Annotated in this window: 44 protein-coding genes and 1 other RNA gene; 16 read left to right on the top strand and 29 right to left on the bottom strand. The window is 68.9% G+C overall.

The window, feature by feature from the left end; genetic code table 11:
- Nucleotides 1-791 (top strand): hypothetical protein (locus V6D00_10895; GenBank protein HEY9899677.1); only part of this gene is annotated, 791 nt, incomplete at its 5' end.
- Nucleotides 791-1813 (top strand): hypothetical protein, encoded by a 1023-nt coding sequence (locus V6D00_10890; protein HEY9899676.1) that lies wholly within the window; start codon nt 791-793, stop codon nt 1811-1813. The genes V6D00_10895 and V6D00_10890, both read left to right, overlap by 1 nt.
- A 52-nt stretch (nt 1814-1865) precedes the next feature.
- Here the strand turns inward: V6D00_10890 and V6D00_10885 are convergent, their stop codons facing one another.
- The 3 genes from V6D00_10885 to V6D00_10875 are packed head-to-tail and all read right to left on the bottom strand — an operon-like array spanning nt 1866 to nt 3511.
- Nucleotides 1866-2246: a hypothetical protein gene (locus tag V6D00_10885; GenBank protein HEY9899675.1), complete on the bottom strand. Its 381-nt coding sequence runs from the start codon at nt 2244-2246 to the stop codon at nt 1866-1868.
- A gap of 5 nt (nt 2247-2251) precedes the next feature.
- The gene (locus tag V6D00_10880; protein HEY9899674.1) at nt 2252-2743 is read right to left on the bottom strand and encodes a hypothetical protein; all 492 of its coding nucleotides are present in this window, start codon (nt 2741-2743) and stop codon (nt 2252-2254) included.
- A 45-nt stretch (nt 2744-2788) separates the two neighbouring features.
- Nucleotides 2789-3511, bottom strand: a complete 723-nt coding sequence (locus V6D00_10875) for a hypothetical protein (protein ID HEY9899673.1) — start codon at nt 3509-3511, stop codon at nt 2789-2791.
- Between the two features lie 172 nt (nt 3512-3683).
- Here V6D00_10875 and V6D00_10870 point away from each other — a divergent pair, with 172 nt between their 5' ends.
- Nucleotides 3684-5345, top strand: a complete 1662-nt coding sequence (locus V6D00_10870; protein ID HEY9899672.1) for a diguanylate cyclase — start codon at nt 3684-3686, stop codon at nt 5343-5345.
- A gap of 72 nt (nt 5346-5417) precedes the next feature.
- Here the strand turns inward: V6D00_10870 and V6D00_10865 are convergent, their stop codons facing one another.
- From V6D00_10865 to V6D00_10765, 21 genes are all read right to left on the bottom strand, one after another.
- Nucleotides 5418-6206, bottom strand: a complete 789-nt coding sequence (locus tag V6D00_10865; GenBank protein ID HEY9899671.1) for a hypothetical protein — start codon at nt 6204-6206, stop codon at nt 5418-5420.
- Nucleotides 6207-6313: 107 nt separating this feature from the next.
- On the bottom strand, nt 6314-7069 hold the full coding sequence (gene pgeF, locus V6D00_10860) for a peptidoglycan editing factor PgeF (protein ID HEY9899670.1): 756 nt from the start codon (nt 7067-7069) through the stop codon (nt 6314-6316).
- A gap of 1 nt (nt 7070) precedes the next feature.
- Entirely contained in the window at nt 7071-8030 is a 960-nt protein-coding gene (locus tag V6D00_10855) for a GNAT family N-acetyltransferase (GenBank protein HEY9899669.1), read from the bottom strand.
- A gap of 50 nt (nt 8031-8080) precedes the next feature.
- Entirely contained in the window at nt 8081-10846 is a 2766-nt protein-coding gene (gene ileS / locus V6D00_10850; GenBank protein HEY9899668.1) for an isoleucine--tRNA ligase, read from the bottom strand.
- Between the two features lie 198 nt (nt 10847-11044).
- On the bottom strand, nt 11045-12184 hold the full coding sequence (ftsZ, locus tag V6D00_10845) for a cell division protein FtsZ (protein ID HEY9899667.1): 1140 nt from the start codon (nt 12182-12184) through the stop codon (nt 11045-11047).
- A gap of 48 nt (nt 12185-12232) precedes the next feature.
- Nucleotides 12233-12583, bottom strand: coding sequence for a small basic family protein (locus V6D00_10840; protein HEY9899666.1), 351 nt, complete (start codon nt 12581-12583; stop codon nt 12233-12235).
- Complete coding sequence (locus V6D00_10835) at nt 12580-13272, bottom strand: DUF881 domain-containing protein (protein HEY9899665.1); 693 nt, start codon at nt 13270-13272, stop codon at nt 12580-12582. Before V6D00_10835 ends, V6D00_10840 begins: the two co-directional genes overlap by 4 nt.
- Before the next feature lies 1 nt (nt 13273).
- Nucleotides 13274-13990, bottom strand: coding sequence for an FtsQ-type POTRA domain-containing protein (locus tag V6D00_10830; protein HEY9899664.1), 717 nt, complete (start codon nt 13988-13990; stop codon nt 13274-13276).
- Entirely contained in the window at nt 13987-14886 is a 900-nt protein-coding gene (gene murB, locus V6D00_10825) for a UDP-N-acetylmuramate dehydrogenase (protein HEY9899663.1), read from the bottom strand. The genes V6D00_10830 and murB overlap by 4 nt, the downstream gene beginning before the upstream one ends.
- 3 nt (nt 14887-14889) lie before the next feature.
- A complete protein-coding gene (murC, locus tag V6D00_10820) occupies nt 14890-16272 on the bottom strand; it encodes a UDP-N-acetylmuramate--L-alanine ligase (GenBank protein HEY9899662.1) in 1383 nt (460 codons plus the stop codon).
- A 33-nt stretch (nt 16273-16305) separates the two neighbouring features.
- Nucleotides 16306-17424, bottom strand: coding sequence for an undecaprenyldiphospho-muramoylpentapeptide beta-N-acetylglucosaminyltransferase (gene murG, locus V6D00_10815; protein HEY9899661.1), 1119 nt, complete (start codon nt 17422-17424; stop codon nt 16306-16308).
- On the bottom strand, nt 17421-18569 hold the full coding sequence (ftsW, locus tag V6D00_10810; protein ID HEY9899660.1) for a putative lipid II flippase FtsW: 1149 nt from the start codon (nt 18567-18569) through the stop codon (nt 17421-17423). Before ftsW ends, murG begins: the two co-directional genes overlap by 4 nt.
- The gene (murD, locus tag V6D00_10805) at nt 18556-19944 is read right to left on the bottom strand and encodes a UDP-N-acetylmuramoyl-L-alanine--D-glutamate ligase (protein ID HEY9899659.1); all 1389 of its coding nucleotides are present in this window, start codon (nt 19942-19944) and stop codon (nt 18556-18558) included. The genes ftsW and murD overlap by 14 nt, the downstream gene beginning before the upstream one ends.
- Nucleotides 19945-19966: 22 nt before the next feature.
- Nucleotides 19967-20950, bottom strand: a complete 984-nt coding sequence (gene mraY / locus V6D00_10800; GenBank protein HEY9899658.1) for a phospho-N-acetylmuramoyl-pentapeptide-transferase — start codon at nt 20948-20950, stop codon at nt 19967-19969.
- A complete protein-coding gene (murF, locus tag V6D00_10795) occupies nt 20947-22320 on the bottom strand; it encodes a UDP-N-acetylmuramoyl-tripeptide--D-alanyl-D-alanine ligase (protein ID HEY9899657.1) in 1374 nt (457 codons plus the stop codon). The genes mraY and murF overlap by 4 nt, the downstream gene beginning before the upstream one ends.
- Nucleotides 22317-23810 carry a UDP-N-acetylmuramoyl-L-alanyl-D-glutamate--2,6-diaminopimelate ligase gene (locus tag V6D00_10790; protein ID HEY9899656.1) on the bottom strand — a complete coding sequence of 498 codons (1494 nt, stop codon included), beginning with the start codon at nt 23808-23810 and terminating at the stop codon, nt 22317-22319. Before V6D00_10790 ends, murF begins: the two co-directional genes overlap by 4 nt.
- Nucleotides 23797-25533 carry a penicillin-binding protein 2 gene (locus V6D00_10785; protein HEY9899655.1) on the bottom strand — a complete coding sequence of 579 codons (1737 nt, stop codon included), beginning with the start codon at nt 25531-25533 and terminating at the stop codon, nt 23797-23799. The genes V6D00_10790 and V6D00_10785 overlap by 14 nt, the downstream gene beginning before the upstream one ends.
- Nucleotides 25534-25535: 2 nt before the next feature.
- Nucleotides 25536-25940 (bottom strand): hypothetical protein, encoded by a 405-nt coding sequence (locus V6D00_10780; GenBank protein HEY9899654.1) that lies wholly within the window; start codon nt 25938-25940, stop codon nt 25536-25538.
- Between the two features lie 2 nt (nt 25941-25942).
- A complete protein-coding gene (gene rsmH, locus V6D00_10775) occupies nt 25943-26842 on the bottom strand; it encodes a 16S rRNA (cytosine(1402)-N(4))-methyltransferase RsmH (protein HEY9899653.1) in 900 nt (299 codons plus the stop codon).
- 112 nt (nt 26843-26954) lie between these two features.
- An RNA gene (gene rnpB / locus V6D00_10770) (RNase P RNA component class A) lies at nt 26955-27426 on the bottom strand.
- Nucleotides 27427-27478: 52 nt separating this feature from the next.
- Nucleotides 27479-27661, bottom strand: a complete 183-nt coding sequence (locus tag V6D00_10765) for a hypothetical protein (GenBank protein ID HEY9899652.1) — start codon at nt 27659-27661, stop codon at nt 27479-27481.
- A gap of 203 nt (nt 27662-27864) precedes the next feature.
- Between V6D00_10765 and V6D00_10760 the strand changes: the two genes are divergently transcribed.
- From V6D00_10760 to V6D00_10750, 3 genes are all read left to right on the top strand, one after another.
- The gene (locus V6D00_10760) at nt 27865-28026 is read left to right on the top strand and encodes a hypothetical protein (GenBank protein HEY9899651.1); all 162 of its coding nucleotides are present in this window, start codon (nt 27865-27867) and stop codon (nt 28024-28026) included.
- A 70-nt stretch (nt 28027-28096) separates the two neighbouring features.
- Nucleotides 28097-28741: a J domain-containing protein gene (locus V6D00_10755; protein HEY9899650.1), complete on the top strand. Its 645-nt coding sequence runs from the start codon at nt 28097-28099 to the stop codon at nt 28739-28741.
- Nucleotides 28742-28758: 17 nt separating this feature from the next.
- A complete protein-coding gene (locus V6D00_10750; protein HEY9899649.1) occupies nt 28759-29388 on the top strand; it encodes a YkgJ family cysteine cluster protein in 630 nt (209 codons plus the stop codon).
- A 32-nt stretch (nt 29389-29420) separates the two neighbouring features.
- Here V6D00_10750 and V6D00_10745 read toward each other — a convergent pair whose 3' ends face one another.
- The 3 genes from V6D00_10745 to V6D00_10735 all read right to left on the bottom strand — a co-directional run bounded on the left by V6D00_10745 (nt 29421) and on the right by V6D00_10735 (nt 33185).
- On the bottom strand, nt 29421-29741 hold the full coding sequence (locus V6D00_10745) for a hypothetical protein (GenBank protein ID HEY9899648.1): 321 nt from the start codon (nt 29739-29741) through the stop codon (nt 29421-29423).
- A gap of 412 nt (nt 29742-30153) precedes the next feature.
- Complete coding sequence (locus tag V6D00_10740) at nt 30154-31191, bottom strand: LysM domain-containing protein (protein HEY9899647.1); 1038 nt, start codon at nt 31189-31191, stop codon at nt 30154-30156.
- Between the two features lie 62 nt (nt 31192-31253).
- Complete coding sequence (locus V6D00_10735; protein HEY9899646.1) at nt 31254-33185, bottom strand: LysM domain-containing protein; 1932 nt, start codon at nt 33183-33185, stop codon at nt 31254-31256.
- Between the two features lie 231 nt (nt 33186-33416).
- On the opposite strand from V6D00_10735, the gene V6D00_10730 reads away from it, so the two are divergent.
- Nucleotides 33417-33887 carry a hypothetical protein gene (locus V6D00_10730; GenBank protein HEY9899645.1) on the top strand — a complete coding sequence of 157 codons (471 nt, stop codon included), beginning with the start codon at nt 33417-33419 and terminating at the stop codon, nt 33885-33887.
- Between the two features lie 5 nt (nt 33888-33892).
- Here V6D00_10730 and V6D00_10725 read toward each other — a convergent pair whose 3' ends face one another.
- Nucleotides 33893-34306: a hypothetical protein gene (locus tag V6D00_10725; protein HEY9899644.1), complete on the bottom strand. Its 414-nt coding sequence runs from the start codon at nt 34304-34306 to the stop codon at nt 33893-33895.
- A 247-nt stretch (nt 34307-34553) separates the two neighbouring features.
- Here V6D00_10725 and V6D00_10720 point away from each other — a divergent pair, with 247 nt between their 5' ends.
- Nucleotides 34554-35246, top strand: coding sequence for an N-acetylmuramoyl-L-alanine amidase (locus tag V6D00_10720; protein ID HEY9899643.1), 693 nt, complete (start codon nt 34554-34556; stop codon nt 35244-35246).
- Nucleotides 35247-35252: 6 nt separating this feature from the next.
- On the opposite strand, the gene V6D00_10715 is transcribed toward V6D00_10720, so the two are convergent.
- Nucleotides 35253-35996 (bottom strand): hypothetical protein, encoded by a 744-nt coding sequence (locus V6D00_10715; protein HEY9899642.1) that lies wholly within the window; start codon nt 35994-35996, stop codon nt 35253-35255.
- A 199-nt stretch (nt 35997-36195) separates the two neighbouring features.
- On the opposite strand from V6D00_10715, the gene V6D00_10710 reads away from it, so the two are divergent.
- The 8 genes from V6D00_10710 to V6D00_10675 all read left to right on the top strand — a co-directional run.
- On the top strand, nt 36196-37671 hold the full coding sequence (locus V6D00_10710) for a M14 family metallopeptidase (GenBank protein ID HEY9899641.1): 1476 nt from the start codon (nt 36196-36198) through the stop codon (nt 37669-37671).
- 268 nt (nt 37672-37939) lie between these two features.
- Nucleotides 37940-38653, top strand: coding sequence for a hypothetical protein (locus V6D00_10705; protein HEY9899640.1), 714 nt, complete (start codon nt 37940-37942; stop codon nt 38651-38653).
- Nucleotide 38654: 1 nt separating this feature from the next.
- Nucleotides 38655-40517: a succinate dehydrogenase flavoprotein subunit gene (gene sdhA, locus V6D00_10700; GenBank protein HEY9899639.1), complete on the top strand. Its 1863-nt coding sequence runs from the start codon at nt 38655-38657 to the stop codon at nt 40515-40517.
- Entirely contained in the window at nt 40517-41278 is a 762-nt protein-coding gene (sdhB, locus tag V6D00_10695) for a succinate dehydrogenase iron-sulfur subunit (protein HEY9899638.1), read from the top strand. Before sdhA ends, sdhB begins: the two co-directional genes overlap by 1 nt.
- Before the next feature lie 60 nt (nt 41279-41338).
- Entirely contained in the window at nt 41339-41512 is a 174-nt protein-coding gene (locus V6D00_10690) for a hypothetical protein (GenBank protein HEY9899637.1), read from the top strand.
- Nucleotides 41513-41518: 6 nt separating this feature from the next.
- On the top strand, nt 41519-42802 hold the full coding sequence (gene hisS / locus V6D00_10685) for a histidine--tRNA ligase (protein ID HEY9899636.1): 1284 nt from the start codon (nt 41519-41521) through the stop codon (nt 42800-42802).
- Nucleotides 42803-42876: 74 nt separating this feature from the next.
- Nucleotides 42877-43323: a heavy metal-associated domain-containing protein gene (locus V6D00_10680; GenBank protein ID HEY9899635.1), complete on the top strand. Its 447-nt coding sequence runs from the start codon at nt 42877-42879 to the stop codon at nt 43321-43323.
- A 222-nt stretch (nt 43324-43545) separates the two neighbouring features.
- A partial coding sequence (locus V6D00_10675) for a hypothetical protein (protein HEY9899634.1) occupies nt 43546-43840 on the top strand: 295 nt, incomplete at its 3' end.

Raw genomic sequence — 43840 nt, 5'->3', positions numbered from 1 at the left:
ACGTCCTCTACTGGGACGGCAGCCGGTACGTGGAGCTCACCCGCGCGATCGAAAGCCCCAACACGGCCACCACGGCGATCCGCTTCCGCACCCAGAAGGCGATAGCAGCAGCCGGCACCGACGCCGGCTACCGCCTCGCCTGCGGCAACAACCTCGCAGGGCAGGCCCCCGACGACCCGGGCCAGGTCTACGACTGGTACGAATCCTTCGAGCACGGCAGCGCCAAGCTCGAAGCCCGCGGCTGGAACACCATCCGGGGAACCGCTCCTGCGACCGCTTCTGCCGGCACGGTTCGCAGCGGCGCACAGAGCCTCAAGCTCGACACCGCCCAGGGGGACTTGCGCCGTGACCTCACCTTCAACTACGCCTTCCCGGCGAACTTCGCCATGCAGGCCTGGTTCTACGACGACCTCGACACCAGCCGCAACGACTGGATCGCCCCGCAGGTCGGCGATGACATCGGCGGGGGGGTGATGGGCGTGTACACCGGGACGAACACCACCCACTACCACTTCTTTCCAGCGGGCGGCGCCTGGACCGCTTCCGCCATCAACCGCACCAATACCTGGCACCGCTACGAGTTCCGACGCTACAACGGGACCATGGCGTACCTGATCGACGGCGTCCAGGTCGCCACCGCGGCCGATGCGCGGCCTTTCTCCTGCATCTTCCTGCGCAGCGGCAGCGGCGCAGCCCCCTGGAGCAGCCTCGCGGTCTGGGACGACATGAGCATTCGCTCCTACGTCTCACCCGAGCCTGCCGTCGCTTTGGGATCGGAGGGTACCCTGTGATGATCACGACACGCGCCGGTGTCTGCCTCGGCCTCGGCCTGCTGCTTGCCGGCTGCCAGGGGGCCGTGATGCGCCCCGCCACGCTGGCGGACCCTTCGAGCGCCTCGTACCCCGAAGAGGTCGCTGGCCGGGTGTCCCCCGGCGCGCTCGCCCTCACCATTCACTGGCCCTACCGCCCCCAGGCCATCCCCACCAGCACCGAGCGTCTGGCCATCTCGCTCTCGGGCCCCCATCCCCAGTCGCTCGACGTGCTTCGGCCCTTCGGCCCCGCGCCCACCAGCGTCGCCACCCTGAGCGTGGAGGTGGGAACGGGCTACCGCCTCTCGGTGCAAGCGTACGACCATCAGTTCGAAGGTCGCCTGGTCGCCACGGGCCAGAGCGATCCCTTCTCGGTGAAGCCGAACGAGATCTCCTCGGTCCGCGTCAGGCTCGAGGGGGCCATAAAGCCGGTGATCACGGGTTTTTCCCCCGACAACGGCGGCCCCGGGGCGAGCGTGGAAATCTACGGCCAGTACCTCGGGGCCGAGCGTGGCCTGCTGCCTGGCTTCCTGTTCGGCGGCGTCCCGACGACCGAGCACTATCCCCCGCAGGACGGAACCGCCTCGGCCGTCGTGCCGCTGTCGGCCGTGAACGGCGCGATCGCCCCGGTCGTGGACGGGGTGCAGGGCGACGGATTTGGGACCTTCACGGTGCTCAAGGCGATCGCCATCCGGCCACAGGCGCAGACCGTGACCCTGAACGGCACCGCCTCCTTCGAGGCGATCGCGACCACCTCGGCGGGGGTCCCCTTCGCGGGCTCCCCCGCGGTGCAGTGGAACGTCTACGCTCCGTTCGTACCGGCCGCGGCAGGCTACCGGGTCGCAGGCTTCATCCAGGAGGACCCGACGCCCGCGCCGCTGCCCAACCCCGGCCACATCGACCCATGGGGGGTCTTCACCGCCGACGGGGCCACGGGGACCTTCGAGGTCGCCATCCTCTCGGGCAGGCTGCTCGCGACCGCGAGCGTCACCGTCACCGAGTGAAAACGCAAGGGCCGCGGGCGATTGCCCGCGGCCCTTGCGCGTTCGAGGCGTCTTAGCGCGACTCGGCGACCACCGAGCCCTTCGAGAGGTAGGTGATGGCCTTGAGGCTGGTCTGCTGCCAGGTGATCTTGCGCGAGTAGAGGATCTTGATGGGGTAGCGCTTGTCCTCGGCGAGCTCCATCTGCTTCATGATCCACTTGAGCAGCGACTTGATGCCGCTGGAGTTGAGGAAGCCGAGCTCGGTGAAGTCCGCCTCGACCCTGGGAATGCCGTGCGCGATGACCTGGGTATGGACGTTGTCCAGGAAGGGGTCCAGGAACTCGCCGGGGTTCATGTGGTCGATGGTACCAGCAAACTTGAGAACGACACCGCCGTCTTCACCGTTCACGACCCTGATGGTGGTCTTGTCCGTGGTATACGGCTCGATGCTCACGGGCATTACGCTACCAATCCTTTCGCTGACTCCGGCAACCTGAAGCTTGCCTCGATGATAACACTGTTGCCATTCGTAATGAGCCTGAGCTCGGCGTCGCCCTCGGCGCGGATTCGCGCGAGCCCCAGCTGATTCTTCTCGCTCATGAGGCTGTCCTGCATCTTCGCGATGTACATCTCCATGGGATCGCCCTTGAGGACGATGGCGAACTCCTCCTGGAGCACCCGGGAATGGGCGGAATCCGCCTCGTTCTGGACCGAAACGATCACCCGATCCTCCTGCACGCGCATGGTGCAGTTCACCGGCGCGTCCGGCGAGACCGAGTACTTGACGGCATTTTCCAGCAACTCGTGCGCCGACATGGCGATCTTGTCGGAGAGGTCCTCGTCCCCGAAGGAATGGCCGCAGAAGCTGGCCATGAAGATCCGCGTGCTCGAGATCATGTTCCACCAGCGCGGACTGAAGGTGATCGACGCCCCGATTTCTGTCGCGGTCATGGCCATGGGGTTCTCCTTGTGCCGGGGGGGGTGACGCGGCGGGGCTCAGAGCCCCTGCTTGTCCTTCTCCTGTTCGATGAGCTGGTTCTGGGCTGCCTCGTAGAGGTCGTAGAGGCCGAGCGCCGCCTCGAGCTTGGCCTGCTCGGCCCTCAGCTGGTTCTGCGATTCCTCGTAGAGGTCGTAGAGGCCGAGGGCCGCCTCCACCTTCTGCTCCTCTGCCCTCAGCTGAAGCTGGGCCTGCTCGTAGAGGTCGTAGAGGCCAAGGGCCGCCTCCACCTTCTGCTCCTCGGCGACCAGCTGGTGCTGGGTCTGCGCGTACACGTCGTAGAGACCCAGCGCGGCGTCCAGCTGACGCTCGTGCCGATCCTGGGTGCGGCGAAAGTCGCAGGCCATCGCGGCCATGGCGACGAGCAGCTCGAGGGCTTCGGCCGCCTCGGGAGCGAACGGCTCCCTGCGCCGCAGCGCGAGCACGCCGAGGATCCCGGAGAAGCCCCGCAAGGGAAGGATCTGCACCCAGAGGCCGGTCGCATCCTGGTGGGCGGCGAGCGGCACGACCGTCCCGGAGGCTTCCTCGAGACCGAAGGGCTCGCAGGAGGCCCCCTTGCGGTCCATCGCCAGGATCGGAACCCGCAGGCCCGGCGCGTGCAGGCAACCGTCATCCGCATCCGCCACCTCGACGGCTGTGGCGACGATCAAGGCCGACAGCGTCTCCCGGGAGACATCATCGGCCAGGCGACGCGCGAACGTGGTGTAGACGGCCCATTGCATGCGTTAGACACTCCTTCGGCAACGAGGGTGGTTATACCCCCGAAGCGAGCGACAAAAACGGCTCGCCTGCGGGCTCTGACGCGCTCCCGAGGATCCCGGGGCGAGGCGCGGACGGTAATTTGGCCGATCACCGGGTAAGAAAATCAAGCGAGCGAACATCGAGAGGGTCGACATGAACGCGAACACTCACGGCCCCAGCGAGCTGGGCGCCGGCCCCTCCAGCCAGAACCACGGCGTCGGACCGTTCAGGGCCCTGGCGGATGCCCATGAAGCCTTCACCCACGCGACCTCCTTGAGCAAACTGCCTTCCGTGCTGCTCGAGCAGGCCATGAGGGCCTCGGGATCCGACGCGGGGGCCGTGTTCGACGTGGCCGGCGAGCCGCTCGCCGTGAGCCCGGAGGGTTCGGGGGACCTGCCGGCGGTGCCGCTCGACATCCCGCTCGACACCGCCTGCCTGATCCCGCTGGCACCGCATGGCGCGTGGATCTTCCTGCGCCTGTGCGTGCACGAGGAAGCCCAAATCACCCTGGCCCTGCGCCTGGCCGCGCGGCCGTCCGACCAGACCGAACTCGACGCTCGCCTCCTGCTGCTCGCGCGCTTCGCCCGCGATCGCGCCGGCTACCTCGCGGCCCGGCGCGAGGCGGAGGAGGCGAAGTCCCGGGCCAACGACGCGCACGAGCGCCAGATGGAGATGGCCCTGAACCTCTACGACCTCTACGAGGCGGCGCAGCACCAGGCCATCACCGACGGCCTCACGGGCCTGGCGACCCATGCCTACTTCCAGGAGCGGCTGGCCGACGACCTCAGCGAGAGCCTCGAGACCCCATCGCCCCTGAGCCTCTTGATGGTCGACCTGGACCACTTCAAGTCGATCAACGACAACCACGGCCACCAGGCGGGTGACATGGTGCTCAAGGAAGCCGCCGCCATGCTCAAGGAGAGCCTGAAGCCCACGGACCTCGCCGCGCGCTACGGCGGCGAGGAGTTCACCATCATCCTGCCCCAGACGGCCGAGGACGAGGCCTTCGCGATCGCCGAGCGCCTCCGGCTGACCCTCGCCGACAAGGAGATCCCGATCTCCCCCGCGCGCAGCCTCAAGGTCACGGCCTCCATCGGCCTCGCCTCGCTGACCCCCGACGTCACCACCCCCAAGGAGCTCATCAATCGGGCGGACGCGGCCCTCTACGCCGCGAAGAACGCCGGCCGCAACCGCGTCGTGCGCGCCACGGGACCGGCGGCCGAGGCGGTGAACGCCATCGGCGCACCGCGCAAGGGCTCGCAGGAGATGTTCCTGGCGCTCGCCCGCGCCCTCTCGGCGGCCATCGAGCTGCGCAGCCCCATGCTGCACGGCCACTCGGAGGCGGTGGGGGACCTTGCGCTGCGCATGGGCAAGGCCCTGGGGCTGGCCGCGGACAAGCAAGAGGCTCTGATGATCGCGGGGATGCTGCACGACGTGGGGATGCTCGCGCTCCCCGACTCGGTGCTGCTCAAGACCTCGGGCCTCGACGACCACGAGTGGGAGCAGATGAAGTCCCACTCCCAGGCCGGCGTCACCATCCTCTCGCGCTTCAGCACCTTCGCCGGGCTGCGCGAGGCGGTGCTCTACCACCACGAGCGCTGGGACGGCAGGGGCTACCCCGAGGGCCTCAGCGCCGGCGACATCCCCCTCGGCGCCCAGATCCTCGCTCTGTGCGACACCTACGACGCGCTCACGCGCCAAGGGTACGCCTTCGGGCCGAGCATGGAGCAGGCGGAGGCGATCGCGGAGATCCGCCGCTGCGCGGGCACCCAGTTCAATCCCGAGCTGGTCGAGCTCTTCGTCGGGATGCTGTAGCGGGACGGCGCGCAAAAATGGGGGCCGCGCTCGATCGAGCGTGGCCCCCGCTTGTTTCGTCTACGAGACGGGTTAGAGCCCCCACATCTTCTGGAGGTCGCCGACCTTGCCACCGAAGGTGCCGCCGACGCTGAGGGCGGTGAGGGTGAGGGTGGTGCCGTTGAAGGAGACGCCGCCGACGTCAGCCGTCAGGTTGGGCGAGAGGGCCACGCGCGAGCCGACGTTGAGGGAGTTGGCGGTCGCGCCGGCGAAGTTGGCCGTGTCGCTGATGACGAGCGTCCAGCGCGACATCATGGGCAGCTCGTAGGCCACGTTCAGGTTCGGAGTGACGGTGTTGCCGGCATTGCCGATGGCCAGGCCGACGCCCGGGACGACGTGCAGGTTGCCGGGGCCGAGGGCCCAGAACGACACCGGCAGGGACACGCCCAGGGGCAGGCCGAAGGTGTTACCCGCCGAGTTGAAGTTGAGGCCCACGTTGCCGCCGACGGCCACCGAGAGAGCACCCGCGTCCACCAGGAGCATCTTGCCGTAGAAGCCCGGGGTGTTGAAGCCGAAGCCGGGGTTCAGCGAGACGCCGAAGGGGCCGGTCAGGCCGACTTCGAGGTTGTTGCCCATGCCGAGCGAGAGGCTGGTGAAGCCCATGACGGCGTTGCCATCGCCCTGGACCTGGGCGCGCTCGACGCCGCCGATGTTGGTGCGGCGGAACTGATCGTCGCCCGAGGCGACGCCGTTACCGGCGGCCGCAGCGGCCTTGGCGGCGGGGGCCGACGACTTGGGGGCGCTGGTCTTCATCTGGGCGAAGGCGGGGGTGGCGACGGCGGTCGCGATCGCGGCGATCGCAAGGGCGTTCAGATAACGCATGCGGACTATCTCCTTTGCTATGTCGAGAGGGTGCATTCAAAATTGCTGCTGCATTAAAGCATACTTGAGTCGACGCGCCCAGCGCAGCGATCACAGACGAAAAGTAATCAAGCGCGCTCGATGACCGCGAGCATGCGGCCCGAGCGCTCGCCGTCCCGGCGATACGAGAAGAACAGGTCGCTCGCGCAGTGGGTGCACATGCCGCTCACGTGGACCTCGGCCACCCCGGCGCTCACCAGCAGCTGGCGGTTGGCCTCCTGGAGGTCCACGAAGGTCGCCTCCCCCTCGCGCCGGACGACCGCCCCGGGCGCGCTCAGGTGCGCGAGGGCCGCGACGACCTCAGGCCCCACCCGGTAGCAGCACCCCTTGATCGAGGGCCCGATCGCCGCGCGCAGGTCCTCGGGGCGCGTGCCGAAGCGCGCCTCCATGGCCTCGACGGCGGCCATCACGGCCTTCTGGGCCGTCCCGCGCCACCCGGCATGCACGGCCGCCACCGCTCCGGTGCGCGCGTCTTCCATGAGGATCGGCACGCAGTCGGCGACGAAGACCCCCACCGGGGTGGCCGGCCGGTCGGTGATCACCACGTCGCCCTTGGCCCCTTGAGGGACCGGGGCGGCGTGAACCTCGGCCCCGTGGACCTGGTGCGCCACCTGGATCGGCCCCGAGAAGCCTGCGGCCGCCACGAAACGCTCCCGGTTGGAAAGGACCCGGTCGCGGGCGTCGCCCGCCGAGAGACCGAGGTTGAGCCCGGCGAAGGGCGCCTCGCTGGTGCCGCCCAGCCGGGTGGAGAAGGCGTGGCGGCTCGAAAGGTCGGTGCAGCGGACCAGGACGACCCCGAGCGCCTGGGCGACCTCGAAGGCCATGCTAAATCGCCTTGTGGAAGACCAGGATCGCCCGCTTCTGCTGGAAGCCGACCCGCTCGTACATGGCCTTGGCCTGATCGTTGAGACCGTCCACGATGAGCTCGAGAGCGGGCAGCTCCTCGGCGCGGGCGAACTGGGCGGCCTTCAGCAGGATGTTGTAGCCGAGCCCCTTGCCGCGGAACTCGGGCAGCACGCCGAACTCGAAGATGCGCGCGGCCCCCTCCCGGGTCTCCTCGTCCATCTGGCGATCGATCAGCACGGTGGCCACCGCCACGTCCCGGCCGCCGTGGGTCACGAAGAACGAGCCGCGGGGGTTGAAGTCGGGGCGCTGCTTCCAGCGCTCCAGCTCGCCGCGGTTGACCGGGGCGAAGTCCCAGTGCTCCGCGAAGGAGGCGTTGAGGAGGCACAGGAAGGCATCCTCGTCGATGCCCTGGCGGAAGGGGCGGAAGGCGAAGCCCTCGGGAAGCACGGGATCGGGCAGGTCGGCGAGGCTCGCGTGGCGCAGCTTCCAGAAGTAGCGCACCAGCTGGAACTCGTGCTTGAGCAGGAAGGTCTGGGAGCTGACGACGCCCGCCGGGATGGAGATGCTCAGGTAGCGGCCGCCCCACTCCTGCCCCTTCTGGATCGCGGCCTTGATGAGGAGGGTGCCCACCCCGCTGCGCTGCTCGTCGGGGTGCACGTGCAGCGCGTCGATGTTGATGCGGCCCTGGGTCAGGAGCGAGGGGTCGGTGTAGATGTGGACGTAGCCGCGCACGTCCCCGTCCAGCTCGGCCACCAGGATCTCGCTGGTCAGCTGGAGGTCGGTCGCGTCCGAGGGCGGGCGCACCCTATCGACGGTCATCGAGTAGAAGTCGGGCGAGATCGCGATCGAGGCGTTGCGGATCTCGGCCACCCGGGGCAGATCGCTGATCTCGAACTTGCGGATCCGGATGTCGCCGGTGTGCTGGGTCAGGGTCTCCATCGATCCTCCTTCGCGCTGGGGGAACGCCGTCGTCCCCCGCCTCACCTTTGTTATACGCCGACCAGGTCGTTCATCACCCCGACGCAGCGTGAGCAGAGCGTCGGGTGCGCCGGGCTCTCGCCCACCGTGAGCGAGAAGGTCCAGCACCGCTCGCACTTGGCGCCTGGGGCAGCCTGGACCGTCACCCCCAGGTCGCCCTCGGCCTCGAGCTGGTCGCTCGCAGGCGCCACCGTGACGTGCGAGACGATGAGCAGCTTGGGAAGGCTCTCGCCCAGGCCCACGAGCAGGTCGTGGACCTGCTCGGTGCGAGGAACGAGCGTCACCGAGGCCGCCAGGCTCGTGCCGATCAGCTTCTCCTTGCGGGCCTCCTCGAGCGCCTTGTTGACGGCCTCTCGCAGGGGGATGAGGGCGCCGTAGCGCTTGGCGAGCGCCTCGTCCATCTTGGCCGCCTCCGCCTTGGGCCAGTCGAGCAAGAAGACGCTCGGCGCGTCGCCCTTGATGGCGGGGCTCAGGTTCTGGTGGATGTCCTCGGCCAGGTGCGACAGCACCGGCGAGATCATCAGGGTCAGGGCCTTCAGGATCTCGCAGAGGACCGTCTGGGTGCTGCGGCGGTCGTGGGCGCTGGGCGCCGAGGCGTAGAGCCTGTCCTTGACCACGTCCAGGTAGAAGCTCGACAGGTCCACCACGCAGTAGTTCTGGATGACCTGGTAGAAGCGGTAGAACTCGAAGCGGTCGAAGGCCTGGGTGACCTCGGCGATGACCTCCTGCAGGCGGTGCAGGGCGTAGCGGTCGAGCTCGGTGAGCTGATCGACCGGCACCGCGTGGCGCGCGGGGTCGAAGTCGGAGAGGTTGCTGATCAGGTAGCGGGCGGTGTTGCGGATCTTGCGGTACACCTCCGAGAGCTGCTTGAGGATGAGCTCCGAGATGCGCACGTCGCCGGTGTAGTCCACGCTCGACACGTACAGGCGCAGCACGTCGGCGCCGTAGTGCTTGATGACCTCGATCGGCTCGACCATGTTGCCGAGCGACTTGGACATCTTGCGGCCCTGGCCGTCCATGGTGAAGCCGTGGGTCAGCACGGTCTTGTAGGGGGCGACGCCCCGGGTGGCGATGGCCGTCAAGAGCGACGACTGGAACCAGCCGCGGTACTGGTCGGCGCCCTCCAGGTACAGGTCCGCCGGGAAGTTGAGCTCGGGGCGGGCCTCGAGGACCGCCGACCAGCTCGAGCCCGAATCGAACCACACGTCCATGATGTCGGTTTCCTTGCGGAAGTCATGGCCGCCGCACCTGGCGCAGGCCGTGCCTTCGGGCAAGAGGGCCTTGGCGTCGTGGACCCACCAGGCATCGGCCCCCTCGACGGCGAACCGCGAGGCCACCGCCTCGATCGACTCGGGGGTCAAGAGGGGCTCGTTGTCGGCCTGGCAGTAGAAGACCGGGATGGGGACGCCCCACGAGCGCTGGCGCGAGATGCACCAGTCGGAGCGATCGGCGATCATGTTCGAGATGCGGACCTCGCCGAAGCTCGGCACCCACTGAACGCCCTTGATGGCGTCGAGGGCGGCCTGGCGGAAGCCGTCGATCGAGGCGAACCACTGCTCGGTCGCCCGGAAGATGACCGGGTGCTTGCAGCGCCAGCAGTGGGGATAGGAGTGGCCCAGGTCCTTGTGGCCCAGGAGCACGCCGAGCCTGCCGAGCTCCTCGATGATCACCGCGTTGGCCTTGGAGTAGTGCTGGCCCGCGACCAGGGGGCCCGCCTCCTCGAGGAAGATGCCCCGGTCGTTGAGCGGAGCGAGCACGTCCAGGCCGTACTTCTGGCCGACCTCGTAGTCCTCGACGCCGTGGCCGGGCGCGGTGTGGACCGCCCCCGAGCCCGTCTCGGTCGTGACGTGGTCCCCCAGGATGACCGGGCTCTCCCGGTCCAGGAAGACGTGGCGGTAGCGGGCGCCCTCGAGCAGGGCCCCCTTGAAGCTCTCGCCCACGCGGGTCGCGCTCAGGGCGGTGTCTGCCAAGAAGGCGTCGACCAGGTCCTCGGCCACCACCAGGTAGCCGTGCTCGGCGGAGTCGAGCACGACGTAGTCGATCTCGGGGCCCACCGCGATCGCGAGGTTCGCGGGCAGGGTCCAGGGAGTGGTGGTCCAGATGGCCATGCTGACCGGGCGATCGCCCTTGGCCAGCAGCTCGCCGACGAGGGTCGCGGAAGCCGGGGCCGACTTGAGCGCGAATCGGACGAAGATCGAGGGGCTGACGTGGTCGGCGTACTCCACCTCGGCCTCGGCCAGGGCGGTGGTGTCGAACGAGCACCAGTAGACCGGCTTGAGGCCCTTGTAGATGTAGCCCTTGTGGGCCATCTGGCCGAAGACGCGGATCTGCTGCGCCTCGAAGGCGGGGTCCATCGTCACGTAGGGGTTTTCCCAGTCCCCGAAGCCGCCCAGGCGCATGAAGTGGCCCTTCTGGCTCTCGATGGACTTGAGGGCGAACTGGCGGCTCAGCCGGCGCACCTCGAGCGGGGCGAGGTCCTGGTGCTTGGCCTTGAGCTCCTTGAGGGCCGCAAGCTCCGTGGGAAGGCCGTGGGTGTCGTAGCCCGGCACGAAGGGGGCGCGGAAGCCCGCGAGGTTCTTGTACTTGACCACGATGTCCTTGAGGGTCTTGTTCATCGCGTGGCCGATGTGGATCGCCCCGGAGCTGGAATAGGGAGGGCCGTCGTGGAGGATGTAGCTGGGCGCCTCGGCGCGACGCTCCTGGATGCGCTCGTAGACGCGCTGCTCTTGCCAGAGGGCCTGGATCTCGGGCTCGCGCGCCGCGGAGTTGGCGCGCATGGGGAAATCCGTCGACGGGAGATTGACTGTCTGCTTGTATTCCAAGGTGAACCGCTCCAAAAAGGGACCCGCACCGACCACCGGCACGGCAAGGCATCGCTCCCATTCTACGGCATCCCCCGTGCGAAGCAAAGGCGAACCCCGCCCCGGCAGCAAAACGGCCCCCGCCGAAGCGGGGGCCGACGAGGCGAGAAGGCCCTAGAAGGGCCGGCGGAAACCGCCGCCGCGCAGGAACTCGGGGATGTCCGGCTGCTGGTTGCCGGCGGGCGTCTCGGGCTGGGCGGGGGCCACCGGAGCGGCGTGGACCGTCTCGGGGGCGGCCGCCGGCGCGACGGGGGCCGCGCTGGTCGCGGGGGCCACCACGGCCTGCTGGGCCGGCTCCTGGCTGGGGACGACGATGGGCTGGGGCGCGCGGCCGTCGAAGCCGGTGGCGATGACGGTGATGCGGATCTCGCCCTGCAGGCGCTCGTCGATCACCGAGCCGAAGATGATGTTGGCCTCCGAGTCGACCGCGGCGTAGATGACCTCGGCCGCCTCGTTGACCTCGTACAGGGTCAGGTCGTTGCCGCCGGTGACGTTGAAGATCACGCCCGAGGCGCCGTGGACCGAGGTCTCGAGCAGGGGGCTGCTGACGGCCATCTTGGCCGCCTCGACCGCGCGGCCCTCGCCGGCGCCGAAGCCGATGCCCATCAAGGACGAGCCGGCGTTGGACATGACCGACTTCACGTCGGCGAAGTCCACGTTGATCAGCCCCGGGATGGTCAGGATGTCCGAGATGCCCTGGACGCCCTGGCGCAGCACGTCGTCGGCGATGTGGAAGGCCTCCTGCATGGAGGTGCGCTTCTCGATGACCTGGAGGATCTTGTCGTTCGGGATGATGATGAGGGTGTCGACCTTCTCGCGCAGCGCGGCGATGCCGGCCTCGGCCTGCTGGGCGCGGCGACGGCCCTCGAACATGAAGGGGCGGGTCACGACGCCGACGGTGAGGGCGCCGACCTCGCGGGCCACCTCGGCCACGACCGCGGCCGCGCCGGTGCCCGTGCCGCCGCCCATGCCGGCGGTGATGAAGACCATGTCCGCGCCGTCGAGGGCGGCGATCAGGTCATCGCGGCTCTCCTCGGCGGCCTTCTGGCCGATGGAAGGGTTGCCCCCCGCTCCGAGACCACGGGTCAGCTTGGCGCCGATCTGGAGCCGGCGCTCCGACTGGGCGAGAGCCAGGGCCTGGGCGTCGGTGTTGAGGGTCCAGAACTCGACCCCGGTCAGGGAGCTTGCGATCATGCGGTTGATCGCGTTCGAGCCGCCCCCGCCCACGCCAACGACCTTGATGTCGGCGCTCAAACCAGCCTTATCAGTGATATCGAACACGGTGGTTTTCCTGTAACCTTCCTAAAATGTCCAAAAGCGACCGAGGATGAGCCGCCGAATCTTGGCGAGGTTTTCGAAAATCCGCACCCCGAAGACCACGATGGCCGCGAGGTACAGATCGATGCCGAGCTGGTCCCCGAGATAGGTGAGCCCTGCGGCGATCAGCGTGTTCGCCGTGAACCCGCTGATGAACACCGCCAGCCCGAAGCGCCCCTCGAGACCGGATCGGACGCCCCCGAACCCGGTATCCAAGGCCGCGAGGATGGCCACCGCGAAGTACTTGGAGTAGACCTGGGGGATGCTAAGAGGCGCGATCGCCCCCAGCAGAAGGCCGACGATCAGCCCCCCCAGCGTGACGAGTGCCCCGATCATGACTGGACTTCCCGGGCCGGCACGGGTTTGGCGTACCGATAGTGGCTTCCGCCGCTGTACATGGGGATCAAAACCTCAGATTTCTTAGAAATACTAACTTGGATTCCATAGAATTGCAAGTACTCGATAATCCCGCCCCTCAAGCCCAGGGCGGCGCTCATGGTATCAGGATTTCCGATCGCTTTGATGACAAAGGGCGGCGTGATGCGCGACTGGTTGACCAGGATGGTGGAGCCGGCGCAGGTGATCTCGCTGGTGTCCACCAGGCGCTGGTCGTTGATCGAGACCGCCTCGGCCCCGCCGGCGCGCAGCTCGTTCACCAGGCGCAGCAGATCGTCGTTGTGGACGATGGCGATGTTCGGATCCTCGCCCTTCTGGAGGGGCTTGGCCGAATCCGAGACGCTGACCTCCAGGCCCTGGCCCTCGAGGGCGACCATGCCGGCCGCGAGCTCGCCCGCCGCGGCCCGGGGACTCGGGCCCACCCCCTCGCGCTCGGCGCGAAGGCCCTTGAGCTCCTTCTCGAGGTCGGCCTTGGCCGACTCGGCGTTGCGGAGCATGACCACCAGGTCCTCGGCGCGCCGGCTGGGCGGCGCCTCGCGGTAGTCGCGCTGGTTCTTGATCTGGGTGGAGAGCAGGAATCCCATGACCACCGATACGAGGGCGACGGGCAACTGCCAGTTGTTCTTCATGCTAATGGGTGGCCTCGAAGGCTCGGATGGTGGGCGCCTCAGGGAATCGAAGGTCGATATATTCTAGCCTCTTCCCCCCCCGGCGCGCTAGGGGCATGAGGTGCTCGAACACGCGGAATTTCTCGTCCAGGGCCTCGGAGGTGCCCAACAGGACCTGGACCCCGTCGATCCTCGCCGACCACGAGGCGGGATCGCGCATGTCCACGACCCCGGTGCTGCCCTTGGGCCAGGTGTCCAGCAGGTGGCGCAGGGCCGCTCGCTCCGAAGGGACCAGGGACGAACTCGCGACCTGGACGCCCAGGGCGACCGCCTTCTCGGGCTTGGCGCCGGGCGGCAGGGTGAAGGTGGTGCCCGCCGAGTCCAGGTAGGTCGGCAGCGCCTTCCCCTCGACCCGCACGACCGGCACCCGCTCCTGGAGGACGATCTCGACCCGGGCGGGGAAGAGCCAGCGGCGGACCTTCACGTCCTCGACCGCCTCTAGCTCCATCAGGCGCGCGCGGATCAGCTGGGGGTCTATCCTGAAAAGAGGCAGGCCCTTGTCCCCCAGCGCCACGCGGCGCGCGTACTGGGGATCGATTCGCCTGGCCCCCTCGATCCGGACCTCGCCGGTCCACAGCCACTGGGGCATCCGCCACAGGGCAAGCAGCGCCCCGCCCAGGACGAAGGCCTGGATGAAGCCCCACGGCCCGCGGCCCGAGAAGGGGGAGCGATCGCTCAAGCTCTCTCCCCCGAGCGCCCGACCGTGCAGCCGACGCCGCGCACCTCGGGGTGGAGCCAGAGAGCGTGCTTGGCGTGGACCCGCTCCTGCACCTGGGCGATGAGCGAGAGCAGGTCGCTGGCCTTGGCCCCGCCCAGGTTGACGATGAAGTTGGCGTGCACCTCGGAGACCTGGGCGCGGCCGACCGTGAGGCCCTTGCAGCCCGCCTCCTCGATGAGGCGCCCGGCGGAGGTGCCGGGGGGGTTGGTGAAGACCGAGCCGGCCGAGAGGCCCTGGGGCTGACGAGCGCGGCGCCACTTTGCCAGCTCCGAGACCGCCTGCTGGATCTCGGCCTTGGGCTTGGGCTCGGTCCTGAGCACCGCCTCGAGGACCAACCCGCCCTCGTCCTGCAGCAGCGAGTGGCGGTAGGAATAGCCCATCTGGGCGTTGGAGAGCACGCGGATCGTGCCGTCGGGAGCAAGGACCGTGGCCTCGACCAGGAAATCCGCGACGCACGCCCCGTGGGCCCCACCGTTCATGAAGACCACCCCGCCCACCGTGCCCGGGATGGTCGTGAGGAACTCGAAGCCGCCGCGGTCGTGCTCGGCGGCGGCCCGGACCAGGGCGCTGGTGGCGCAGCCGGCCTGGGCCCGGACCTTATCGTCCTCGACCGAGACCGCCCCCATGCCGCCGCCCAGGCGGATCACCAGGCCGTCGAAGCCCTCGTCGGCGATCAGCAAGTTGCTGCCCTTGCCCAGGACGAAGACCGCATGGCCCTTGGCGTGCGCCCAATCGAGCGCCTCGCTTAGGGCACCCACCGAGTCGGGCTCGAAGAAGTAGCGCGCGGGGCCGCCGACCCGCCACGAGGTGAACGGGGCGAGCGGAACGTTCTCGCGAATGGCCAGCGAGGTCATCATGGGCTAGGCCGGGCTCACGGGCGGGGTCAGGGGCTGGCGCTCGGCCAGGGCGCTCAGCAGGGGCTCGGCGAGCTGGTACACGTTGCCCGCCCCCATCAGCAGGACCAGGTCCCCCGGCGCGAGCATCGGGACGAGGGCCTCGACGGCCGAGGCGTGGTCGGGGCAGTGCCGGACCCCCGCGCTGAGCGCCTCGGCCTGCATCCGGGCGACCAGCTTGTCGCTGGTAATGCCGTTCGGGGCCTCTCCCGCGCCGTAGACGTCCATGACCACGACCCCGTGCGCGCCCTCGAAGGCGCGGGCGAAGTCCTCGAAGAGCGCCGCCGTTCGGGTGTAGCGGTGGGGCTGGAAGACGACCCAGGTGCGGCGACCGAGCAGGGCAGCGGCCCCGAGGGTCGCCCGGATCTCGGAGGGGTGGTGGGCGTAGTCGTCCACCACGGTCACGCCGTCCGAGGTGCCCTTGGTCTGGAAGCGGCGCCCCACGCCGTCGAAGGCCTCGAGCCCCGGCCGGATGGCGTCGGGGGTCACGCCCAGGAGGGTGGAGGCCACGATGGCGCCCGCCGCGTTGAGGACGTTGTGGCGCCCCGGCACCTTCACCCGGTAGGGCACCGAATCGAGGGCGAATGTCGCGCCGGTGCCCTCGAGGACCTCGCCCTCGATGCGGTGCATGGCGTCCTCGGAGAAGCCGTAGGTGTGGACGGTGCCCGTCAGGCGCGGCAGGACGGCGCGCACCCCGGGGTCGTCGACGCAGGCCACCACGCTCGAGCCCGCGGGCAGGCGGTTGAGGAAGCCGACCATGACCTCGTAGATCTCGTCGAGGCCCGAGTAGTGCTCGAGGTGATCACCCTCGAGGTTGGTCAGGATGGCGATCTCGGCGCTGAGCCGGCTGATCGACTTGTCGGACTCGTCGGCCTCGGCCACGAGGAAGGGGCCATGGCCGGTGCGGGCCGTGCCGCCGATGGCAGGGAGGTGGCCGCCGACCAGGACCGTGGGGTCGAGCTCGGCTCCGAGCAGGATCGAGGCGACCATGCCGGTCGTGGTGGTCTTGCCGTGGGTGCCCGCCACCGCGACGGTGCGGTGGCTGGCCATGAGGTCGGCGAGCAGCTCGGAGCGGTGCCGGATGCTCAGGCCCAGCGAACGGGCCGCGCAGAGCTCGGGGTTGGCGTCGCCCACCGCGGTCGAGACCACCACCACCTCGGCGCCCTCGACGTTGTCGGCGTGGTGGCCGACGTGGACCCGGATTCCCAGGCCCGCGAGGCGCTCGGAGGTCGCCGAGGCGGCCTGGTCGGAGCCGCTGACGCGGCCGCCCCGCTCGTGCAGGATCTGGGCGATCGCGCTCATGCCGACGCCGCCGATGCCGATGAAGTGATGGGCGGGGGAAATCTTCAATGGGGACCTCTTTGATTGACCGAGCTGACGAGTCTAGCTTACAACGCCCGGGGGGAATCGTGAAGAAGCGGAAAGTGCGAGGATCCGCTCGGCGATGGCCCTGGCCGCCTCCGGCCGGCCGAACCGGCGGCTCGCCTGGCCCATGCGCGCCCGGCATTCGGGATCGTCCATGAGCCCCGACAGGGTCCCGCCGAGGCCCGAGAGGTCGCCGTCGTCGAGGGCGAGCGCGGCCCCCGCCTCCATCAGGGCCCGGGCGTTGGCCGGCTGATCCTTGCCCCCGTGCTGGAAGGGCACCAGCACCATGGGCTTGCCCGCCGCCGTCAGCTCGGCGACCGTGGTCGCCCCGGCGCGCGAGAGCACCAGGTCGCTCGCGGCCAGCGCCACCGGCAGCGCCTCCATGTAGGGCACCAGGCGGTAGCGATCGCCAAGCCCTCGCGTGGCCTCGGCCACCTCGGCGTGGTCGGTCGATCCCGACACGTGAAGGATCGACCAGTCCTCGTGACGCAACAGGTCGGGAAGGGCCCCCGTCAGCGCGCGGTTGATCGATCGGGCCCCCAGGCTGCCACCCGTCACGACCAGGAGGTGCGGGGTCGAGACGAAGCCCAGGCGCTCGCGGGCCTCCTCTTTGCTCAGGGAGTAAACCTCGCTGCGGATGGGGTTCCCCAGGCAACGGGCCTTGCCCGGAAAGTAGGCGTCGCTCTCGGGGAAGGTGGTCGCAACCTCGCGCACCAGGCGCGACAACAGACGGTTGGCGATCCCGGGGAAGACGTTCTGCTCGCAGATCATCGCGGGGACCCCCTCGAGGGCCGCCGCTATGATCGCAGGCGCGCTGACGTAGCCGCCGGTGCCCACCACCACGTCGGGCCGAAGCTCGCGCAGCACCCTGCGCGCCTCGACCAAAGAGCCCGCAAGCGCCCTGGCGAAGGTAATCAGCTCGGGGCCCAGCCGGCGCGGCATGCCCCTCACCTCGACCGGGTAGAATAGATGGCCCGCCTGTGGCACGAGGGTCGCCTCGATGCGGTGGGGGGTGCCCATGAAGGCCACCTTTGCCCCGGGGGCCATCCGCTTCAGCTCGTCGGCGAGCGCCAGGGCCGGGTAGAGGTGGCCCCCCGTCCCGCCGCCGGCGAAGAGGACGACCTTGCCCGTCTTCATGCGGATTCTCCTTGCTTGAGCAGCCTCAGCCGGACCTGGGACTGGCGCGAGACGTTGAGGATGATTCCCACCGAGAAGAGGGTGATGCACAGGCTGGTGCCCCCCGCCGAGAGGAAGGGAAGCGGGATGCCCGTGGTGGGCAGGGCCGCCGAGACCACCCCGATGTTGACGAAGGCCTGGGCGCAGATGATGGTCGTGAGGCCGATGACGAGCATCTGGTGGAAGGGGTTCTGGCTGCGCTTGGCGATCGCGAAGCCGCGCTGGGCGAAGAGCAGGAACAGCGCGATCAAGGCGACGCTGCCCAGAAGCCCGAGCTCCTCGGCCAGCACCGCGAAGATGAAGTCCGCGTGCTGGATGGGCAGGTAGAAGAGCTTCTGCTTGCCCTGCCCCCAGCCGGTGCCGAACACGCCCCCGGATCCGATCGCAAGCAGCGACTGGATGAGCTGGAAACCGATGTCCTTGGGGTACTTCCACGGATCCATGAAGGCGAGCCAGCGCAGGCGCTGGTACGGGGTGGTCAGGGAGTGGGCCAGGACCGCCGTGACCCCCACGACCGTGATCAGGCCCATGCGCCAGAGCGCGGTGCCGTTGAGCCAGAAGAGGACATAGCAGACCAGCGCGCAGACCAGGGTGGTGCCGAGATCCGGCTGGAAGAGGACCAGGCCGAGGGTGCCCGCCACCGGCAGGAGGATCTGGCGGTGCTCCCGCACGAGCTTCCAGCCCCGTTCGGGGTGCCTGGCCAGGAAGTCCGACACGAACAGCACCAGGGCGAGCTTGGCGAGCTCGGAGGGCTGCAGGGTGATGGGACCCAGCTTGATCCAGCGGGTCGCCCCGTACACGGTCATGCCCACGTGCGGAAGGTGGACGCTGAGCATGAGAACGCCCGTGACGAGGAGGGCGGGCTTGGAGTAGGAGCGGATGCGATCGAGCGGCAGGGCCATCCCCACCGCGAGGGCCACGATGCCGAGCGCTCCCCAGATCACCTGCTTCTTGAAGAAGAACATGCTGTCGGCGAGCTGGACCTGGGCCGCGGGCGCGCTGGCCGAGAGGATCATCAGAAAGCCGATGACCGTCAGCAGCGCCGTGATGATGAGCAGCGAGACGTCGGGCCTGGCGCGCCAGCCCGTCTGGCTAGGGGTTCGCATGCGCATCGCGCGCCTCGGGCTTGCCGGTCTCAGCCAGGCGGCGCACCTGGGCCTTGAAGGCCCGGCCCCGCTCCTCGTAGTTGGCGAACATGTCGAAGCTCGCGCACGCGGGAGAGAACAGCACCACCCCGCCCGGCACCGCGTGAGCGCGGGCCTCGCGGATCGCCCCTTCCAGGTCGCCTGCCATGGTGATGGCCTCGTAGCCGCCGGCGCGCAGCACCCGCTCGAAGGTGGGGGCCGCCTCGCCCAGGAGCACCACGTGCAAGACCCGGGCGCAGATGGCCTCGACCATCGGCGCGATCGCCCCGCCCTTGTCCCGGCCGCCCGCGATCAGCACCAGCGGCTCGCAGAAGGAGTCGATGGCCTTGACCGTCGAGTCGTAGTTGGTGCCCTTGGAGTCGTTGAAGTACGCCACGCCGTCCAGGGTCAGGACCGGCTCGATGCGATGCTCGACCCCTTTGAAGGCCCGGATGGCCTCGTTGATGACGCCGGGGTCGAGCCCCAGGGCGACGCCGACCGCGCTCGCCGCCAGGCAGTTCTCGAGGTTGTGGGCTCCGCGAAGGGAAATGTCCGCCACCGGCAGGATCGGCGTCTCGACGCCGTTGTCGCGGTAGACGATCCAGCCGTCGCTGACGATCACGCCCGACTCGAGAGGCCGGGTACGGGAGAAGGCGAGGGTGCGGGCGCCGAGGGCCCCGATCAAGGGGGCGATCGCCGCATCGTCGGCGTTCAAGACGGCCCAGTCCTCGGGGCCCTGGTTCGAGAAGAGGCGCTTCTTGGCCTCCCAGTAGCCCTCGCGCGAGCCGTGGCGCGTGAGGTGATCGTCCGAGAAGTTGATCCAGACCGCCACGTGCGGCTTCAGGTCGCGCACCGTCTCGAGCTGGTAGCTCGAGATCTCGGCCACCAGGTAATCCGCGTCGCCCTCGGCCAGGGCGACGAGCGGCTGGCCGATGTTTCCGCCCACCGGGGCGCGAAGGCCCGCGGCCTTCAGGATCTCGCCCACCAGGCTGGTGGTGGTGGTCTTGCCGTTGGTGCCGGTGATGGCGATCATGGGCGCGCGGGAGAGGCGGTACGCGAGCTCGATCTCGCCGATCACCTCCACCCCGTCGGCCTCGGCCGCCTGGAGGATCGAGAGGTTGCGGGGGACCCCCGGGCTCACGATGATGAGGTCGGCGTCGAGACAGGCGCTCGAGTGCCCCCCCGTCTCCACCTTCACCCCCTCGGGGACCTGGGCGAGCACCTCCGAAAGCTCCGAGGCGGCGCGCACGTCGCTCAGGATCACCTGGGCGCCCTTGGCCGCGAGCGCGTCGGCCACGGCGATGCCGGAGCGGGCGATGCCCAAGACGGCGATTCTCTTGTCCTGCCAGTCGGTCATGGAATGGTCCTTTGATGCGTGATTAGAGCAGGGCGACGGTGACGATCGCCATCAGGGCGCCCACCAGGTAGAAGCGCTGGACGACCTTGGTCTCCGCCCAGCCGGAAAGCTCGAAGTGGTGATGCAGGGGGCTCATCTTGAAGATGCGCTTGCCCGTGGTCTTGAAGGAGGCGACCTGAGCGATCACCGACAGGGTCTCGGCCACGAAGACCGCCCCCAGGGGGATCAGGAAGAGCTCGAGGCGAGCGAGCACCGCGCAGGCCGCGATCGCAGCCCCCAGCGCGAGCGAGCCCGTGTCCCCCATGAAGACCTGTGCCGGGTGGCTGTTGAACCACAAGAAGCCCAGGCACGCCCCCACCAGGGAGAGCAGCAGCACGACGGCGCCCGGCTGCGCGGGGAAGGCCCCGCCGAGGTGCAGGACCAGCCACGCGAGTCCCCCGAAGGCGATCGCCATGGTCCCGGCGGCCAGTCCGTCGAGGCCGTCCGTCAGGTTCACTGCATTGGTGGTGCTGGTCATGACCAGCACCAGGAGCGGATAGTAGGCCCAGCCCAGGTCCCAGAGGGCGTGCGAGACGGGCAGCATGACGGTCGTGCCGTGCCCCGACCAGGCCAGATACGCCGCGAAGAGGGCCCCCGAGCCGATCTGGGCTGCTAGCTTCTGGCGGGCCGAGAGGCCCTTGTTCTGGCGCTTCTTGATGATCAGGTAGTCGTCGAGCCAGCCGATGAGGGCGTAGGCGAGCACCACCGCCATGGCGGCGACCACGTCCCGGTGCAGGGCCCCCGAGACGGCGGCCCCCACCGTGGCGACCACGAGGGCCGGCCCCACGATCAGCCAGCCGCCCATGGTGGGGGTGCCGGCCTTGGCGTGGTGGGACTGGGGGCCTTCCTGGCGGATGCTCTGGCCCATCTTCCAGCGCTGGAGGTAGGCGATGAACGGGCCGCCCACCGCGATCGCAAGCAGCATGCTCAAGAGCGGCGTCAGGGCAACGGGAAAGGACAGGGTCATGCCGGATGGCCTCCGAGGTGGTGGGAAAGAGCCTGGACGATCTCTTCCATGCGGGTGGAGCGAGAGCCCTTCACGAAGACGCGATCGCCTCCCTCGACGGCCTCGAGGAGGGCCGCGATCAGGGCGGGCTTGTCCGGGAAGTGGAGGGTCTTGCCGGGGGCCTGGTCCGCGATCCAGCGGCCCATCTCGCCCACGGTGAAGGCCCGATCGATGGGCAGGTCCCGGACCGCGTCACCCACCGCCCGGTGCCCGACCTCGGCGTAGGTGCCGAGCTCGCCCATCTCGCCGAGCACCGCGATGCGCCGGCCGGCGCACGGCTCGGCGCAGAAGCCCGCAAGCGCCGAGCGCACCGACTCGGGATTGGCGTTGTAGGTCTCGTCCACCACCTCGACATCGCCGAGGCGCAGCACATGCGCGCGACCGGGCAGGTCGCTCGGGGCGAAGCAGAAGGCCTCGGGCAAGGCAAGGCCGAGGTGCCAGGCAACAGCGACCGCAGCAAGGGCGTTCGAGCGGTGGTGGGCGCCGGCCATCGGCAAGCTCAGGCGCATGCGGCCCTCGCGTTGCCTGGGGCCCGCCTGATAGCAGGCGTCGAAGGTGAGGCCATCGCCCTCGGCCCAGACGGTGGCAGTGCCCGGGCGCAGGCCGTAGGTCACGAGCGCTCCGGCGTGGCCCTCGGCCTGGGCCATGACCAGCGGATCGTCGGCGTTGAGCACCGCGGCCATCGCAGGCCCGCCCACGCGCAAGAGCTCGCCCTTGGCCCGGGCGATCGCCTCCTGGGTGCCGAGGCGGCCGATGTGGGCGGTGCCGACGTTGGTGATGATCCCCACGTCGGGGCGCGCCACGCTCGCGAGATAGGCGATCTCGCCGGGGCCGCGCATGCCCATCTCGACGACCACCGCCTCGTCCGAGGGGGTCATCGACAGCAGGGTCTTGGGCACGCCGATCTCGTTGTTGAAGTTGGCGTGGGTCTTGCCCACCCGCATGAAGCGGCCCAGGAAAGCGGCGACCGCCTCCTTGGTCGAGGTCTTGCCGGACGAGCCCGTGACCGCGACGACCGTCAGGCCCAGCTGCTCCCGGTGGTGGCGGGCGATGTCGCCGTAGGCCGCGAGCGTGTCCTCGACCCGCACCGCGCTGAGCCCTTCGGGCAGGCTCGCATCGTCGCGCGAGACCAGCACCCCCGATGCGCCGGCCGCTTTCGCCCGATCCAGAAAGTCGTGACCGTCGAAGCGCTCGCCCTTGAGCGGGACGTAGAGCGAGCCCGCCCGGAGGTCCCGGGTGTCGGTGGTGACCCCGGTGAAGGCCGCGCGGGCCTCGCCCGCGACGAGCCGGCCGCCGGTGGCCTTCAGAACGTCGTCGAGGGACAGGTTCATCGCGCCACCGCCCGCTCGGCGATCGCCTCGCGCGCGACCTCGCGGTCGTCGAAGGGCAGGGTCTTATCGCCGATGATCTGGTAGGTCTCGTGGCCCTTGCCCGCGATCACGACCACGTCGCCGGGCCGGGCCGCCTGGACGGCCGCGCGGATGGCCTCGCGGCGATCGGCGAAGGCCTCGTAGGAACCGTCGAGCCCCTCGGCCACCTGGGCGATGATGGCCTGCGGATCCTCCGAGCGCGGGTTGTCCGAGGTCAAGTAGACCCGGTCGGCCCCCTGCGAGGCCACCCGGCCCATCATGGGGCGCTTGGTGGCGTCGCGATCGCCGCCGCAGCCGAAGACCACCATCAGCCTGCCGCGCGTGAAGGCCCGGGCGGTCCTCAGGACGTTCTCGAGACCGTCGGGGGTGTGGGCGTAGTCCACCAGGACCGCGTAGGGGTGGTCCGCGGCCGTGACCACCTCGACCCGGCCCGGCACGCCGCCGACCTGGCAGAGGCCCCGGGCGATCGCCTCGAGGTCGACCCCCGAGGCGAGGGCGGCCCCGGCGGCCGCCAGGGCGTTCGACACGTTGAAGAGGCCGGGCAGCCGCAGCGAGACCTGGGCGCGCCCTTCAGGCGTCACCAGCGTCCAGCGCGAGCCGCCCGCGTGCAGGGAGAGGTCCTCGGCCATCAGGTCCGCCGCGGCGCCCTGGGCCGAGTAGGTCAGCACTGGGGCCGCACTCGCCGCCGCGAAGCGCTCAGCGGCCGGATCGTCCCGGTTGATCACCGCGCGCCCGGTTTCGCTCAGGCCCTCGAACAGCAGGGCCTTGGCCGCCCCGTAGGCTTCCATGGTGCCGTGGTAGTCCAGGTGATCGACCGTCAGGTTGGTGAAGACCCCCACGTCGAAGGCCGCGTGCGCCACGCGGGCCTGCTCGAGGGCATGGCTCGACACCTCCATCACCACCGCGTCCACCCCCGAGCGGCGCATCTGGGCGAAGAGGCCCTGCAGCTCGAGGGCCTGGGGGGTCGTGTGGCCGGTCTCGATGCTGACCTTCGAGCCGCCGGCGCTCCCGCCGGCGAAGCGGCTGCCGAGCGTGCCGATGAGCCCCGTGGTCTTGCCCGCCTCGTGAAGGATGGCCTCGATCAGGTGGGTGGTGGTCGTCTTGCCGTTGGTGCCCGTCACCCCCACCACCGAGAAGGCGCGGCTCGGGTGGCCGTAGAAGCGATCCGCGAGCTCCGAGAGGACAAAGCGCGGGGCCTCGACCGGCACGGTCGGCACCCCCAGATCCTCGGGATGCTCGGCGCGCCACTCGGCCGAGACCACCACGGCCACGGCCCCCTGCCTCACGGCGTCGGCGAGGCGATCGTGGGCGTCCACCCGGGCGCCCTTGAGGGCGACGAAGACGTCGCCGGGCTGGACCCGGCGCGAGTCGTAGGCCACCCCGGTGGCCTCGAGCGCGAGCGCGCGTCCCGTGTCGTCGTGGTGGCCTGCGAGGAGATCAGCGAGGAGCATGGAGGTTCTCCGAGTCGGAAGGGATGGGGACGTACGGCTGCACGCCCAGGTAGCGCAGGGTCTCGCTCGTCACTGCCTGGAAGAGGGGCGACGCGGTCTGGGCCGCGAAGTGCGACTTCTGCGGGCTGTCGAGCAGGGCAAGCACCACCAGCTGCGGCTTTTCGGCAGGAACGAAGCCCAGGAACGAGGCCACCACGTCGGAGGTGTAGCCGCCCCCCGAGTCGCGCGACTTGTTGGCGGTGCCCGTCTTGCCCGCCACATTATACCCCGGGATCCGCGCGGTTTTTCCGGTGCCGCTCTCGACCACGGTGCGGAGCATGGTCAGGACTTCCTTGGCGACCCGGGGCGAGACCACCTGGCTCGGCGTCGCGAGCGGGAAGGACTGGATCAGCTGGCCCTCGGGCGAGACCACCTTGTCGATCAGGCGAGGCCGATGCAACCGGCCCTCGTCGGCGATGGCGCTCGCCGCCGTCAGGATCTGGAGCGGAGTCACCGAGAGGCCGTAGCCGTAGGAGATGGAGCTCTGGCGGCCCACCGGCCAGGGCAGCCTGGGCAGGAGGCCCTTGCTCTCGCCCCTGATCCCCGAACTCGTGCTCGCCCCGAAGCCGAACTTCTCGAGCATGCCGCGGTGGAAGGAGCCCGCCATGCGCTGACCGATGAGCAGCGAGCCCACGTTGGACGAGACCTCGAGGATCCCCTCGGGCGTCAGCTGCCGGATGCCCGGGCCCGCGTCGTGGTCCGAGATGGTGTGGCCCGCCACCTTGATGGTCGGCCCGCACGGGAAGACCGTCCGCGGCGTGATCCGCTCCCCCTCGAGAGCCGCGGCGACGGTGAAGATCTTGATGGTAGAGCCGGGCTCGTACACGTCGTTGGCGGCCCAGTTCTTGATCAGCTCCCACTTGGTCCCCTTGTACCGGTTGGGGTTGTAGGTGGGCAGGACCGCGAAGGCCAGGAGGTTGCCGGTCCTGGGGTCCATGACCAGGACCGCGCCGCGCTTGGCGTGGTGCTGGGCGATGGCCTTGGAGAGCTCCCGCTGGGCGATGTGCTGGATCGTCTCGTCGATGGTGAGCACCACCCGCGCCCCGTCGGTCTGAAGGGTGCGCAGCGGGTCGCCCGCGTTCTCGCGCAGGATCTCGCGGCCCCGCGCGTCCACCTGCACGTGCAGCGTCTGGTCCGAGCCGCGCAGCACCTTGTCGAAGTCGTGCTCGATCCCGGCGAGGCCCTGGTTGTCGATGCCCACGAAGCCGAGCAAGGTAGCCGCCAGGGTGTCCTTGGGGTAGAGGCGCTTGCTCTCGCGGATGACGCCGATCCCCGGGATCTTGAGGGCCTTGACGGCCTTGCCCGTCGCCTGGTCCTGCTGCCGGGCGAGCCAGCGCCAGTGGGTGCCCTTCAGGGAGTCGCGCAGCTCGGCCTCGGCGAGGCCGAGGACGGGGGCGAGGCGCTGGGCGATCTGCTCGGGGGGCTCCTCGAAATCGACCGGCTGAGCGTAGATCGAGCTCGCCTCGACCGAGACGGCGAGCTCCTTGTCGTTGCGATCGACGATCTCGCCGCGGACCGAGGCCAGGTCGATCTCGCGCGTGCGCTGCTTGCGGGCGAGATCGGTCAGGTAGGGCGCCTGGAAGACCTGCAGGAAGACCATGCGTCCCACCAGGAAGAGAGCGAAGAGGGCGAGCCCCCCGTAGATCCAGCGGCTGCGGGCCCGGACGACTTGGGCGCGGGGCATGGTCAGTAGGCCTCGGGGACCCCGAAGGTGGGCGGGGCGACCTTCACGGCCTGAGCGCCGAGCGAGGGGAGGGCCGGCACGAAGAGCGCCCCCGGCGCATGCCCCAGCCTCAGGTCCGCGACGGCCCGGTTCTCGATGCGCTCGGGCGCCTCGACCTTGGCGAGCTCGGCGCGCAGGCGCACGTTCTCCCGGCGCTTGGCGAAGATCTGCGCCTGGACCCGGTTGAGGCCGGCCTCCTGGACGACCGTCAGGACGTAGAGCGCGAGATTGGCGAGCAGCAGGGCCGCCACCGCGAAGGTCAGGGTCGAGGTGCGCGGACGCGAGCCGAACAGCACCTTCCAGCCGGTGCGCCTGGCGAGGGGCGTCCGAAGGGCGGGAAGAGGACGAGCGTGGGGTGCGGCCGGCATGCTCAGATCCTCCTGGCGACGCGCAGCTTCGCCGAGCGGGCGCGCGGGTTGCGGGCGTTCTCTTCGGGGGTCGCGACGACGGGCTTGGGCGTCAGGACCTCGAGGGTCGGCTTGCGATTGCAGACGCACATGGGAAGGCGCGGCGGGCAGGTGCAGCCCCTGGCCTCGTCCCGGAAGAACTGCTTGACGACGCGGTCCTCGAGCGAGTGGAAGCTGATGACGGCAAGCCGTCCGCCGGGCTTGAGGCGCGAGACGGCGGCGGGCAGGGCGCGCTCGAGCACCCCCAGCTCGTCGTTGACCGCGATGCGCAGCCCCTGGAAGGTTCGGGTCGCCGGGTGGATCCCGTCCTTGGCGCGAGGCACCACCCTCTCGACCACCTCCACCAGGTCGCGGGTCGTCGAAAAGGGTCGCTCGGCGCGGCGCTGGACGATGGCGCGGGCCACCGAGCGGGAGTGGCGCTCCTCGCCGTAGCGCCAGATCACGTCGGCGAGCTCGCGCTCGGCCAAGGCGTTGACGAGGTCGGAAGCGGAAGTGGCCTGGTTGGGATTCATGCGCATGTCGAGGGGCCCTTCCCGCATAAACGAGAATCCGCGGCTGGCCGTGTCCAGCTGGTGGCTCGACACCCCGAGATCCAGGAGGATGCCGTCGAGGGGTTCATCGGGCCAGACCGGCAGGACGTCCGCGAAGTTGCCTGCTCGGATCTCCACGTTGGATCCGATGACCGAGAGGCGACGACGGGCGGCCTCGATGGCCTCCGGATCCTGGTCGATCCCGTAGAGGCGCCCCTCGGGCCCAATCGCCTCGAGGATGAGCGCGGAGTGGCCGCCGCCGCCGAGAGTCCCGTCCAGGACGCGCGCGCCAGGGGCCGGCGAGAGCCACTGAAGCACTTCGCCCGGGAGCACCGGAAGATGATAGTCGCCCGCCACCACGCTAGGGCACGCCTTTCTGCATCGTCTGTGATCGCGCCCACACCGGGCGCGGAGTAAAAAATGGGGCGAAACCGCGGTTTCGCCCCGAGCCAGTGGACCTGTAAGCCGAGTTCTGTCCCCCCGCGGGGAGGGCGATCATCTCTCTTGGGCGTCAGTTACCTGCCGCCTCCAGCGACCTTACCCGGGGAATCGGCGGGTCGCGTCATCTCCCCCTGTTTGGTCTTGCACCGGACGGGGTTTACCTAGCCAGCCGGTCACCCGACTGCTGGTGGGCTCTTACCCCACCTTTGCACCCTTACCCGACACGTGGGAGTTGTAGGCACCGAGCGTTGCGGCAGATGGTTCTGAAAGAAGCACTTCCGAGAGGGTCGCATACGCCGCGATTTCAGGTGCGAAAACTATGTCGGGCGGTATCTTTCTGTGGCACTATCCTCGGGGTCACCCCCACTGGGCGTTACCCAGCGTCCTACCCTGTGGAGCTCGGACTTTCCTCAGATCCGGGGGCACCCTCCCCGAAGGGGTGGCGCACCCGCACCCGCGATCGCCTGTTCCACTGGCCATGGGCAGTATAGCAACCGCCGCAGGCGCGCGCAACCGCGCCGAGCGAGGCTAGCGCCTGCGGCCCCCGGTGGCGGCGATGTCGAGGCTGAAGCCGTAGCCCAGGCCGTGGTGCCGGCGAAGGGGCTGAACCACCACCTCGGGCTGACGCCTTGGCGCCCGGCGCAGCGAGCATGTCACCTGCAACAGGGTGAGCAGCCCAACCCTCGGCGCGTTAGACGGGTCGTACGACATGAGGGAGCCTCCTTTTCGCGCGGCATGCCGCCGCAGGGCATGCCAGGCATTCACAATTCTTAAGATTCTAGCATGAAGAAACGTGATCGAACAGGCTGCGTGCGGAGGGATTGACAGGCGAGCAGGCCACGCCTAGGATACGGAGCAATCGAACAAACTTTCTAGCCCCGCTCCCGCCTTCCCGTCTCCCGGAGGTCTCCCGCATGGCCACCTCGATCCGCCCGCCCCGTCCCGCCCTCGCCCGCATGCGGCCCCTCGCCACCAGGCGATCCTGGGGCGATCGCTTCTGGGATCCGCGCGAGATGTTCGGACTGAAAGTCACGTTGTTGCTGTGCTGCTATCTTCTCTCGGGGGCCCTGACCTGAGGGGAAGTCTTGGCAGGGGCGAGGCGCGATCGCTACAATTGAGAGCGATCGCAGAAAGGACGGCCTCTTGATGGCCCCGAAGGGCGCCCCCACCTACTATGACCGGCTCGGCGTCGCGCGCGAGGCCGACGAGGATGAGATCCGCCTGGCCTACCGCGCCATGGCCAAGCGCCACCACCCCGATCGGCCGGGGGGCGACCCCCTTCGCATGGCGCAGCTCAACGAGGCCTACGAGACCCTGAGCGACGCGCGCAAGCGCTCGCGCTACGACGCCACCATCAAGCCCTCGGCGCCCTCGCGCCAGGCCAGGCCCGCGAACGCCCCCTTCGTCGATCCCCGCGTCTTCTACCAGACCGTCTTCGCCCCCGTCGACGCCGCGCTCGACGGCAGCATCGGCCGGCTGCTCGACCAGCTCGACGACCTCTCGGGCGACCCCTACGACGACGTGCTGATGGAGGCCTTCGAGGCCGTGGTCGCCGAGGCCCGGCGCCGCTTCGACGAGGGAGGGCGCCGCCTCGCCGCCTCCGCCGTGCCCTGGCACTGGCAGGCGACGATCGCCCTCTACGAGCAAGGCATGCGCCAGGTGGGCGATGCCCTCGAGGAGTTCGAGACCTTCCCCCTCAACTACCACCTGGATCACCTGGTGGACGGCCGCAGCATCATGCTCGGCGGTTCCGAGCTGATGACCGAGGCCCGCGAGCGCCTGAGGCGCTAGACATCAAGGAGTTCCCCTTGTCAGACGAGATCGAACTCGAGCTTTCCCCCCCCTATGACACCACCGCCGAGCTCTACGCGGACGTGGAGCGAAACCTGGCCGTCGTGCTCGACACCTACGCCGCCGAGGGCATCGCGCCCACCTGCCAGAAGGGCTGCGACGCCTGCTGCCACCAGCTGGTGATGGTCACCGTCGCCGAGGCCCGCGAGGCGGCCCGCGCCGTGGAAAGGCGGCCCGCCGAAGCGCAGGCCGCGATTCGCGGACGAATCGCGGCCTGGCACGAGGCGACGGCTGAGCTGCGCTCGCACCTGCAGAGCGGCGTTGACGAGGACCTCGAGGATCTCGTGGAGGGGATCGCCTCGGACTACTGGCAGCGCCGCGTGCCGTGCCCCTTCCTCGAGGCGGGCGCCTGCGCCATCTACGAAGGCCGGCCCCTGGCCTGCCGCCACCACTTCTCTCTGAGCGCGCCCGAGCTCTGCCACTCCAGCCGGGAGGAGGCGATCGAGGTGGAAGGGGAGCTGGCCGCCGGGTTCCTTTCGGTCATGGACGACGCCTTCTTCCTGTCCCAGGACGCCGTCCCCGAGGACCAGACCGAGATCGGGATGCTTCCCGAGCTGGTCGGCCTGGTCCTCGACGAGGCGATCTAAGCGGAACGTGGTTTCGCTTCACCACTAGCTGCTTAGCTCGCAAACGCGAGCGCGAGGGCCCGCTGGCGTCGGGAGAGCGCCTCGAGCTCGAACAGCATGAAGCTGACCAGCTCGGACTTGGCCGGATCGAGCACCAGCTCGCCCTGCGACTCGCTCGGCAGGAAGGCGACGGCGAACTCCCGGCTCAGGACGCGGATCAGATCCGCCTGACCCGGGTTGAGCTCCAGGATGATCTCGCCGTGCCGCAGGGTGAGATCGTCCAGCGAGACGACGGCCTTGCGCCGGCGCTTGGGAGCGGTCGCGCCCTCCGCCTTGGGTGTCCTGGACGTCTTGGCGGGCTTCCGTTCGTTCATGGCGATTCCTCCCTTTATCTTATGATGCCATCGGTGAATGCATCACGCATCGAGCAAAATTCGCATTACCGCGGGGAAATATATCCCTCTCGAATCTCACACCTGGATTATAGGCGCATATTTCATCAAAAAAAGAGGGCAACAATCACTTACAATGTGAAGTGAACCGCCACGATGAGGATGAACTCACCGATCCGAGGTTTACGTTGCGAGAAAGGGGCAACAGCCGTCACATTGACGACCATATCCCCTCGGTAAGGCGCGCCCCGCTTGCGATAGCGCCCATCCCAAAGCTTCCTTAAGAAATCTCTCGGAACGTTAACCGACCGGGCACAGGCGGGGCGCCCGCAGGCCCTGAAAAAGCGAGCAGGCCCCACGCGTTGAAACGCGCGGGGCCTGCTCGCTGACCTGGTTAGTAACCGGAATTCTGGCGCTCGCGCTGCTCGCGGGTGCGGGCGATGGCCCCCTCCAGCTCGGCGTTGCCCTTCACGATCTGCTCGAGCTTGTCGAGCCGCGAATCGGTGAAGAGGCCGGGCAGGTTCTCGAAGACCGTCGACGGGATGAACAGGGTCTTGGTCTTCTCGGCCTTGAGGGCGCCGAGCGTCTCGTCGAGCTGCCCCTGACCCTTGGCATCCGCCAGGATCGCCAGGATCTTGTCCTGCTCGTCACCCCCGGTGTAGCCGTCGTAGAGGTTGCGGATGAGCTTGGCCTTCTGGGTGGAATCGGCCAGGGCCACGTCCGAGGTGGAGAGGGCCAGGGTCTCGTCGTCCAGCTCCCGGTCCACCTTGCGCTCGACGGGCTTGCCGTCCTCGCCGGTCTCCTGGACCACCTTGGTCTTGTTGCGAGCCGCCAGGTCGCTCAGGCGGCCCGTCATCCCCTCGAAGGCCTCGTGGGCGTTCTTGACGATACCCTCGAAGGTGGGGCGCTCGGCGTCCCCGGCCGGGATCTTCGCCAGGCGCGCATCGGCGTCGGCCACGTGCTTCTTGGCCTCGCCGAGGCTGCGCCACGCGCTGGGCTGCGGCATCTGGAGCAGGGCCACCTTGGCCCCGGAGACTTGCTGGGCCGCTTCGTGCGCCTTCTGGGCCGCCTCGCTGGCCTCCTGGGCCTTCTTGAGCTGGTCCTTCAGGCCGTCGGCCTCGGAGGGCGCGGGCTTGAGGCGGATGGTCTCGCCGGCGAAGATGCGATCGCCCGTGGAGGTGCGCTTGCGGCCCCGGGTGAGCTCGGGGTTGAGCTCGAGCAGGGTCTGCTGGGAAACGCCGAAGCGCCCCGCGATCTTGGCGAGGGTGTCCCCGGGGCGGATCACGTACTGATCGGGCGTCCCCTTGAAGGAGTCCATGGCGGGGGCCGGCTTGGCGGGCTTCGCGTGATCAGCGGCCTTGGGCTGCTCGGCGGGCGCGGCGCGGCGCGGCCCCGCAGCAGCGGGGTTGGCGTTCGGTTTGTTGATGTTCATGGTGCTCTCTCCTGTCGGCGAGGTGCGCCTGGCGCCTCGCAAATCCGGCTGCGCGGCCTGCGCTAGCGTCCCGTCGCGGATGCGGTGAAGGCGGCTTGCATGTCCTTGTTGCCTCCGAATGGCCACCAGCTCTTGAGCTTGTCGGCCATGGCCAGCTTGGCCGCATCCGGCATGCGCTGGATCCAGCGCGCCCCGACCGTGGCGCCCATGGAGTTGCCGAGCATCTCGACGTCCTCCTTGCTGAGGACGCCGACCAGGTTGGTGTAGTAGGACGGCGCCAGGGTGACGCCGGTGGCGGGCTCTCCGAACATGGCCGAGAGGGTCTGGTCGCGGAACGAGCGGGTGAGGTCCTCGAGCATGCGGTTGAGGCCCTTGCCGGCCCCGCCGAAGTAGCCGTCGAGGGCCGTGGCCATGCCGTCCAGCTCGCCCTGCTGGCGCGCCATGTCGGCGATCGAGACGATGGCTGCCTGGTCCTCGCTGCTGGTGCGGCCGTCAAGCAGGATCTTGATCATCTGGCCCTTCTGCTCGGGCAGCGAGGCGTAGAAGAGGTCGAAGTTGCTGTTGACGATGTCGCGCACCATCTTGTGGTCGGCGTTCTTGAGGATCTCGGCCAGCTGCTTGACCTTGGGGTCGTTGGGGTCCTTCTTGCTCGGGCCCGAGGTCCCGCTCGTGCCGTTCGCCCCGTTGGTGCCCGCGGTGCTCATGCTGCCCGAGGTGCTGTTCGGCACCTGGCCGCTCTGAGGGGTGTCCCAGTTGGCCGGCATCTGCGCCTTGTCCCACTGCACCGGGTCGGCGTAGCGCGCCACGACCGGCTCGGCGAAGCGCGGCACGATGCCGCCGCCGCTCGAGACCGGGGCCTGAGGGATGCCGGCCTGGGGCTGGACCTGGGCCGTGATGCCGAGCGGGGTGGCGGTACCGCTCGCCTGGGTCCCCAGGCCTCCGAGCGGAGTGGGGGTACCCGTGGCGGTGGTCGTGCCGCTGTAGGCGGCCGGAGTCGTGCCGGGCAGGGCCCCGAGCGGGGTCGGGGTGCCCCCGGTGGGCACGGTCGCCGCGGGGGCGGTGCCCGGCAGGACCCCGATCGTCTGCGCGGTGCCGCCGCCCGCGGCGACGGTCGAAGGCGGGGCGGCCTGCTCCAGGGCCATCTGCATCATGGCGAGCTGCTGGCCAGCGAGGGTCTTGGGCTCGCCCTCGGGCATGGCGGCAACGGCGGCCTCGGCGGCCTTGAAGGCCGACCGCGCCTTGCCCAGGGCCTCCTGCTGGAAGGATCGGATGTCCGCCTCGGGCAGCTGGCCCACCACCTGGCCGGCGGCGTCGAAGGACTTCAGGGCGCCGTTGAAGGTGGCGCTCGCCTCGTCGAAGGCCGTGGAGCGCTCGGTGCCGTCGTCGGGATACTGGGCGTCGAAGTCGGAGAGCAGCTGGGCGACCTTGTTCGCATGGGCCGCTCGGGAGGCGTCGCTCTCGGGGATCAGGGCGAGCATCTTGGTCGCGGAGTCCAGGGTCTTGGTCGCCACCTCGCGGCCGCCCGGCTGGATGGTGGCCTGGTCGATGTAGTCCTTGGCGGCGGCCACCACCTTGTTCGAGGCGGTGGTGGTCTTGGCCGGATCGACCTGCTTCTGCTCGGGGGCGCGCAGGCGCACCGTGTCGCCCGGGTAGATCAGGCGGCCGTCGGCGGCGCGGGTCTTGCCGGCAGCATCCTTGCCCGCCTTGAAGAGCTCCGGGTTGAGGGTCTTGAGCTGTTCGAGGCCGATCCCGCTGCGTGCGGCGATGACCGACAGGCTCTCGCCCGCCTTGACGCTCACCTGCTCGGGCAGGGCCTGGCGGGAATCCGAGGCAGGAGGCTTCGCGGGCTCGGCCGGCTTTGCGGCAGTCGGCTCGGCCGCTTTCTCGGGAGCGGGCTCGACCGGCTGGAGCTTGGCGAGCGACGTGCCCCGCAGCGGAGCCGCGCTGGCGCCCGTTAGCCGCCCTGCGCCCGATTGATCTGCCGCTCTGACCATGTCACCGACTCCTTTCCCGCGTGGGATCGCTTGTTTCTTTATCCTTCCCGGAGGCGGAGGGCTTGTCACCTTAACCGACATTTAACGCAGACCGAAGGAGGGTGAAGCGTCCGACAAAACCGATCCGCCAAGCGCCCGCGGTGGTCAAATCTCGACACATTCCCGGTTTTGACGGATGCTTTAGAGGCTGGAAAGCGAGGGCATACCCTCGCATGAGAGGGAAAACGCACGATGCTGTCGCTTTGGTTCTGGGTATTGCTGTGGGCAGTCTCGACGTACTGGCTGGTGCGCGTCGTCGGCAAGCCGATCACCGAGGCGACGCGCGCGAAGCGCGCAGCGGCCCAGGAGGCCGCCGAGGCACAGGCCGCCGAGCAGGCGCTTCTCGAAGCAAGCGCAGCTCCCGGCCGGCCTCCCCTCGCGCGCCCCCTCGAGGAGCTGGCGCTCGGGATCCCCGTCGCCGACATCCTGGAACGGCACGGGGCCCCGCACCGGATCGAGGAGCCCTCCGACGGGACGGCGCGCTGGTACTACCCGATGAGCGTCGAGGGCGAGGACGGATCGCCCGTGAGCGGGATCCTGGTCCTCGATCTCGAGGGGGGGCTGCTCACCGGCAAGACCTTCGAGCCCCAGGACGGGCCAAGCGAAACGGAGGCCTCCGTGGAGGCCTCCGTCCCTGAAAGCGAGCCGGACGACTCGGTCTAGCGCACCTAGTGCATCTCCTTGATCCAGGCGAGCAGCTTGGCGGCGGCGGGGTAGTCCCCCCCCTTGCGCTGGATGGCGTCCTCGAGGTTGGCCATGGCGTCGTGCAGGCCCTCGTGGCCCCCCATCCGGATCGCCTCGTCGAGCTTCTCGCGCACGCCCTTCTCCTTGAAGGTCAACAGCGCCAGCGCGTGGTTGTAGCGGCCCTGCGCCGTGCCCTTGGCGGCCTTGGAGAAGGCGAGGGCCTCGGCCTTGTTGCCGAGCAGGATGTGCAGCCAGCTCAGGCTGACCACGACCCGCACGTCGTTCGGGGTGTCCTTGTAGAGCGCCTGGAAGTGGGAGAGCACCTCCTCGAGGGGGGCGCCTTCCTCGTAGCGCTTGAGGCCTTCTTCGTACCGGCCTTCGGTCGTCTGGGTGGTCATGCTGGTTGAGTCTCCTCGGTCAATCGAATGGGGGGCCCCGGCGGGCCATTCCCCCATGATAGGGAGCCTCTCCCCTGGCGGCAAGCCTGCGGGCGATCAAAGCAAGCGATCGTTCATGTGAACGCAACATGACTGTGATGAATGTCGGTTAGTTTGGAGCCTCGCGTCGGTATAATCCCCCAGTGGCCGGACGGACGGCTCCTCCCCGCGCGGCCTCGATCCACCCCCCTGCACGGAGGCCGTCTTGATGAGACGCATGCGTGGCACGATCCGGTACCTCGCGGGCCTTTCGCTCGCGGCCCTCGTCATGGCCGCCACCGAGACGGGCTTCCCCTCGGGGGCCCAGGGGGACGACTACACCAACGCCCCGGTCGCGACCGCCCCCCAGGTCCCGAAGCCCTCCGTCGAGTGGCTGCTCTCCCCGCACGCCGACGCCCGGCCCCAGGGCGCGGCGATCGACATGATCGTCATCCACGACACCGAGACCCCCGGCGTGCGGGACGCCAGGACCATCTGGCGCCACTTCGCCAACCCCAGCAGCCAGGTCAGCGCCCACTACGTCATCGGCAAGGACGGCGCGATCGTGCAGTGCGTCCCCGACGCGCTGCGCGCCTGGCACGCGGGCGAGAGCTACTACCGGGGCCAGGACCACCTCAACGATCGATCGATCGGCATCGAGCTGGTCAACGCCCAGACCGGCGACGACCCCTTCACCAACGCCCAGTACCGCTCCCTGGTGCAGCTGGTCGCGCACCTGGTCGCGACGCACGGCATCCCCCTCGACCGGATCGTGGGCCACAAGGACATCACCCTCAAGCCCGAGGTCAAGAAGGATCCCGCCGTCAACTTCAGCTTCTCGCGGATGTTCGAGGGGGTGCGCGCCGCGCTCTCGCCCGAGGCGACACGGCAGGCGAGCGCCTGGCAGCGCCCGGCGCGCTGAGGCCCCCTACGGGGTGAGGCTCTCGAGCCTCATCTCGAAGCTGGTGGTCGCCACCCCGAGCGCGTTCTGGCTGACGGGGATCGAGTAGGTGGCGTAATCGATCTGCCGCACGAGCCCCACCCCGGGCGCCAGCCAGAAGTGGGTGATCGGGGCCCCCGCCGCCGCGACCTGCTGGCCCAGGTGAACGGCCTGGTAGGTGCCGGCCGGGACCGAGACGCTCTCATCGCCTAGCCAGAAGACCCGCAGGGCCGGGATCTCCGAGCCCGAGGCCGGCACGACCTCGGCGCCCGCCGGCGTGAAGATGCCCGCCGAGTAGCGCAGCTGAAGCCCCTGCTCGTTCGAGGCCACCGTGCCGTCCGCCTGCACGCGCAGGGTCGAGGCGGTGGTCTGGGTCTGGGTCTGGCCGTCCTGGTCGGTGGCGCGGGTGGTGGAGCGGACGGTCGCTTCGTTCGGCGCGTAGGCGCTCGTCTCGAAGGTCGTCGTCCCGGTGACGCGGCTGCTCTCGGTGGCGAAGGGAGCGGGCAGATCGTTCGCGGAGGTGAAGACATAGGTCGCCCGGTACCGGGCGCTGGTGGGGAAGTAGTAGTCGCGAGGCTGCAGGCCCCCCTGGCTGATCGAAGCACGTTCGCCCGGCTTCTTGGAGGCGCGATCGCCGCTGCCGGGACCCGTGCCGGCGCTGCAGGCGACAAGAACCCAGGACGTGGCCCCCAGGGCCAGGATCCCAGCAAGCAAGGGGTGACTTCGGGACATGGCTCCTCCTCTCCCGACGGCTCGGCAACGCCTACTTAAGCGCATGCCCCCCGCCGCGGGAATGTCCAATCCGGCGAGGTTTTGCGCCATGACCCCAGGACGCCCCGTCGCCCCCTTGAACAAACTCGCGCAAGTTTGTCATCCTGTCTTCCGATAACCCATCCTTGATCCCCCTTTCGAGAAGGAGACGTCCAAGCGCATGCGCACCCCCTCCCTTCGCTTCTGGTCGAGCCTCCTGGCGCTCGGCGTCCTCACCGGCTGCAGCATGCCCATGGCGGCCCCGGGCAACGGGGGCGAGCGCGCCCTGATGCAGGCCCTCGAGGCCAAAGAGCGCGTGCCGGTCGCCATCCCCTACAAGACCTCGGAAGAGCTGACCCAGCTGGTCAACAACGAGCTGGACCTGTGGGGCGTCACCGACCAGGTGGCCTACGGCACGGGCAGCAAGCGCACCGTCGAGACCGCCAAGAAGCTGGGCCTCTCGCCCACCTACCGCAGCAGCGTGCGGCTGGAGAACACCTACGACCCCAAGTACCGCACCTACGAGCAGATGGTCGCCGACATGAAGGCGCTCGCCGCCAGGTACCCCCAGCTCTGCAAGCTGGTGGACCTGGGCGATTCGTGGGAGAAGAGCAAGGGCAAGGCCAACCGCGACATCTGGGGCCTGCGGATCGGTACCAGCGCCCCCGACACCAAGCCCGGCGTGGCCTTCCTCGGCGAGCACCACGCCCGCGAGCTCGTCACCTCCGAGATCACCTACATGGTCGCCGAGCACCTGCTGGCGAACTACGGCAAGGATCCCGACGCGACCTTCGCCGTGGACAACCGCGAGATCTGGGTGGTGCCCATGGTCAACCCCGACGGCCACGTGCTGGCCGAAGAGGGCAAGGACTGGCGCAAGAGCACCGCCACCTCCTACGGCCTGACCACTTTCGGCGCCGGCCCCGAGGGCCCGGGGGTCGACATCAACCGCAACTACGGCTACTCGTGGGACAAGGCTCCCGCCGGCAGCTCCAAGAACCCCGCCGATGCGACCTTCCGCGGCCCCGCGCCCTTCTCGGAGCCCGAGACCCAGGCCATGAAGGCCCTGCTCACCGGCCACAAGTTCACCTACTGCATGAGCTACCACTCGTTCAGCAACGCGATCCTCTGGCCGTGGGCCTACACCCACGATGCGCCCGCCGACAAGCGCCTGGCCGCGGTCGGCAACAAGCTCGCGAAGATCGCGGGCTACAAGGGCGAGCAGTCCGCCGATCTCTACGTCCACGGCGGCACCACCAACGACTGGGCCTACGGGGAGCTCGGGATCTTCACCTACACCAGCGAGATGGGCTCGTACCAGGACGGCTTCGATCCCCCCTTCACCAAGGTCGCCCAGTTCTGGAAGGAGAACCTGCCCGGGGCCATGTTCATGCTCAAGACCGCCGACGACCCGAGCGCGGTCTACGGCCCCGAGGTCGAGAAGCCCCTGACCGAAGGCGCGGCCCTCTCGGCCCCCGGCGCCACCGCGGCCGAGGCCTTCTTCGTTCGCCCCGGCACGAGCGGCACCGGCACGGCCCTCACGAGGACCGCGGACGGCTTCGCTGCCCCTCAGGCCGGCTCGCGCCGCCTCGCGCTGGTCCACGCCAGGGACGCGAAGGGCAACTGGGGCCCCTACACCGCCGTCTGGACCCGCTGAGTCGCCCCAAAAACGGTGCCATCTGGCCCTTTCGAGCAGCGGTGGATCGGATCTACCGTTGCTCGTCTGTTGCTTGAGGCCCATCAATTTGTTACAGCCGCGTGACGAGCGTGCGGCGATTTGCTAGGATTAAAGCCAACGTTTACGGCCCCTTAGCAATAGGGACCGAGCCCCCACCCAGGCCCCGAGCGGCTCTGAGGTCTCCCGAGCAGCCTTTCGCTCTCCCGAGTCGCCCTGAGCGCTCCTGAAAGGAGTTTGTGACACTTCGATGGGCGTATCCAACAAGAACTACTTCCTGCTGAGGAAGCTGCACCAGTTCACCGGTGCGATCCCGCTGGGCGCTTACCTGCTCGTACACCTGCTGATCAACTCCTACTCGATGAAGGGTTACGCCGAGTTCGACAGCAAGGTCCACCTGCTCGAGTCGATGCCCATCCTGATCTTCATGGAGATCGGGCTGATCTACCTGCCCCTCATCTACCACGCGGTGTTCGGCATCTGGGTGGGCTTCATCTCGAAGAACAACCCCCTGCGCTTCCCCTACGCCCGGAACTGGAACTTCGTCCTCCAGCGCGTGACCGGTTTCTTCCTGCTGGCGTTCCTCGGCTACCACGCCTGGTTCATGCGCTTCCAGGGCACGCCCATCGGCGAGATGGTCAACTCGGTCGGCTACGCGGACTCGGGCTACGCCAAGGTCGTCGCGCACCTCTCGACCACCCCGATGCTCGTCTTCTACGCCCTCGGCGTGATCGCCACGGCCTTCCACTTCGCCAACGGCCTGTGGGAGTTCTGCATCGACTGGGGCGTCACCATCAGCATGAAGGCCCAGCAGCTCTCGGCGATGGTCATGATCGTGGTGTGGCTCGGCATCTCGGCCCTCGGCCTCTACGCGATCACGGGCTTTAGACTCCCGGCGCTCGTCGAACAGGCCAAGCAGGTCCAGCCCGCCGCGGCGGGGCACACCCACGGGGAGGTTTTCTAATATGGACGCCAATCGTATCATCGTCGTCGGCGGCGGTCTCGCCGGCCTGATGACCGTCATCAAGGCCGCCGAAGCCGGCGTCCACGTGGACCTCTTCTCGCTGGTGCCCGTCAAGCGCTCCCACTCGGTGTGCGCCCAGGGCGGCATCAACGGCGCGGTCAACACCAAGGGCGAGGGCGACAGCCCCGCCATCCACTTCGACGACACCATCTACGGCGGGGACTTCCTCGCCAACCAGCCCCCGGTCAAGGCCATGTGCGAGGCCGCGCCCCACGTCATCAACCTGTTCGATCGCATGGGCGTGCCCTTCAACCGCACCCCTGAAGGCCTCCTCGACTTCCGCCGCTTCGGCGGCACCAAGCACCACCGCACGGCCTTCGCCGGCGCCACCACCGGCCAGCAGCTCCTGTACGCGCTGGACGAGCAGGTCCGCCGCTGGGAGGCCCAGGGCAAGGTGACCAAGTACGAGGGCTGGGAGTTCCTCTCGTCGATCCTCGACGACGAGGGCATCTGCCGCGGCGTGGTCTGCCAGAACGGCAAGACCATGGAGATCAAGGCCTTCACCGCCGGAGCCGTCGTGCTCGCCACGGGCGGCAACGGCATGATCTTCGGCAAGAGCACCAACTCGCTGATCAACACCGGTACCGCCCAGGGCGCCGTCTACCAGCAGGGCGCCTTCTACGCGAACGGCGAGCTGATCCAGGTCCACCCGACCGCGATCCCCGGCGGCGACAAGCTGCGCCTGATGTCCGAGTCGATCCGCGGCGAGGGCGGCCGGGTGTGGGTGCCCTCCGACGGCAAGGACGGCCGTCCCGCCAAGGGCGAGCCCTGGTACTTCCTCGAGACCATGTACCCCGCCTACGGCAACCTGGTGCCCCGCGACATCGCGACCCGCGCCATCTTCCAGGTCTGCGTCGACATGAAGCTCGGCGTCGACGGCGAGAACCAGGTCTACCTGGACGTCAGCCACCTGGATCCCCACATGCTCGAGCGCAAGCTCGGCGGCGTGCTCGAGATCTACGAGATGTTCGTCGGTGACGACCCCAAGAAGGTCCCGATGAAGATCTTCCCCGGCATGCACTACACCATGGGCGGCCTGTGGGTCGACTACGACCAGATGACCAACATCCCCGGCCTGTTCGCGGTCGGCGAGTGCGAGTACCAGTACCACGGCGCCAACCGCCTGGGCGCCAACTCGCTGCTCTCGACGGTCTACGCCGGCATGGTCGCGGGCCCCTCCTCGGTCAAGTACATGAAGGCCCAGGCCAAGGCCGAGGTGAAGCCCTCGGTCGTGGAGGCCGCCGTCAAGCGCGAGACCGACCGCTACAACCAGATCCTCGCCATGAAGGGCACCGAGAACCCCTACGCCCTCCACCGGGAGCTGGGCGAGTGGATGACGAACAACGTGACCGTCGTTCGCTACAACGACCGGCTCGAGAAGACCCTCTCGCACCTGGACACCCTGTCCGAGCGCTGGAAGAACATCAACATCGACGACACCGGTCCCTGGAGCAACCAGGCGGTACCCTTCACCCGCCAGCTCTGGAACATGATCGAGGTCGCCAAGGTCATCACCAAGGGCGCGCTCTTGCGCAACGAGAGCCGTGGGGCCCACTACAAGCCCGACTTCCCCGAGCGCGACGACGTCAACTTCCTCAAGACCACCATGGCCCGCTGGACCCCCAACGGCCCGGAGATCACCTACCAGGAAGTCGATACCAGCCTGATCAAGCCCAGGCCCCGCAAGTACGACGTGGACAAGGAAGCCGCAGCCACCACCCCGGCCCCCAAGTCGGTCGAGGCGACCACCTCGGCGGTCGGCATGCACACCGAGGACCGTAAGTTCAGAGAGGAGTCGAAGTAATGCCTCCCACGACCGTCAACCTTCGCATCAAGCGCCAGGACGGCCCGAACGCGGCCGCCCGGTGGGAGGATTTCAAGGTCCCCTACTCCAAGGGCATGAACATCATCATGTGCCTGATGGAGATCCAGCGGAACCCGGTGACCGCCCAGGGCCAGAAGACCACCCCGGTCATCTGGGAAGCCGTCTGCCTCGAGCAGGTGTGCGGCTCCTGCTCCATGGTGATCAACGGCAAGCCACAGCAGGCCTGCGCCTCGCTGGTCGACAAGCTCTCCCCCAGCGGCGAGACCATCACCCTCGAGCCCATGGGCACCTTCCCGATCGTCCGCGACCTGGTGGTCGACCGCCAGCAGATGTTCGATGCCCTCAAGAAGGTCAACGCCTGGATCGAGATCGACGGCACCCACGACCTGGGCCCCGGTCCTCGCCAGAGCCCCGAGGTCCAGGAGGTCACCTACGCCCTCTCGCGCTGCATGACCTGCGGCGTCTGCCTCGAGGCCTGCCCCAACGTGAACGACCGCTCGCCGTTCATGGGGCCTGCTGCCGTCAGCCAGGTGCGCCTGTTCAACCTGCACCCCTCCGGCAAGATGCACAAGGCCGAGCGCCTCGACGCGCTCAACGACATCGGCGGCGTCAACGACTGCAACAACTCGCAGAACTGCGTCCGGGCCTGCCCCAAGGGCATCCCCCTGACGGAGTCGCTGGCTGCGATGAAGCGAGACACCACCGTCCACGGCCTGCTGGGCTTCCTCCAGCTGCCTTAAGACGAAGGCCTGGCGGGGGCAACCGGAAGCGGTTGCCCCCGTCGCTTTTCGGGGGTTACCATGTCCATCAAGAAGCTCATCGCCCACGGCCTCATGCTCGTCGGCATCCTGCACATGCCCTTCGCCCTCTACCTGGGGCTGACCCGGGGGATGGGCCCCGAGATGACCGCCTTCTTCTCGGGGCTCGGGTTCTTCTGGGGCGGCTACGTCCTCAAACGCGCTTTTGGAGTCTGAACACCAATGGGAAGCCTGATCACCGCCCAGCGGGGGACGCGCGACGTCCTCCCCCCCGAGTCGCTCCTCTGGAACAAGATCGAGGAGACGGCCCGGAAATTCTTCGATCGCTACCACGTGCGCGAGATCCGCACGCCGATCTTCGAGGCCACCGAGCTCTTCACCCGGGGCATCGGCGAGGCCACCGACATCGTGAGCAAGGAGATGTACTCCTTCGTCGACCGGGGCGATCGTTCGCTCACCCTTCGCCCCGAGGGCACCGCGGGGGTGGTGCGGGCCTACCTGCAGGGCAAGCTGGCAAGTACGCTTCCCAGCCCCGTCAAGCTGTGGTACGCGGGCCCCATGTTCCGCTACGAGCGCCCGCAAGCCGGCCGCCAGCGCCAGTTCAACCAGGTGGGCGTCGAGTTCCTCGGCACCAGTGATCCCAAGGCCGACGCCGAGGTGATCACCCTCGCGCTGGACATCTTCGCGGCCCTTTCGGTCCCGAACCTGCGCGTCGAGCTCAACAGCCTCGGGTGCGAGGCCTGCCGGCCCGCCTACCGCGAGCGCCTCGTCGCCTACTTCGCCGAGCGCCATGCCGACTACTGCACCACCTGCCTGGATCGCAGCCAGACCAACCCCCTGCGGGTGCTCGACTGCAAGACTCCTTCCTGCAAGGAGATCAACCGGGAGGCCCCCAGCCTCCAGGACGTGCTGTGCGCCGACTGCCGGGACCACCAGGGCAAGCTTTTCGGCTACCTGGACGCGGTGGGGGTGAAGCACCAGCTCAACTCGCGCCTGGTGCGCGGGCTCGACTACTACACCCGTACCGTCTTCGAGATCGTCGCCGAGGAGAAGCTGGGCAGCCAGGACACGGTCTGCGCCGGCGGCCGGTACGACAAGCTGGTCGAGGAGTGCGGCGGCCCCCCCACCCCGGCGGTGGGCTGGGCCTTCGGCGAGGAGCGCCTCGCCATCCTGCTCGAGTCCAAGACCCCCGAGGACGCCGTGGACCTCTACGTGGCGGCAATGGGGCCCGACGCCGAGGTGGCGAGCTTCAAGCTGGCCCACGCCCTGCGCCGGGCGGGCGACTGGCACGTCGAGGTCGGCTTCGGCGATCGCAAGCTCAAGAAGCAGCTCGAGATGGCCGACAAGCTGGGCGCCAGGTGGGTCGCGGTCATCGGGGACACCGAGCTTGAAGCCGGCGAGGTCCAGCTCAAGGACCTGGTCGCGCGCACCACCCGCGCCGTGGCCATGGACGCGGAGTCGCTCGCTTCCGCCCTCACCGCCGCGCTGCCCGAGAGCGTTTCGTAGCGCCGGGCGCGATCACTTCCATGCCTGCTATAATCGGAAGCGATTCTCACCCCCGTCGTATAGGAGAAGTTCGGATGAAAAAGGGATTCCTCGTGCTCGCGGCCCTGGCCCTGACCTTGACGGCGGGCAACGCGATCGCCTGCGGCGAGGGCTCGTCCTGCGCCCCCGGGACCTGCGCCGTCGACAAGAAGGCGGGCGCCACCGCCCCCAAGGCCGCCGCGCCCGCGAAGGCCGTCAAGAAGGACGCATGCCAGCTCTCGACCAGGCTCGAGGTGCTCGGCATGGAGTGCGCCAGCTGCGCCGATCACGTGACCAAGAGCCTCCAGGGGGTCAAGGGCGTCGAGGCCGTCTCGGTGAACCTCGAGAGCGGCATCGCCTCGGTGGACTACTGCTCGATGGAGCTCAAGGACACCTCCGCGCTGATCAAGGCCGTCGAGAAGGCGGGCTACGACGCCAAGCTCGCGGCCGCCTCCCCCAAGGCAGCCCCCGCCAAGGCCGCACCCGCCAAGCCCCAGCCCTAACCTTCCGACCTTTCGGTTTCGGGGCCCCCGCCTTCCTGGCGGGGGCTTCGTGCTTGGAGAGGGCTCCCTTTTGCCCTGCGATAAGCGAGCCCTCGCGGGCGTTATTTGGGATGGGTCGTCCAAACGCATCCCCTGCGGGCCTCCCTTATGGTGTCGCCTATGAGTAGCCACTCACTGACTGGCAGGTGTCGAGCGCTACTCCACGCAAGGAGGTAGTCGTCCATGTCCGGAACCAAGCTCTTCGGAGCGAGCGTTTGCGCGCTTCTCGCGGCCACGGTCGGATGCGCCGAGCTCCCCAGCCGGCCCGGAACCCCCGCGCAGAACGCCAATTCCCCCACGCGCAGCATCCAGCAAGGCGGATTCGCCGGCAACCAGGGCACCCAGGTGGGCGTCGGCGGCGGCCCCGGCGGCATCAACCAGGGCCTCGGCCAGACCGCGGGCGTGGTCGGCGGCGGGCCTGGCGCTCCCGGCGGGACGGCCTTCAACCAGGGCACCCAGGTCGGCGTCGGCGGCGGCC

Origin of the sequence: Pantanalinema sp., assembly GCA_036704125.1 — a bacterium.
Lineage (GTDB): Bacteria > Cyanobacteriota > Sericytochromatia > S15B-MN24 > UBA4093 > JAGIBK01.
The sequence above is the reverse complement of the archived record's forward strand: the minus strand, read 5'-3'. Positions and strand labels throughout refer to the sequence as shown.

What these genes read in the sequence shown, in the direction of transcription:
- V6D00_10785 (HEY9899655.1), bottom strand. Translation starts at nt 25,533, where the DNA reads ATGCCCCGCGCCCAAGTCGTCCGGGCCCGCAGCCGCTGGATCTACGGG.
- V6D00_10875 (HEY9899673.1), bottom strand. Translation starts at nt 3,511, where the DNA reads ATGCAATGGGCCGTCTACACCACGTTCGCGCGTCGCCTGGCCGATGAT.
- V6D00_10745 (HEY9899648.1), bottom strand. Translation starts at nt 29,741, where the DNA reads ATGAACGAACGGAAGCCCGCCAAGACGTCCAGGACACCCAAGGCGGAG.
- V6D00_10720 (HEY9899643.1), top strand. Translation starts at nt 34,554, where the DNA reads ATGAGACGCATGCGTGGCACGATCCGGTACCTCGCGGGCCTTTCGCTC.
- ftsW (HEY9899660.1), bottom strand. Translation starts at nt 18,569, where the DNA reads ATGCGAACCCCTAGCCAGACGGGCTGGCGCGCCAGGCCCGACGTCTCG.
- murG (HEY9899661.1), bottom strand. Translation starts at nt 17,424, where the DNA reads ATGAAGACGGGCAAGGTCGTCCTCTTCGCCGGCGGCGGGACGGGGGGC.
- mraY (HEY9899658.1), bottom strand. Translation starts at nt 20,950, where the DNA reads ATGACCCTGTCCTTTCCCGTTGCCCTGACGCCGCTCTTGAGCATGCTG.
- pgeF (HEY9899670.1), bottom strand. Translation starts at nt 7,069, where the DNA reads ATGGCCTTCGAGGTCGCCCAGGCGCTCGGGGTCGTCCTGGTCCGCTGC.
- V6D00_10855 (HEY9899669.1), bottom strand. Translation starts at nt 8,030, where the DNA reads ATGGAGACCCTGACCCAGCACACCGGCGACATCCGGATCCGCAAGTTC.
- V6D00_10710 (HEY9899641.1), top strand. Translation starts at nt 36,196, where the DNA reads ATGCGCACCCCCTCCCTTCGCTTCTGGTCGAGCCTCCTGGCGCTCGGC.
- V6D00_10715 (HEY9899642.1), bottom strand. Translation starts at nt 35,996, where the DNA reads ATGTCCCGAAGTCACCCCTTGCTTGCTGGGATCCTGGCCCTGGGGGCC.
- V6D00_10730 (HEY9899645.1), top strand. Translation starts at nt 33,417, where the DNA reads ATGCTGTCGCTTTGGTTCTGGGTATTGCTGTGGGCAGTCTCGACGTAC.
- V6D00_10735 (HEY9899646.1), bottom strand. Translation starts at nt 33,185, where the DNA reads ATGGTCAGAGCGGCAGATCAATCGGGCGCAGGGCGGCTAACGGGCGCC.
- murB (HEY9899663.1), bottom strand. Translation starts at nt 14,886, where the DNA reads ATGATGACCTCGCTGGCCATTCGCGAGAACGTTCCGCTCGCCCCGTTC.
- V6D00_10690 (HEY9899637.1), top strand. Translation starts at nt 41,339, where the DNA reads ATGTCCATCAAGAAGCTCATCGCCCACGGCCTCATGCTCGTCGGCATC.
- sdhB (HEY9899638.1), top strand. Translation starts at nt 40,517, where the DNA reads ATGCCTCCCACGACCGTCAACCTTCGCATCAAGCGCCAGGACGGCCCG.
- V6D00_10835 (HEY9899665.1), bottom strand. Translation starts at nt 13,272, where the DNA reads ATGAAGAACAACTGGCAGTTGCCCGTCGCCCTCGTATCGGTGGTCATG.
- V6D00_10840 (HEY9899666.1), bottom strand. Translation starts at nt 12,583, where the DNA reads ATGATCGGGGCACTCGTCACGCTGGGGGGGCTGATCGTCGGCCTTCTG.
- V6D00_10680 (HEY9899635.1), top strand. Translation starts at nt 42,877, where the DNA reads ATGAAAAAGGGATTCCTCGTGCTCGCGGCCCTGGCCCTGACCTTGACG.
- V6D00_10765 (HEY9899652.1), bottom strand. Translation starts at nt 27,661, where the DNA reads ATGTCGTACGACCCGTCTAACGCGCCGAGGGTTGGGCTGCTCACCCTG.
- V6D00_10705 (HEY9899640.1), top strand. Translation starts at nt 37,940, where the DNA reads ATGGGCGTATCCAACAAGAACTACTTCCTGCTGAGGAAGCTGCACCAG.
- V6D00_10890 (HEY9899676.1), top strand. Translation starts at nt 791, where the DNA reads ATGATCACGACACGCGCCGGTGTCTGCCTCGGCCTCGGCCTGCTGCTT.
- V6D00_10780 (HEY9899654.1), bottom strand. Translation starts at nt 25,940, where the DNA reads ATGCCGGCCGCACCCCACGCTCGTCCTCTTCCCGCCCTTCGGACGCCC.
- V6D00_10870 (HEY9899672.1), top strand. Translation starts at nt 3,684, where the DNA reads ATGAACGCGAACACTCACGGCCCCAGCGAGCTGGGCGCCGGCCCCTCC.
- V6D00_10725 (HEY9899644.1), bottom strand. Translation starts at nt 34,306, where the DNA reads ATGACCACCCAGACGACCGAAGGCCGGTACGAAGAAGGCCTCAAGCGC.
- ileS (HEY9899668.1), bottom strand. Translation starts at nt 10,846, where the DNA reads ATGCGCGCCAACTCCGCGGCGCGCGAGCCCGAGATCCAGGCCCTCTGG.
- V6D00_10760 (HEY9899651.1), top strand. Translation starts at nt 27,865, where the DNA reads ATGGCCACCTCGATCCGCCCGCCCCGTCCCGCCCTCGCCCGCATGCGG.
- V6D00_10755 (HEY9899650.1), top strand. Translation starts at nt 28,097, where the DNA reads ATGGCCCCGAAGGGCGCCCCCACCTACTATGACCGGCTCGGCGTCGCG.
- V6D00_10740 (HEY9899647.1), bottom strand. Translation starts at nt 31,191, where the DNA reads ATGAACATCAACAAACCGAACGCCAACCCCGCTGCTGCGGGGCCGCGC.
- murF (HEY9899657.1), bottom strand. Translation starts at nt 22,320, where the DNA reads ATGAACCTGTCCCTCGACGACGTTCTGAAGGCCACCGGCGGCCGGCTC.
- V6D00_10790 (HEY9899656.1), bottom strand. Translation starts at nt 23,810, where the DNA reads ATGCTCCTCGCTGATCTCCTCGCAGGCCACCACGACGACACGGGACGC.
- V6D00_10865 (HEY9899671.1), bottom strand. Translation starts at nt 6,206, where the DNA reads ATGCGTTATCTGAACGCCCTTGCGATCGCCGCGATCGCGACCGCCGTC.
- hisS (HEY9899636.1), top strand. Translation starts at nt 41,519, where the DNA reads ATGGGAAGCCTGATCACCGCCCAGCGGGGGACGCGCGACGTCCTCCCC.
- V6D00_10880 (HEY9899674.1), bottom strand. Translation starts at nt 2,743, where the DNA reads ATGACCGCGACAGAAATCGGGGCGTCGATCACCTTCAGTCCGCGCTGG.
- sdhA (HEY9899639.1), top strand. Translation starts at nt 38,655, where the DNA reads ATGGACGCCAATCGTATCATCGTCGTCGGCGGCGGTCTCGCCGGCCTG.
- murD (HEY9899659.1), bottom strand. Translation starts at nt 19,944, where the DNA reads ATGACCGACTGGCAGGACAAGAGAATCGCCGTCTTGGGCATCGCCCGC.